Below are 53710 nucleotides of genomic sequence, written 5' to 3'. Positions count from 1 at the left end.
GCTCTCCACCGCCTCGGCGCCGGTGTTCATCGGGAGCACCTGTTCCTTGCCGGCCAGCCGCGCCAGAGCGGCGCAGAACGGGCCGAAGCGGTCGTGGTGGAAGGCCCGGCTGGTCAGCGTCACCCGGTCGAGCTGGCGGCGGGCGGCCTCGATGAGGGCCGGGTGCCGGTGCCCGAAGTTCAGCGCCGAGTAACCGGCGAGGAAGTCGAGGTACGTGCGCCCCTCTACGTCGGTGACCCGCGCGCCGATGCCCTCGCGGACGACCACCGGCAGCGGGTGGTAGTTGTGCGCACCGTACTCCTCGGCCAGGGCGATCTCCCGGTCGCCGGCGGCGGTCCTGTCGATCGTCGTCATGGTTCTCCCCTCGTCGTGCGCTACGCGCGGATCTCCTGGGTGCAGCACTTGGGGCCGCCGCCGGACTTGGCGAGCTCGCTCATGTCCACCCCGATCGGGTGGTATCCGCGCTCGGCGAGCGCTGCGGCCAGCCCGGTGGCCTGCTCCGGCAGGACCACGTTGCGGCCGTCGCTCACGGCGTTGAGCCCGAGCGCTGCCGCGTCCGCCTCGGCCACGCGGAGCGCGTCGGGGAACATGCGGTCCAGCACCCGCTGCGCCGCGGCGGAGAACGCCCCCGGGTAGTAGGCGATGTCCGCGCGCCCGGAGTGCACCCCGTCGTCCAGCACCGTCAGCGCGGTGTCGAGGTGGTAGAAGCGCGGGTCCACCAGCCGCAGGCTCACGACCGGCAGCCCGAACACCTCCTGGGCCTCCAGGTGCGCGGCCGGTTCGGTGCGGAACCCGGTGCCCGCGAGAACGCGGTCCCGGGTGACGGCGAAGTCGCCCTCGCCCTCGTTCACGTGCTCGGCGGCGACGAACCTGCCGCCGTGCGCCGTCAGCCACTCCCGGTGCGCCGCCTCTTCCGGCGAGCGCTCCGGATGCCGGAACCGGGCGCCGTAGGCGATTCCGCCGATCACCAGCGCCCCGTTGGCGGCGAACACCATGTCCGCCAGGCCGGGCACCGGCTCCAGCAGACTCACCCGGTGGCCGAGTTCGAGGTAGACGGCGCGCAGCTGCTCCCACTGCGCCACCGCCAGCTCCCGGTCGACCGGGACCGCGGGGTTCATCCAGGCGTTGATCGTGTAGCTCACCGCGAAATGGGCCGGCGGGCACATCAGATAGTGCCGGGTGGTCGACACGCGCGTGCGGCCGTCGACCTCGCTGAGGACAGGGCTCGGTCTCACAAGAGAAAAGGTACGGGCGGCGATCACGGCCGACCAAGACGGAAACGCTGCGCGCGACCGGCGGTTCGTTGCGTCCTTCCGGCCCGCGACGATCGAATCGTGCGCGGCCCGGCGGCCGGTCACCCCGCCGGGTTGGCCTCGGAACGGGCGCGTTCGAACAGCGGGGACAGCACGAGCGTCGTCTTGGTGTGGGTCACGTAGTCGAGCTCGGTCAGGCGCTGCAGCACCCGTTCGAAGTGCCGTACCCCCGCCGTGCGGATCCGCAGCAGCGCGTCGGCATTGCCGGTCACCGTGCACGCGGAGACGACCTCGGGCAGTCGCTCCAGGTCCTGGGCGAGCAGGGCGGGCCGCGGCTGACCCGAGCAGTACAGCTCGACGTAGGCCTCCGTGGTCCAGCCGAGTGCGGCGGCGTCGACCACGGCGGTGAACCCGGTGATGGTCCCCGCCGCGACCAGCCGGTCGACCCGCCGTTTCACCGCCGGCGCGGACAGCCCCACTTCGGCACCGACGGCGGCGAAGCTGCGGCGGCCGTCGCGGGTGAGAGCCTGGATGATCTTTTCGTCCAGCGGGTCGAGGCGCATGAGCCCAGTGTGCGCCAGACAATGGAGACGACGGCCGCACCCGGCGCTATCGCGGGTCGGGATCTCGCAGCAGCGCCGCAGCGACGGCGGCTCCCAGCAGGGCGAACACCGCCGACATCGCCAGGGAGACCGACTGGGCGTGGGCGAATGCGGCGCGCGCGGCGTCGGCGAGGGCGGCGTCGCCGGTGATGGCCGCGTGGTCCAGCGTCGCGGCGAGCGACGACGCCGCGGGGCGCGGGACCCCTTCCGGAAGGGCGGCGCGGTACGCCGTGCCGAGCACGGCGCCCAGCACGGCCACCCCGAGGGCGATCCCCAGCTGCTGGTGCGTGTCGTGCATCGCCGATCCCGTCGCCGCCCGCCCGGCGGGCACGGCGCCGAGGACCATGCTGGTCGTGGCGGGTGACGAGAAGCCGGTTCCCACACCGGCGAGGCCGAGCCCGGCCGCCACCGTGAGGTAGTGGCTTTCGGGTTCGAGCAGGGCCAGCACGCCCAGTCCCGCGGCCGCGACGGTGAACCCGGCGACGATGCAGGCCCGGCTCCCGATCACCGCGGGCGCGCGCCCGCCCGCGGCGGAACCCATGACCGTTCCGGCGGCCAGCGGCAGCACCGCGAGGCCCGCCCGGGCGGCGTCGAGCCCCTGCCCGAGCTGGAGGTACTGGGTCAGCACGAACAGCACGCTTCCGGTGCCGAAGGTGAGCAGCGCCGCCGCCGCGCTGCCGGCCGCGAACCGCCGGTTCCGGTACAGGACGAAGTCGGCCACCGCGGCCCTTCCGGCGCGATGGCGGCGCAGCAGGACCGTGACGGACGCCAGCGCGAGCACCGCGCCGGCCAGGGCGGCGGGGGTGAACGGGCCGCGTTCCCCGGCGGCGATGACGGCCGAGACCGTCCCCACCATGGCCGACGTCGTCAGCGCCGCGCCCACCGTGTCGAGTGGGCGGCGCCGCGGGTCGCGCGACTCGGGCACCACTCGCGCGACGGCCAGCCCGGCGCACAGCGCGACCGGAGCGTTCATGGCGAACACCGCCGGCCACGACCACGCCTGCACGAGCGCGCCGCCCAGCACCGGGCCGGCCGCGAGCGCGGCGGCCGCCACCGCACCCCAGACGGCGAACGCGCGGGGGCGCTCATGCTCGGGGAAGACACCGACGAGCACGGCGAGGGTCGACGGCATGACCATGGCGGCGCCGGCCCCCATGAGCGCGCGCATCGCCACGAGCCACCAGACCGACCAGGCGGCGGCCGCGGCCGTGGCCGCCACCGCGAGCAGGGCGAGCCCGCAGAGCAGGACGCGGCGACGTCCCCAGCGGTCCGCCGCGGTGCCCGCGGCGATCAGCAGCCCGGCGAAGACGATGACGTAGGCGTCCACCACCGCCTGCTGCTGAGCGATGGTCGCGCCCAGGTCCGTGGCGAGCGAAGGCAGCGCCACGGAGAGCACCGTGTTGTCGATCACCACGAGCGAGAGGGCGCCGCTGACGGCGCCCAGGACCCGCCATCTGCGCGGATGGCCCTGCCCGTGCGGGGCGGAGATCCGGGGACCCATACATCTCTCCTACAGCGTTGGACTTTATCCGACACTGTAGGGGATGTTCATGCGCTGTAGGAGAAGCCGGGTAAGCTCCCCCGTATGAACGCCAAGCGAGCCAGGGCCGATCAGGGCACCGCCGCCACCGCCGGGCGGGTCTGGCTGGAGGACGCCCCCGCCACCCCGCGCGCCCCGGCGCTCACCCGCGACCGGATCACCGCCGCCGTGGTGGACGTACTCGACGCCGAGGGACTCGGCGGGCTGAGCATGCGCACGGTCGCCCGGCGCCTCGACGTGCACGCCACGAGCCTGTACTGGCACGTCGCCGGCCGCGAAGACCTGCTCGACCTGGCCCTGGACGCGGCCTTCGGCGAGATCGAGCACACCGGCACGCCCGGCGCCGAACCGCTGGCGCGCATCGCGGGCTACATGGACGGGCTGCGCGCCGCGCTGCTCCGCCACCCTTGGGCGGCCGTGCTGGCCGGCACCCGTCCGCTTCTCGGTCCCAACGCCCTGGCGCACGCCGAAGCCGTGCACGCCGCCCTCGTGGCGGCCGGGTTCTCCGGACTCCGGCTGACGGCCGCCGCGGCACTGGTCACCGACCAGGTCTGCGCCGCCGTCGCGACCCAGACCGCCGCCGAACTCCACGGCGACGAGGCCACGCGCGACGCCCTCGCCGCCCGCGTGCAGGCCGACGCCGGCCGCTACCCCACGCTGGCCGCCCACCCGCCCCTGCTCCAGGCCGACTGGGACGCGCACTTCGCGCAGCGACGCGACCTCGTGCTCAAGGGGCTGGCGGCCGGTTAGCCGCCCCCGGCCGGATTCGCCGGGGGCGGCCACGCGATCCGCCTCGCCGCCCATCGCGCCCGAACCGCCCGGGCGGCGGGCCGAGCCGTCACCGGTCCGGGCGGAACGCGGCGACGTCCACCTCGCACGGCCGCCCCGTGGCGAGGTCGGCCGCGAGCGCGCCCTGATACGGCCCGTAGGTCAGGCCGCTCGCGCCCAGCCCCGTGGCGACCACCACACCGGGCAGGTTCGCCGGGACGCCCAGGATCGGCAGACCGTCCTCGCTCGCGGGCCGGAAGCCGACCCGGGTCTCCAGCACGGTGCCCTCGGCCAAGCCGGGGGCGACCTCCAGAGCGTCGGCCAGGACGCGGTGCAGCCCCCCGGCGGTCACCCGGTGGTCGAAACCGGCCTCGGGCTCGCGGGTGGCGCCGACCACGACGAGGTTCGCCGGGAAGGCCAGCAGATAGTGGTCGCGGCCGGCGAACCGCACCACCGGCCAGCGCCCGGTCGAGTGGCCCGGCAGCGCGAGGTGGACGATCTGGCCGCGCACCGGACGGAGCGGCAGTCGCACGCCGAACGGTGCCAGCAGCGCGGCCGACCACGCGCCGGCGGCCAGCACCACCGCGTCGGCCGGCAGCACCTCCCCGCCGACCCGCACACCGGTCACCCGCGTGCCGTCCCCGACGAGTTCGGCGGCGCCCGCCCGGAACCGGAGCGCGCGCTCCTCGGCGGCGCGCAGGAGCGTGCCCCGCAGCAGCCGTCCGTTGACCCGGGCCGTCCCACCGACCGCCACGCCCGAGTACTCCGGCCGCAGCGCCGGGAACCGCCGGGCCGGCTCGCCCACGGGGAGCGGTTCGGGCTCGCCGACCTCGCCGCAGCCCGGCCGCGCCGCCAGGGCGCGCAACGCCTCCAGGTCCCGCTGCACGGCCGTCTCGTCGGCCCCGACGGTCATGCCGCCGACGACGGTGTAGCCGATCGGGCCGCCGACGTCCTCCGCCAGCTCGGCCGCCAGTCGCGGATAGTGCCGGGCCGCCGCCATCATGAACGCGTGCGCGGCCGGATCGGTGCCGGGCAGCGGCCACGGGAACACGATCCCGGCCCCCGCGTCGGTGGCACGCCCCGGACGCTCGGCCTCCACCAGCGTCGTGGGCACGCCGCGCCGCGTCAGATGGTAGGCCGCACTGGCACCGACGATCCCCCCGCCGACCACGATCACCCGCATGGCGACCACCATGCCAGGGAACGCCGCGGCCCGCCATCGCCGGCCCCGACCCGTCACGCGCGACGCCGGGCGGCCGGAAAACCACGCGACCGGCACCGTACCGGCCGGTTAAGCTCCCGGCGACACCCGAGCTCGGAGGCCGGACGATGCACGACCCAGCCCAGCCCGCACGCACACCCGGCGGTCCCCTCGCCTTCCGGCCGCTCGGCCGCCGGGACTTCCCGCTCCTGCTCACCTGGCTGCTCGCCCCGCACGTGCGCGCCTGGTGGCGGGGCGAACCGACCACGCCGGAGGGCGTGGAACGGTCGTACGGGCCGCAGGTGGACGGCACCGACCCGACCAGATGTTTCGTGCTCACCCTCGCGGGCGCCCCGATCGGGCTCGTGCAGTGTTACCGGCACGCCGACGATCCCGACTGGGACCGCGCGGTCGGCGTCCCCGCCGCGGCCGGGCTGGACTACCTCATCGGCGACCCGCGGCATTGCGGTGCGGGCATCGGCACCGCGGCGATCACGGCCTTCACGGCCGCGATGTTCGACATGTACCCGGACGTCGACGTCATCGTCTCCGCGCCCCAGCGCGACAACCGGCCGTCCTGCCGTGCTCTGGAGAAGGCGGGCTTCGTGCTGCTGGACGAGCGGGTCCTCGACTCCGGCGACCCCTCCGACTCAGGCGTCAGCGCGGTCTACGGCCTGCGCCGGCGCGTCCCCGAGGCGTGACGGGAGGAAGCGAGCGGAGACCCGTGACGAGAACTCGTCCAGGTGACTTGGTCATCTGGTCAAGTCGCGTGGCCGAGTGTTACCTTGGGCGCGTGGACGGCCAGGGGAAGCCGCCGCGCGAGCAGGCACCCCCTCAACGGCGTCGCGCGGTCGTGGCCCGCCCACCGTGACAGCGCGGCCGCCCTGGCGAGTTCTGCGCGGTTCGCGGGACCCCGGTCTCCCGCTCACCCGAAAATGGAACCCGAGGACGGCCATGAGCGACATCACCTACCGCCCGTACCAAGAGCGCGATGCCGCTGACATCAAGTCGATGATCGACGAAGCGTTCGGCATTCACCGTTACCTGGAAAAGGAACGTCTGCTCGGCAGCGCTCTGGAGATCTACCTCCGCGAGCGCCTTTCGGCCAGCACCTACACGCAGGTCGCCGAAAAGGACGGGCGAGCGGTGGGAGTGATCATGGGGCGGGTTCCCGGCCACCCCCGGATTCCACACGCGGCCCGAAACCGGATGCTGAACGGGGCCCACATGGTCAAGATCCTGGTGACCGGCCTGTCCGACCTTTCATCGCTGGCGCAATACGCCAAATTCCACGATGTCTACCGGAAACTACGCCATGGCGCGTCCGCGCCACTGACCGACGAACTCACGCTCTTCGCGGTCGACGCGTCCACCCGGGGAACCGGCGTCGGAAAGAACCTGTACCAGAACTACCTGCGGCATCTGCGAGACCACGGCAGGAAAGACTTCTACCTGTACACGGACTCCCTCTGCTCATACGGATTCTACGAGAGAAGAGGCATGACCCGCGTCGCATCGGAGGATATGACCATCCGGCTGGACGGCAATACCGAGAAGCTCGGCGTCTTCTTGTATGCGGGAGAAGTCCGCTAGAAATCCGGGTGCGCACTCGGGCCCGGGGCGAGCGAAGGCAGGCCGCGGCATGCGCGCCCGCGCCGCGGCGCGGGCGCCTCCCGGCCCCTGGACAGGGCGGCTTTCTCAGTCCGGGCCCGGCCGCTCCCCGGCGACGATCAGCCGGTACCCGTAGTCCATCGCGTCGAGCTCGAACAGGCCGGCGTGCCGGCGCCGCCAGGCACCGGATCGCAGGTCGGCCCGCAGCCGGGCGATCGCCGGCTCCACGACGGAGGGCGGCAGCTGCGCGAAGGTCGAACTCGCCTGCCGGATGACGGGGTCGAGGAAACATTCCGGCCGCCGCCAGTAGGCGATCTGGAAGCCGTCGGTGAAGTCGTGCGGAATGGGGAAGGGCACCACCGTGTGGGCGTCCAGCGCCTCGGCGATCTCGGACAGCGGCGTGAAGCGGGCGTGCTCCAGTTCGCGGATCTCCGGCAGGTACTCGTCGAGGAGCCACAACTCCGGCCGATGAGCGGGGTCCCAGGTGAAGACGGCCTGCCGGCGGGAGACCCGGCGAAGCTCGCGCAGCCCGCGGTGCAGGTCCGGCCAGTGGTGCACGGTCATGACGGCCATGGCCGCGTCGACCGCGCCGTCACGGAGCGGCAGCGCCTCGGCCCGCGCCTTCACCTTCGCGGAACCCGGGTGCTGGCCGAGCATGATCAGGGAGGGGTCCACGGCGATGACGTCGGCGTCCGTGGGCTCGTAGGAGCCGGTGCCGGCGCCGACGTTGACCACCGTGCGCGCTCCCGCCAGCGCCCGGCCGATGAGCGCGTGCAGGCGAGGATCGGGACGGCGGATCCGGCGGTAGCCGTGCCCGATGCGGTCGTACACCGCCGGAACCTGGTCGTTGGCTGAAGGGTTCATGCGGTCGATCCCATCAGGAGACCGCCCGCAGGACCAGAGGGTCCGGCACAGGCGGCGTGGAGCGGCGGCGGGCGCCCCAGCATTATCCTAGTACTAGGATAAAACCATGCCCGCGGATCTGACGCCCGCCGAACTCACGCTGCTCGGCCTGCTCACCGAGCGGCCGCGACACGGCTACGAACTGGAGGAGGTCATCACCGACCGCGGCATGCGGGAATGGACCGAGATCGGCTTCAGCTCCATCTACTACCTGCTCGGCAGGCTCGACAAGCGGGGCCTGATCGCCCAGGTGGCGGCACCGCCGGGCACCCGCGGCCGAGCACGCAAGGTCTACGCCGCCACCGCTGAGGGGCGTCGGGTCTGCGCGGAGTCCGCCGAGGCGGCCATCGCCGAACCGCGACCGGTCTTCCCCGCCGTCCTCGTCGGGCTGGCCAACCAGCCGGCCGTCCCACCGGAGCGGCTGCGCGCAGCCCTCGACCGGCGGGCCGCCGCGCTCGAAGAGCGCGCCACCGCCCTCCGCCGAGCCGCCTACCGCGACCGCCATGCTCCCGCGTTCGTCCAGGCGATCTTCGACTACTCGCTGCGCCAGCTCGACGCCGAGCGGGCGTGGCTGGCCGCCTACCGCGCGTCCCTCCCCGACGCGCCCGATCCCGAAGAGAGCGAACCGGCGATGACCCCCTACGACGTCAAGCGAGCGCACCGCGACCTCTACGCGCCGAAGAACACGACCTGGGCGCTGGTCGACGTGCCCGAGCAGCGGTTCATCGCCGTGGACGGATCCGGAGACCCCAACACCTCGCACACCTACACCCGCGCGGTGGAAGCTCTCTATTCCACCGCCTACGCGATCAAGTTCGCCGGAAAACGCGCCGGCCGGGACCTCGTCGTGGCCCCGCTGGAGGGATTGTGGTGGGCGGACGACTGGGCCGCGTTCACCGTCCGGGCGAAGGAGACCTGGCGCTGGACGATGATGATCAGCCAGCCCGGCTGGGTCACCGAGGAGACCGTCGAGGAGGCCAAGCAGGCGGTATCGGCGAAGGGACGCCCCACTGACGTCTCCGGCGTCCACCTGAAGACGCTGCACGAGGGACGCTGCGCCCAGGTCCTGCACGTGGGGCCCTACGACGACGAGGCCGCGCTGCTGGCCGAACTCCACCACGAGTACCTCGACGCCAACGGCCTCACCTATTCCGGACTGCACCACGAGATCTACCTCAGCGACCCGCGCAGAACCGCGCCCGCCAAGCTCCGGACGATCCTGCGGCAGCCCGTCCGGCCGGCCGGGTGACCTGGCCCACCGGCCCCGGGCCGGGACGTCCGCATTGCGCGGACACCCCGGCCCGCGGCCGTCCGGTGCCGCCCGCACCGCCCGTGGTCTAGGCTGGACCGCGCATCGTGGCCGTCACCGCCACGTCTCCGCCGAGCGGAATCCGCCCGGAGCTCACGGCGCCCGCCGTCTCCCGGAATCACCAGCGCCCACGCGCGCTTCCCCCGTGCGGTCTCGGCCCGCGCAATCCCTTCCCGTCCGGTACGTCACGCCGGCGGCTTCGCCGTACCCGATGGAAGGGATCCTCATGGGGACCACTCCCCGCACCCGCGCGTCGCGTCGCGCTCTGTGGGCGTTCGCGCTCGCGGCGTTCTGCGTCCAGCTCGACGCGTTCGCCCTCACCTTCGCCCTGCCCACGATCGGCCGCGACCTCGGCGCCGGGCAGCAGAGCGCCGCCCTGGTCGTCAGTGGCTACCTGCTGACGTGCGGATCGCTGATGATCGCGGGCGGCCGGCTCGCCGACGCCTACGGCCGGCGTCCGGTGTTCGCCGCCGGTGTCGCGCTCTTCGGCGCCGCGTCGCTGCTGTGCGGGCTCAGCACGAGCCTGCCCGTCCTGCTCGCCGGACGCGTCGGGCAGGGGGTCGGGGCCGCGCTGCTCATGCCCGCCGGGCTGGCACTGGTGAGTGAGCGGCATCCGGCCGCGGACCGGGCCCGCGCCACCGGCCGGGCCCTGGGGATCGCGGGACTGGGCACCGTCCTGGGCCCGCTGGTCGGCGGGGCCGTCACCGACACGGCGGGCTGGCGGTGGGTGTTCCTGGGCGGGCTCGGCGTCGTCGCGGCCGCGCTGCTGCTCACCGCCGGGCTGGGGGACGCGGGCCGCCCGGCGGCGCGGCAGCGTTCCGGCGTGCGCGGCCCGGTCCTGGCGGCGGGTGCCGTCGGCGCCGTCGCGCTGTACGCCGACCGGGCGCCCGAGTGGGGGTGGACGGCACCGGCCCCGGTGCTCGTGCTGGCATGCGGGTTCGGCCTGGCCGGTGTGTTCGCCGCCGGAGAACGCCGCACCAAGCGGCCGGTCCTGGACCCCCGGCTCTGGCGGGAGCACCGCTACCTGCTCGCGGTCGCTCTCGGCGCGGTGGCCAACGCCGCGGCCGTCCGCTGGCTGGTCGCGGCGCCGGCCCTGCTGCAGCACACGTGGGGGCTGACCGCGGGGACGGCCGGGCTGGCGCTGGCCGTCCCGGTGCTCGCGTTCGCGGCGGGCGGCCCGCTCGCCGGGCGGCTGGCGACCGGCCGGCCCGCGGTGCCGCCGCTGGCGGTCGCCACCGTGGCGGGCGGCGCGGCGGCGCTGGCACTCGCGCTTCCCCTCGGGTGGGCGCCCCTGGCGGTCGTGCTGCCGGTGGGCGGGCTAGCGCTGGGCGCCGCCAACGCGCTCGCCCTCATCGCGGCGCAGCGTGCCGCCCCTGACGAACTCGCCGGTGAGGCGTCCGGTATCGCCAAGACCGCGATCACCGTGGCGGGCGGCCTGGGCGCGTGACTCCGCGGCCGGGGACGCGCCCGGTGGCCCCGGCCGCGCCACGGCGCCGACCAGGGCGCTGCGGGAGGGGCACTGACCCGTACCCCTCAGACTCCCGAGCGGCCCGGCCGCCCGTGAGCCGTTCCCGCACGTCTTCCGGACCTTTCGGCCGATCCCGGCCTGCCGTTCTCCATCGCCGAGGCACCGCCGCCGGGTAACGGCTCGGGCGGCCGGCCCCTCGCGGACCATGAGCGGGGTCGGTATCGGCCCGCCCGAGTACTGTCACGTCGTATGACCGATCCCCAGATCGAGATCACCGCGGACCTGGTCCGAGAGCTGCTGCAAGAGCAGCATCCGGACCTTGCGGGGCCGGCGATAACCGAGGTGGCGGGCGGGTGGGACAACCGGCAGTGGCGCCTCGGGGATGAGTGGGCCGTGCGCATGCCCCGTACGGAGCGTGCCCCGGACCTCCAGCGCAAGGAGCGCCGGTGGCTGCCCGTCCTGGCCCCGCGCCTGCCGCTCCCGGTCCCGATCCCGGTACGGACCGGTGCACCGTCCGCGCGCTTCCCGAAGCCCTGGACCGTCATGACGTGGGTTCCCGGCGACCCCCTGGACGACGCCTCGATCAGCCGCGGCGACCACGCGGCCGATACTCTGGCGGGCTTCCTCAGGGCGCTGCACGTGGCGGCGCCCGCTGAGGCACCGATCAGTGCGGACCGCGGCGCTCACCCCAGCACGTACACGGAGGCCTTCGACCACTTCATGTACGCCGTTGCCCCCGGAGACGTCGCAGACGATGTCCGGGCCGTCTGGGCCGACGCCGTCGCGGCGCCCGAGTGGGAGGGGCCGCCGGTCTGGGTGCACGGTGACCTTCATCCCGCGAATGTCGTCATCTCGGACGGGACGCTCTCCGGTGTGATCGACTTCGGCGACATGTTCGCCGGCGATCCGGCGTGGGACCTCGCGGCCGCATGGGTGATCCTTCCTGCGGGCGCCGCCTCCCGCTTCTTCGATGAGTACGCCCATGCCGACGAGGCAACGATCCGGCGCGCCCGCGGGCTGGCCGCCCTGAAGAGCTTGTTCCTCATGCTGATGGGCCGGAACGGAGACCGGGGCCTTCCCGGCGGCAAGCCGACATGGGGACCCGCGGGCCGGGCGGCGCTCGATCGCGTTCTGGGGCGCGCTCTGGTGTAGGCGGGTCCCAGGTCGGCCGGCCGGTGCCGCCTCCTCGGCTTTCATCGCCGCCCAGACGCCGCGCAGGTTGACGGCGTTGACCCGGTCGAAGGAGTCGGCCGTCTCGTCGGCCGCGTCGGTCGGCGGCACCTGGATACCGGCGGATTGTCAGGCACCTGGCCGGTCGCTCTGGCCGGGATCGCGCAGCCGCAGGCCGGGCGGGGTCGTGGAAGGGGGCACAGGTGGGCACCGGGATCTGCGCGAGTGAAGGTGTCGCGGCCCGGGACGTCGGTGCGCTCGTGAGGCGATCCGGCACGCCAGGCGGTGGCGGGCTCTCTGGACGTTGAACCGGACGCCGATCACGCGACGGTGGCCGTCGTCGGAAATGAACCGCAGCGGGTGGGTCTCGGCGTCCTCGCGTGCCTCCCCGGGGCCTCGGCCGATGGCGCTGGTCCCCGGCGCGCAGCCACGGCCGGTTGCGCGCTTCCCGGACTTTTCGCATACTCTCAGCATCTGAATGTTCTGAACATCTGAAATCCGGGAGCGTCATGACCCTCCACCCCTCTGACGGCGCCCACGCGCCGGTCAGCCTGGTCGACGAGGAACTCGTCCGCGACCCCTTCACCGCCTACGCGAGAGTCCGTGAGAGCGGCACGCTGGTGCGCGGTCTCATCCCCGGTGCCGATCCGGTGTGGCTGGTCACCCGCTACGACGACGTGCGGCTGGTGCTGACCGACCCTCGGTTCGTCAGCGACGTGACCGCCGTGCCGGGCCAGGCCGTGCCGGACGTGGTGGAGCAGATCCGGGCGGCCACCGGGATCGCGCCCGAATACCTCGACCATCTCCGCCGCGGCCTGGGCGACGTCGACGGGGCCGACCACACCCGGCTGCGCCGGCTGGTGTCGCGCGCGTTCACCGCGCGCCGGGTCGCCGAGCTGCGGCCCCGGGTCGAGGAGATCGCCGAGCGGCTCCTCGACCGGCTGCCGGAGGCGGCCGAGAACGGCGTGGTCGACCTGCTGCGGCACTTCGCCTACCCGCTTCCGATCGCCGTGATCTGCGAACTCGTCGGCATCCCCGAGCAGGACCGCGGCCGATGGCGCGAGTGGAGCGCCGCCCTGGCCGCGGGGCTGGGCCCCGGCATGGAGCCCGCGCTGCGCGGACTCGCGGACCACACCCGGGAGCTCATCGGCCGCCGGCGCGCGGAGCCCGCCGACGACCTCATCACCGAGCTGGTCCGGGTCCACGACGAGGACGGGGACCGGCTGGACGAGACCGAGCTGGTGACCATGGTGATCTCCCTCGTCCTCGCCGGGCACGAGACCACGGCGCACCTGATCGCCAACGGGACCGCCGCGCTGCTCACCCACCCCGGCCAGCTCGCCGCGCTCCGCCGGAACCCGGAGCTCACGCCGCGGGCGGTCCACGAACTCATGCGCTGGTGCGGCCCGGTCCTGGCCACCCGCATGCGCTACCCCACCGAGGACGTGCGGATCGCGGACACCCTGGTGCGCCGCGGGGAACCCGTCCTGCCCGTGCTCGCCGGAGGCAACCGCGATCCGCGGGCGTACCAGGACCCGGACCGGCTCGACATCACCCGCGACCCGGGCGGACGGCGGGAGACCCACCTCGGGTTCGGCCAGGGCCGGCACTACTGCCTGGGCGCCGCCCTCGCCCGCCAGGAGGCCGAGGTGGCGTTCACGGCACTGCTGCGCCGGTTCCCCGGCCTGCGGCTGGCCGTGACCGCGGACGACCTCCGGCACGGGCCCAACCCGGGCGCCTGGCACCTGGCATCGGTTCCGGTACGCCTCCAGGGGTGACGGCGAGCGGCATCCGGTCACCGGCGGCGCGAGCCGGGAGCTGGCCCACCGCCCGCCCTTGCCGCAGTCTGGAGCCATGACGACAACACTCATCACCGGCGCGAACAAGGGCCTCGGATTCGAGACCGCGCGCCGGCTCGTCGCCGCCGGCCACACCGTCTACCTGGGCAGCCGCGACCCCGAGCGCGGCCGCCGCGCCGCCGAGCGGCTGGGTGCGCGGCCGGTCCGCATCGACGTCACCGACGACACGTCCGTCGCCGCCGCGGTGCGGCACGTCGAGGCCGCCGGCGGCCTCGACGTGCTGGTCAACAACGCCGGTGTCGAAGGCCGGACGCCGGACGGCGGCGTGATCGGCGCCGCCGACGTCACCGCCGAGATGATGCGCCAGGTGTTCGAGACGAACGTCTTCGGCGTCGTGCGCGTCACCCACGCGTTCCTGCCGCTGCTGCAACGCTCCGCCCGCCCCGTCATCGTCAATGTCGGCAGCGGCCTGGCCTCACTGCACAACGTCGCCACCCCCGGTACGCCGATGTACGGGTACCCGGGCATCCCCTATCCGGCGTCGAAGGCCGCGGTCAACATGATCACCGTGCAGTACGCGAAGGCGTTCCCGCACATGCGCGTCAATTGCGTTGAGCCCGGCTACACCGCGACCGACCTCAACCACCACACGGGCCACCAGACGGTCGAGGAGGGCGCGGAGATCATCGTCCGCATGGCGCAGGTCGGCCCCGACGGCCCGACCGGCGGCTACTTCGACATCGAGGGCCCGCTGCCCTGGTAGTGGAGGCCGCCGCGGTGTGGGCGGGGTCGGCCCCGCCCACACCGCAGGGCCCGCCGAGCGGCCGGCGCGCCTCAGCCATCGGGACATTTCCCGCCAAGACCGGCATTCCCCTGAGAGACTGGGGGCGTGCAGATCACCGACTTCATCGCGACGCTGACGATCGAGGGCCGGCTGTTCGCCGACACCGCCCAGCAGGCCGACCCCGACGCCCCCGTCCCCGGCTGCCCCGCCTGGCGGGTACGCGACCTCGTCAAGCACCTGAGCAGCGTGCACCGATGGGCCACGGGATTCGTGGCCGAGGGCGGGACCGAGCGGGTGCCGCTTCCCGAGGCGCCCGGCCTGCGCGACGAGGAGCTCGTCCCCTGGATGCGCGCCGGGCACGAGCGGCTGGTCGCGGCCCTGGAGGCGGCCCCGGCCGACCTCGCCTGCTGGAGCTTCCTGCCCGCGCCTTCGCCGCTCGCCTTCTGGGCGCGCCGCCAGGCCCTGGAGACCACGGTGCACCGGGTGGACGCCGAGTCCGCGCTCGGCGCCGCCATCTCGCCGCTGCGGCCCGACCTCGCGGCCGAGGGCATCGCCGAACTGCTGACCGGGTTCCACGCGCGCGGCCGGTCACCGGTCCGCACCGAGACGCCCGCAACGCTGCGCGTCCGCGCCACCGACGTCCCGGAAGCGGCCTGGAACGTCCACCTCTCGGACGGCCCGCTCCGGGCCGAACGCGCCGTGCAGGAACCGCCCGCGCCGGACTGCACGTACGAGGGAACCGCGGCCGACCTCTACCTCGTGCTGTGGAACCGTCTCCCACTGGACCGGGTGCGCATCACCGGCGACGTCGGGCTGGCCCACCGGTGGCGGGAACTCACCAACGTCTGACCGCACTCCCGAGACGGAGTTGAATCTGAACACGGCCGAGAACACGCTCTTCGACTACAGCCCCATCACCGAACGCCCGCCGATCACCTGGCCCGGAGGCGCGCGGGTCGCCGCCTATGTCGGCCTCAACGTCGAGCACTTCCTGCTCGACCGCCCGTCCACCAGCATCTGGACCGGCACCGCGAACCTGGTCCCCGACGCCCTCAACCACGGGTGGCGCGACTACGGGCCCCGGGTCGGGATCTGGCGCACGATCGAGAGCCTGGACCGCCACGGGATCCGGGCGAGCGTCCTGCTCAACTCCGACGTCGCCCGGCACCACCCACAGATCATCCGGGCCGGCCGGGAGCGCGACTGGGCCTGGCTCGCGCACGGCCGGACCAACTCGATCCCGCACGCCGACATGACCCGCGACGAGGAGCGCCGCCTCCTCACCGACGTCGTCGACACCATCGAGGCCACCACCGGTCAGCGCCCACGCGGCTGGATGGGGCCGGGGCTGACCGAGACGTTCCACACCCCCGAACTGCTCGCCGAACTCGGGCTGCACTACCTGCTGGACTGGACGAACGACGACCAGCCCTACCCGCTGAAGGTACCCGGCATGATCAGCGTCCCCTACTCGGTCGAACTCAACGACCTCCTGCTGTTCGGCAAGGGCACCACCGGGCCGGAGTTCGTCCAGATCGTCAAGGACCAGTACGAGCAGCTGCACGCCGACTCCAAGAACAGCGGCCGGGTGATGGCACTCGCCCTGCACCCGTTCGTGATCGGCCAGCCGTTCCGCCACAAGTACCTGGACCAGGCGCTCGACCACCTCGCGACGCGCCCCGACATCTGGCTGACCACCAGCGACGAGATCGCCGACCACTACCGGCGCTCCGTCGCCCCGGACGCCTGACCGCTTCGTTCCCGGGTTCGGTGCGGCGCCGCACCGAACCCGGGAACGAAGTCCCGCCCCGCGCCTGGCCGGTGATCGGTTTCGCTACCATGAACACATGCGTTGACGCCTGCCCGGCATCCGGGCACCTCCACCACCTCCTTCGTGTCATCGCCACGGCCGAAAATCCACGAAGGAGAGACCCCGCATGACCACGTCGATCCGCATCGACGTCCCCGACGCGCTCGTCGCGTCGCACGGCCGGGAGAACGACCCGTCCGGCCGCGCCTGGCTCGCCGGGCTGCCCGCCCTGGTCAACGCCACCCTCCACCGCTGGGACCTGCGCCCCGACGGCCCGCCCGGCAACGGCATGGCCGGCCTCGTGCTGCCCGTCCGGCGCTCGGACGGCACCCCCGCCGCCCTGAAGCTACAGCCGGTCACCGAGGAGAGCGCGGACATCGCGCCCGGCCTGCGCACCTGGAACGGCGCGGGCGCCGTGCTCCTGCTCGACCACGACCCCGACACCGGCGCCATGCTGCTGGAACGCCTGGACGCGTCCCGCCCGCTGTCGGCGGTGGCCGACGACGGCGCCGCCATCCAGGTGCTGGCCGGACTGCTGGCCCGCCTGACGGCGGTGCCCGCGCCCGGCGGGACGCGGCACCTCGCCGACATCGCCGCGGCCATGCTGGATCAGGTGCCCGGCGCGGTACCGCGGCTGCGCGACCCCGCCGAGCGGCGGCTCGTCCGCACCTGTGCCGCCGCGGTCACCGAACTCGTCGGCGAGCCCGGCGACCGGCTGCTGCACTGGGACCTGCACTACGACAACGTCCTGGCCGGGGAACGCGAACCGTGGCTGGCCATCGACCCCGAGCCGCTGGCCGGCGACCCCGGGTTCGACCTGCTGCCGGCACTCGACAACCGGTGGGACGACGTGGTGGCCAGCGGTGACGTGACCCGCGCCGTACTCCGCCGCTTCGACCTGCTCACCGAGGCGGCCGGCCTGGACCGCCGCCGGGCGACCGGCTGGACACTGGGACGGGTGCTGCAGAACGCGTTGTGGGACATCGAGGACGGCAAGTCAGCGCTGGAACCCGTCCAGGTCGCCATCGCCACGACCCTGCTGGGCCACCGCGCCTGACCTCCCGGGGGCGGCGGCACGCCCGGTGCCGCCGGACGCCGCCGCCCCCGGTCCGCCGTCCCGATGCCGGGAACAGCGGCCCCACCACCTAGCCGGATTTGGCCGGATACGGAGGCAGCGGTAGCCTGCCGGGCAGACTAGCCAAATTTGGCTACTGGCCGAAAGGGGGCCCATGAAACCGGTACGACTGCTGGTACTGGGGGCGCTGCGCAGGCGCGGCCGCACGCACGGCTACCAGATCCGCGCGGACCTGGAGTCCTGGGGTGCTCACGAGTGGTCCACCGCCACGTCGGGCTCGGTTTACCACGCGCTCAAGAGCATGGCGGGTCAGGGCCTGCTGACGGCGTACGAGAGCAGCCTCTCGGACGCCGGGGGCCCGCCGAGGACCGAGTACGAACTGACGGACAAGGGCGAGCAGGAGTACCTCGACCTCCTGCACCGGGCCCTGGCCGACCGAGAGCCGACCCTGGAGGTACTGGGCGCCGCCGTCGGCCTGATCGAGGACCTGTCCCGGGAGCAGGCCCTGAAGATGCTGCGCGCACGGGCCGAAGCGATGCGCGAGTGGCGCGCGAGCATCGCCGCCCACCTGCCCGCTGACACCGACCTGGACACCTGGGGACCGGTCGGCGAGGTGATAGCCCTGTGGCTGGCCACCGCCGACACCGGCGCCGAGTGGACGCAGCGGATGATCCGCCGCCTGGAAGAGGGCGCGTTCACCATGGCCGGAGAGAGCCCGACAGCACGACAGACCCCGTAGCGCCCGCCGGCACCGGCACCCCAGCACCCCCGAAATGGAGAAACGCCATGGCCAACGAGATCACCGTGCCACTGCTTCCCTGCCGGTCCATCGAGGAGATCGTCGAGTTCTACACCATGCTGGGCTTCACCCGGACCTACTACCAAACCCGTCCGAACCCGTACGTGTCGCTGAAACGCGAAGACCTCCAGCTGCACTTCTTCGGCATACCGGGGTTCAAGGCCGAAGACTCATACGGCACCTGCCTGGTCATCGTGGACGACACCCAAGAGCTCTTCGAGGCGTTCGCCACGGGCATGCGCAGGGTCCACGGCAAGCTCCTGGTCTCCGGCATCCCGCGGATGACCCGGCCACGCAAGCGCAAGAACGCCGACGGCCACACCGGGTTCACCGTCATCGACCCCGGCGGCAACTGGATCAGGATCACGGCCTCCAGACCCGCGCCGGAGGAGAAGGAGACATCCTCCGGAAGGCTGACGACGACCCTCGACCGGGCGGTCGTCATGGGCGACTCCCACGGCAAGCACGTACGCGCGGCCCAGATCCTGGACACAGCCCTGGAACGCGACAAGGACACTGCGAGCACGGCCGAACTGGTCGAAGCACTCGCCTACCGCGCCGAACTCGCCGTCCGCGCCGACGACACCGCCGCCGCCACCGCCGCCCTCGCCCGGGCCCGCTCTCTTCCCCTCTCCGAAGCCGAGCGCGAAACGCTCGCCGGCACCTTGGCCGGCCTCGAAGACCTGGCGGCCGTTCTTCACCCCACGCCGCGGCCCTGACCCGCGCCCGGCGCCGGACAAGGCCGCCGCCCATGCCTCCTCCGAGCCGCCGTCCTCGGCGGGGTGGCAGGATCGGACGGTCCAGGCACACGGTGCCTGTCGTCATGCGATCCACCGACGGGCCGCACGGCCGGAGAAGCCTGACGGACGGCCGGCACGGCTCGCCACCCACGTCCCGGTAAGGAACCACGCGATGAGCACCCCGCACGCCTTCCCCCTGAAGCCCGTTCCCATCCACGTGTCCGACGAGGTCCTCGATGACCTGCGCGCCCGCCTCACATCGACCCGTCCGCCGCTGGACGAGGGCAACGCGGACTGGTCCTACGGCGTCCCGGACGGCTATCTCCGCGAGCTGGTCGCCTACTGGCGGGACGGCTACGACTGGCGCACGGCCGAAGCCGCCATCAACGTCCACGAGCACTACCAGGTGAGCGTCGCCGGCGTCCCGGTGCACTTCATGCGCAAGCCCGGCCGCGGCCCACGTCCGATCCCGCTGATCCTCACCCACGGCTGGCCATGGACGTTCTGGCACTGGTCGAAGGTCATCGACCCGCTCGCCGACCCGGCCGCGTTCGGCGGCGACCCCGCCGACGCCTTCGACGTCATCGTGCCGTCTCTGCCCGGCTTCGGATTCCCCGGCCCGCTCACCGGCTTTCCCGACGTCAACTTCTGGAAGGTCTCCGACCTCTGGCACACCCTGATGACCGAGATCCTCGGGTACCGGAAGTACGCCGCCGGGGGCTGCGACATCGGCGGGATCGTCTCCAGCCAGCTCGGCCACAAGTACGCCGACGAACTGTACGGCATCCACATCGGCTCCGGGCTGCCGCTCGACTTCTTCACCGGCCCGCGGGCCTGGGACTTCGCCCGGAATCGGCCCCTCACCGACGACCAGCCCGCCGATATCCGCGCCCGGATCATCGAGCTGGACCACCGCTCGGCGTCCCACCTCGCCGTGCACATGCTCGACGGCGCCACCCTGGCCCACGGGCTGAGCGACTCACCCGCCGGACTGCTCGCCTGGCTGCTGGAACGCTGGAACGCCTGGAGCGACAACGGCGGCGATGTGGAATCCGTCTTCAGCAAGGACGACATGCTCACCCACGCCACGATCTACTGGGTCAACAACTCCATCGCCACGTCGATGCGCTACTACGCCAACGCCAACCGCTACCCCTGGTCCCCCGCCCACGACCGCACCCCGGTCGTGCAGGCCCCGGTCGGTCTCACCTTCGTCACCTACGAGAACCCGCCCGGCATCCGCACCGCCGCCGAACGCGTCGAGGCGTTCAGGACCGGCCCGCAGGGCGCCTGGTTCAACCACGTCAACGTCAACGCCCACGACCACGGCGGGCACTTCATCCCGTGGGAGAACCCCGACGCCTGGGTGAACGACCTGCGCCGCACCTTTCACGGCCGCAGACCCTGAGCGGCCTCCGCGGGCTCCCGCCGCGGTCGGCGGCGCCGTCCGGTCCGGCTCCCGGGCGTGCCGATGCCGCCCGGCCCCGAAGATGGGGTCAGAGCGCCGGGGTGGCTGCGGCCTCCGCCGAACAGCCCTGGGTTCGTGCGGACGTGAAAGGGAGCGTGCGATGACGGGAGTGGCGGTCGTGGAGGTCCCGGAGTGGCAGGGCCCGCCGGCGCCGAACGCGCGGCGGCCGGCCGCCGCGGCGCGGGCCCTCGCCGACCTGCTGCCGGAATGGCGGCGCGTCCGTCCCCGGGTGGACGAACGGACCGGTGGCCCGGCCGCGACCGGCGGGGACCGTGGACTCGGCGTCCTGGCCGCGGTCCGCGCGGCGCTCCACGACGTCGCCGAACCCGTGGTCGTGACCGTCGGCGGGCACCGCGGGCTGGAGCTCGCCCCGATCGAGCGGGCGCACCGCAGGTACGGTGACCGGCTCGCCGTGGTGTGGTTCGACGCGCACCCCGCCCTGAACACGCCCGCCTGCGCCCCGCCGGGGGCGCTCCATGGCATGGTGCTGCGCACGCTCCTCGGCGAGGGGCCCGCCGCGCTTCGCCCAAACCGGCCGCTCGATCCCCGAAGGCTCGTCCTGGCCGGGGTCCGCCCCCTGGATCCCGCCGAACGCCGATTCGCCGCCGACCACGGGATCCACCACCTCGACGTGGCCGAACCGGCGGCGCCGACGGCGCTGATCGACGCGGTCGCCGCGACGGGAGCCGACACGGTGTACGTCCACGCCGACCTCGACGTGCTCGCCCCCGCCGCGTTCGGGCCGGCTGGTCTCCCCCGGTCCGGCGGCCTGCCGCCGCACCGGCTGGCCCGCAACGTGCGCGCCCTCGGCGAACGCTTCACGCTCGCCGGAGCCGGGATCACCGGACACCTGCCCGGCGCCGGTCCCGAGCCCGGCGGCACCGCGGTGCTGGAACCGCTCGCCCGGGCACTGTCCGACATCGCGGGCGAGATCGCGCCCGAGGACGTACAGCGGATCGAACGGCACGCGGTCGCCGCCTGGCCGGCGCCGGTCAGCAGAGAGCTGAGCGGCTGGCTGGCCCGGCACACCCCCGGCATGCGGCGGCTGCGCAGCGGCAACACCGCCCTGCCACCGGCAGCGGACGGCGACCCGCGGGCCGGCCTGCCGGCCGTCGAGGCGTTCTACCGCGCCCGCGGCCTGCCGGTGGCCGTCCAGGTGAGCCCCGCCGCACGGCACATCGACCTGGACGAGCACCTGGCGGCGCGCGGCTACCGGATGGACACGCCCGTCCACGTCCTCACCGCCGACGCCCGCGCCGTCGCGCACGAGGGGGAGCCCGGTCCCGGGTGGGCGGTGACGGTCGACGGCGCGCTCACCGCGGCGTGGCTCGCCGCGTTCGTCGAACTGGACGGGCAGCCGGACAGCCGTGAGATCGCAGAGCAGGTGATCGCGCGGATCACGCTCCCCGCGGCCTTCACCACGGTCGTCGCCGCCGACGGCCGTGCCGCCGGAATCGGCCTGGTGGTCGGCGGCGACGAGCACTGGGCGGGCGTGTACTGCATGGCCACCCACCCGGGCCACCGCCGGAGGGGAGTCGCCGCGGCGACCCTCCGGGCCGCCGCCCGCTGGGCCGCCGGCCACGGCGCCACCGGCCTGTACCTGCAGGTGGCGCGGGCGAACCCGGCCGCGCGCCGGTTGTACGCGCGCGCCGGGTTCGGCTACGCCTACGGCTACCACTACCGCCTGCGGGGATCCGGGGACGGGCGCTCCTCCGGCTGACGCAACGGCCGGGCCGCCACGAACGAGCCGCGCCCTGCGGGCCCGGTCAGCTTGCGACGTAGGCGGCGAGATGCTCGCCGGTGAGGGTGGACCGGGCGGCGACCAGGTCGGCGGGGGTGCCCTCGAAGACGATCCGGCCGCCGTCGTGGCCGGCACCGGGGCCGAGGTCGATGATCCAGTCGGCGTGCGCCATGACCGCCTGGTGATGCTCGATCACGATGACCGACTTGCCGGAGTCGACGAGCCGGTCGAGCAGCCCGAGCAGCTGCTCGACGTCGGCGAGGTGCAGGCCCGTGGTCGGCTCGTCCAGGACGTACACACCGCCCTTCTCGGCCATGTGCGTGGCCAGCTTGAGCCGCTGCCGCTCCCCGCCGGACAGCGTGGTGAGCGGCTGGCCGAGCCGCAGGTAACCGAGGCCGACGTCGGCGAGCCGGTGGAGGATGGCGTGCGCGGCCGGTGTGCGCGCCTCGCCCGCGCCGAAGAACTCCGCGGCCTCGGCCACCGACATCGCCAGCACCTCGCTGATGTCACGCCCCCCGAAGCGGTGCTCCAGCACCGACGCCTGGAACCGCTTCCCGTCGCACTCCTCGCAGGTGCTGGCCACGCCGGCCATGATCCCCAGATCGGTGTAGACGACCCCGGCGCCGTTGCAGTTGGGACAGGCGCCCTCGGAGTTGGCGCTGAACAGCGCCGGTTTCACACCGTTGGCCTTCGCGAACGCCTTGCGGATCGGGTCGAGCAGGCCGGTGTAGGTCGCCGGGTTGCTCCGCCGCGAGCCGCGGATCGGGCTCTGGTCCACCGACACCACGCCCTCACCGGCAGGGACCGACCCGTGCACCAGCGAGCTCTTGCCGGAACCCGCGACACCGGTGACGACGACGAGCACCCCGAGCGGGATGTCGACGTCGACGTCACGCAGGTTGTGCGCGTTCGCGCCGCGGATCCGCAACGCGCCGGCGGGCGTCCGCACCTTCTCTTTGAGTGCGGCACGGTCGTCGAGGTGACGGCCGGTGAGGGTGCCGCTGGCCCGCAGCTCCTTGACCGGGCCCTCGAAGCAGACGGTGCCGCCCGCGGTGCCGGCACCCGGGCCGAGGTCGACCACGTGGTCGGCGATCGCGATCGTCTCCGGCTTGTGCTCCACGACGAGCACCGTGTTGCCCTTGTCCCGCAGCCGCAGGAGCAGGTCGTTCATCCGCCGGATGTCATGGGGGTGCAGGCCGACGGTGGGCTCGTCGAAGACGTAGGTGACGTCGGTCAGCGAGGAGCCGAGGTGACGGATCATCTTGACGCGCTGTGCCTCGCCACCCGACAACGTGCCCGCCGGCCGGTCGAGCGAGAGATACCCCAGCCCGATCTCCACGAACGAGTCCAGCGTCTCCCCCAGCGCCACCAGCAGCGGCGCCACCGACGGCTCGTCGAGGCCGCGGACCCACTCGGCCAGGTCGCTGATCTGCATCGCGCAGGCGTCGGCGATGCTGATGCCACCGATCTTGGCGGAACGAGCCGCCTCGCTGAGCCGGGTGCCGCCGCAGTCGGGACAGGCGGTGAAGGTGACCGCCCGGTCCACGAACGCCCGGATGTGCGGCTGCATCCCCTCCTTGTCCTTGGCGAGGAACGACTTCTGAACCCGGGGGACCAGCCCCTCGTAGGTCATGTTGATGCCCTCGATCTTCATCCGCGTGGGCTCGCGGTGCAGGAAGTCGTGCAGCTCCTGCTCGGTGTACTCGCGGATCGGCTTGTCGGGGTCGACGAAGCCCGACGCGGTGTACAGCCGGTAGTTCCAGCCGCCCGCCTTGTAGCCGGGGATGGTGATCGCGCCCTCGTTGAGCGACTTGGAGTCGTCGAAGAGCTGGCCGAGATCGATGTCGGTGACCGTTCCCCGTCCCTCACAGCGCGGACACATGCCGCCGGTACGGGTGTAGGACTGCCGCACGGTGGTGGCGGACCCGCGCTCGACCGTGATCGCGCCGCTGGCCCGGACCGAGGGGACGTTGAAGGAGAACGCGTTGGGCGAGCCGACGTGCGGCCGCCCGAGACGGCTGAACAGGATGCGCAGCATCGCGTTGGCGTCGGTGGCGGTGCCGACCGTGGACCGGGGGTCGGCCCCCATCCGCTGCTGGTCGACGATGATCGCGGTGGTGAGCCCATCGAGCACGTCGACATCGGGCCGCGCCAGCGTCGGCATGAAGCCCTGCACGAAGGCGCTGTAGGTCTCGTTGATCAGCCGCTGCGACTCCGCGGCGATCGTGCCGAACACCAGGGAACTCTTACCCGAACCGGAGACCCCGGTGAACACCGTCAGCCGGCGCTTCGGGATCTCAACGCTGACGTCCTTGAGGTTGTTCTCGCGCGCGCCGTGCACGCGGATCATCTCGTGGGTGTCGGCGACGTGCAGCGCCGGTGACTGCGGGTCCGTGCTCATCGGATCTCCATCTGTTGGGGCCGCCCGCGCGGGCTCCGTCGGCGCCGCCCGTGCCGAAGCCGGCCGGATTCGGCACGGAGCGGGGATCATCGGGGCACGGCGCGGCAGGGGGACGCCTCGCGCAGGCGGCGGTGGGGATGGGGCCGCGCTCATCGGTCGTGAGGCGGCCCGGGAACATTACCGGGGGATAGCGACAATGACCAGCCGCCGGCCGCGAACGGCGGCCGGTCGCTCCGGCACGGCGGCGTCCACACCGGTCCGGGCCGGTGACGGCCGGAGAGGCCGGCGGCTCAGCGCTGCTGGATGCGGATCAGGTTGCCGGCGGGGTCGCGGAAGGCGCAGTCGCGGACACCGTAGGGCTGGTCGGTCGGCTCCTGGACGACCTCGGCGGCGTCCTGCACCCGCTCGAAGGTGGCGTCGACGTCCGGGGTGGCCAGGAGGAGTCCGGCGTAGGTGCCCTTGGCCATCATCTCCGTGATGGTGCGGCGCTCGTCGTCGGTGATGCCGGGATCGACGGCCGGCGGGTGCAGGACGATGGAGGTGTCGGGCTGGCCGACGGGGCCGACCGTGAGCCAGCGCATCCCGCCGTGTCCGACGTCGTTGCGGACCTCGAAGCCGAGGGTGTCGCGGTAGAAGGCCAGGGACGCCTCGGGGTCGGTGTGCGGAAGGAAACTCGCGTGAATGGTGACGTTCATGCCGGTCAGGTTAGTCGCGGGCCGCTGACCTGCGCTTCTCGATTCCTGATCGGTCTGGTGACCTGTTTCGCCACGCACGCCGGAATCCCCGCCGTGGGGTCCGCCGCGCGGCGCCGGTAGGTGCTGGGAGTCACACCGACCAACTCGGTGAAGCGGGTGCTGAAGGTGCCCAGCGACGAGCAGCCGACCGCGAAACAGACCTCGGTGACGCTGAGGTCTCCACGGCGCAGCAGCGCCATGGCGCGCTCGATGCGCCGCGTCATCAGATAGGCGTACGGCGACTCGCCGTAGGCGCGCCGGAACTCGCGGCTGAGGTGCCCGGCCGACATGTGCACGCCGCGGGCGAGCGCCGTCACGTCCAGTGGCCGCGCGTACTCCCTGTCGATGCGGTCGCGGACGCGACGCAGCCGGGCGAGGTCGCGCAGGCGCCGCTCTTCAGTGGAACTGCTGGTCACCTGCGTGAACGTACCACGCCGCACCGACATGCCCGGCGCCGCCGCCGGGGTGCCGGGACGGCGGGGCCGGGAGGCGGGCTCGGCGCCGTCCAAGGCGCGAGGGCGGCGGGGAAGTCCGGAAACGCGGTGGTCATCGCGGTGCCGTCGGCGGACACCGGCCGCACCTCGGCGCAATTTGCGTCAATTGCCGGATTTTCGGGCGTGGTCCGCGCGAAATAGAGGCGCCAGAATCGACGCTGCCGGGCGAACTCGGCCCGCCGCACCCCCGGTAGTCGCCGATCACCGGCCGGCCGGCTCCGCGCTTTTCAGCGCCGCGGCGGCGTTTCCGGCCCCGTGAGCGGGTCCGGGCGACATTGCGGTGCCACCGAACCGTTTCCATCGCACGGCATCGGCCCCTCCCGGCGTTCACCGGACCTCCGCGGCGGATTCCCTCCCGGAGGCGAGCGCCCGCAGCACCGCCGAGATCCACCCGAAGACCGCCGGGTCCAGCTCACCGTGCGGGGTCCCGTTGATCATGGCCACCAGAGAGAGGTACCTGCCGTACGGGGCGTCGAACCGGGATCCGGCATCCGCACCCTCCTGGGCCTCCTCCCGGAGGATCTCCGCTATCTGAAGGTAGCGCGCGGCCATACGCTCCAGGGACTCGGCGGTGTGCCGCCGGCCGGCGAGCTCGGCGGTCGCGCGCTCCAGGCGAAGGACCATCTCCTGGGCCCGGGGCGAGTCCACCGGCAGCCCGGAACGGTAGGCGCTGAGGATCTCCTCCATGATCTCGGCCCCGTCGGTGTGGATGAAGTCCTGCACCGGCGTGGTGGCCATGATCCGCCCGTGGGGGGTGGAGTACGTGTCCTGAAGCTCGGCGCGGACCGCTTCGCGGAACTCCGGGTCGTGCGCCAGGTCGGCCAGCTCGATCCAGGCTTCGAGTTGTTCGGTGGTGGGGTCCCCGGGTAGCTGCGGCCGGAACTCCCGCAGCCGGCCCACGAACTCGCGATTGATGTCGAGGCCGGCGCTGATCTCGTTCCAGAAGTCGTCGATGAGCCGCTCCCGCTCCTCGTCGGACATCGAGACGAGCTTGTGCATCAGGGCCGCCTGCTCGACCGTGCCCCCCTGTTTCATCAGGGTCCGCAGCACGGCCCGCCTGGCCCGGAGGCCGCGCTCCTGGCGCTCGATGATCTCCAGGTGCGCCGCGACGAGATCGTGCAGTGTCGTCTCCCCGCCGAGCAGACGCCGGATGTCCTCCAGTCCGGTGTCGAGTTCACGCAGAGTACGAACGAGTTCCAGCTGGGCGATGGCGCGGATGTCGTACAGCCGGTAGCCCGCCCCGGTCAGCTCTGCGGGGGCGATGACCCCGGTGTCGGAGTAGAACCGGATGGCGCTGACGCTCAACCCGGTCCGGCGCGCCACGTCCCCGATCGGGTACAGCTCGTTGTCGTGCATACCGCCACTATGGGCTCTCAACCGGCTTGAGACTCAACCCGGACGGGCTCCCTGGCGTGGACGCTCTGGCCGGTCACCGGGCGGCCGGGACCGGCGGCCCCGCGTCGCGGCGAACGCGGGGCCGCGCCGCGCTTAGGTCAGTCGAGCACGGCGTACGCCTCGACCTCGACGAGCACGTCGGGCTCGAACAGGTAGTCGATGCCGATGAGCGACACGGGCGGCCACGGCCGCGGAAACCCGATCTCCTCGGCGACGGCCTCGATGCCCGCCAAGAAGTCGTCCATCTTCTCCGGACTCCAGTCGGTGACGAAGAACCTCAGGCGGACGACGTCGGAGAAACCCGCCCCGGCACCGGCGAGACCGCGCGCGGTGTTGCGCAGCGCCTGCACGACCTGGCCGGTCAGGTCGCCGGTCGCCACGGGCTTCCCGTCGGCGTCGCGCGCGATCTGGCCGGCCACGTGCACGTGACGGGAGCCCGTGCCGATCGAGACATGGTGGTAGGGAACGGGCTGGAACATGCCCTCGGGAGTCAGCAACTGCACGGTCATGGGAGGTCCCTTCGTTACACGGAAGTTGGTATCGAATGTCTACTTGGTAGTCGAAGGGAACTTCAACGAAACTAGATTTCATGCAGGAAACCACCTCACCCGAATCCGGCCGCACCCAGCTCACCGCGGCGCACCGCGAATTGCTCGACCAGGTGCTCGACAAGTGGTCGCTGCAGGTGCTCGACGAACTGTGCGAGCAGCCGCAGCGGTTCAACGAACTGCGCCGCGCGATCCCCGTCGTGACGCAGAAGTCGCTCACGGCGACGCTGCGGCGCCTTGAACGGAACGGCATGGTGGAGCGCGTCATCACGAACACGCGCCCCCTCGCCGTGGAGTACCGCATCACTCCGCTCGGCACGACGCTTCAGGAGCTGATCGACGCGCTGCTGCACTGGACCACCGTCAACATGCCCGCCGTCCAGAGCGCCCGGGAGCTCTTCGACGCGGAGGAGTGAGGCGAGGCCCGCCGTACCGTGCGGGCCCGACTCGCCGCCGGCCAGGGGCGGCGCCCGGCACCGTCCGGCCCGGTCCAGGGCCGGAGCCCCCAGTGACCTGCGAAAACGAGCGCTCCGGCGCGGCGGCGCCTCCGGCCGGCCGTCGCGCTGTGGCCCCCGCCCCCTCGTGGGGGTTTCGTTTGCCGGGCCCGGTCCGGCCGGTTCCGCCTTCCGGAGCGCCTCCTGGGCTGACCGCCGATAAGGTTCACTTATCGGAGCCGAAAAATCCCAGCCCTGCGGGATTTGTTTCGTCTCCTCGTAACGTATTGCGTCACAGAAATAACGTAACCAACGCTACGTTACAGAATCGAGGTACGCGGGGAGCGAGGAGCCGAGCCGACCGCGCTCCCCCGTCCGCCACGGGACGCGGTGCCGGACCGGCGTCACCGGCGTCACCGGCGCCACCGAAGGCAGTGCCGAATTCTGCCGGGTCGCACGCATACTCCGCGTGCGACGCTCCGGGCGCCGGCCCGTCTCCGGCTCGGCGCCGCCACGACCCAAGGTCAGCGCAGGTACGACGGCCGGAGCGTCTCCGCCGCCCACAGCACATCGGCCGGTGTGCGCCGTCCGAAGAATCAGGAGACGCCGCCCGCCGCGGCGATCGTCACCACCGGCAACGCGGGGACGAGCCGACATCACCGGCGAACGCGCCGGTCAGTGCTCCGAACCGGCGCCGGGGTCCCGGTGTCCGCCATGAACGGCTCCTACCCCGGTGTTCTCGCTTGCCGCCGGGCCGCCGACCGGTTCACCTGGCCGGGGGGCGACGGCCGCGGCGGGAGGCGTGGCGGGGGCGGTGATGTAGTGGTGCAGATGGCTGTCGCCTTCGAGCATGGCCGCGGCGCGGTGGTCGAGCTCCGCCGCGCGGCGGGTGAGGGCGGCGCGCAGGGCGTCGCCGCTTCCGGACCGGCGCAGCTCGGTCATGATCGGGTGGATCTGCGGGAGCGGGTAACGGCTCTGCCGCAGGATCTGTACCAGGCGGGCATCCCGGACGTCGGCGGGTCCGTAGCGGCGGTAGGTGGTACCGGGCTCGCGGCGCGGGGCGAGCAGTCCGGCCGACTCCCACACCCGCAGGGTGGAGGTCCGCACGCCGAGGACGGCGGCGACCTCGCCGATGCGCAGTCCAGAGCGCGGGGTCGCCGCGGTGCCCGGCTCTTGACCGGCCAGCGCCGCCAGCGCCTCCCCGGCGGCCTGCAGCGACCGCCGCTGTTCGTGGAGCGCGGCGTGGTCGGCGTCCACCATCGCCAGCGCCCGGGGCACGTCGCCGTCGTGCACCGCGAGCATGATCGCCTGCGCGGTGACCGGCCCGCGCCCCCGGGCGAGGGCGCGGAAGGTGAGCACCGCCGCGAGGTGGCGCGGCCCGAACACCCGGTATCCGGACTCGGTGCGCGGCGCCGGCGGCAGGATGCCGGCCTCCTCGTAGTTGCGGATCTGCTGGGTGGAGACACCGGCGGCCCGCGCCAGGTCCACGGGACGCAGGGTCGTGCGGTTCGCGCGGGTCACCGGCCGGCCTCCTGGTGCAGGGGTCATCGCAGGATTTGAAGGTTACCCGCGCGGGACCACTGTTCATCGCGACCGTGCCGCGAAATGCCAAGCGTTACTTCAATGATGGGCTTGAAGGATCTGTACCGCCCACGGGCGGCGGGGAGGCGGTGGCGCGGGGCACGCCGAAGGACGTCGCGGGCGTGGCCGATTCATACATGGGGGCGTGCTGACATGCCGGGCTGCGGCCTTCCCAAGGGGATCGCGGCATCCGATGGCGCGGCCGGATCGTCGGTGCGGGTCGTCCGCGCTGTTCAGTGGCAGTGGAGATCGGTGACCGCGTGACCCAGGCGCCGATCAGCCGGCCGGGAACGCCCGCGCCGCTGGTGCGCGCTCGGCATACGAGCGCGTGGCCGAGACCGAGGGCGGCCACCCAGACCGCTCGGCGTCGGTGAGAGCGGCCGCTCGGGGCGGCGGACTCCCACCGGCGGTCTAGCGGACGAAGGTCCGCCGGAGCAGCACGGCCAGGTGCTCGGCCAGGCGGTCGCCGGACCAGCCGCGTTCGGTGTGCAGCGCCTCGATCATGTCGGAGGAGATGAGCGCCCAGAGCATGTCGGTGGCGCTGTCGGGGGTCCACTCCGCCGCCAGCCGGTCCTCGCTCGCCAGCCACTCGGCGAGCCGGCGGCAGTTCGCGCGCTGGGACTCGGTGGCCCGCCGGTAGTGGCGTGCGGCGTCGGCGTCCTGGTGGCGCACCCGCCGGATGGCCTGGTCGACCGCGAGAACGCGGGGGTGGTACCGGGCGAGGTGCCGGGCCCACTCCTCAAGCGCGGCCACGGAGTCGGGCCGGTCCCACACCCGGCGCACGGACGCGTGCAGGCCCTCCTCCTCCGCGACGTAGTCGAACAGGGCGGTGACCAGGTCGGTGCGGGTGGCGAAGTGCAGATAGACGGCGCGCCGGGTGACGCCGGCGCGGGCGGCGGCCTCGGACATCGTCAGCGCCGCCGGGCCACGCTCCTCCAGGATGGCCCGGGCGGCGGCGAGGACACGGGATCGGGTGCGGCGGCTCCGGGCGTTCCGCGGAGTCGTGATGGGTTCGGTCACACCTCCGACTGTTGCACACGAATGCACGGTGTGTGTAGTTTTCGAACTACACACACCGTGCACTTCACGCGCTGAGGGACCCGTGGACCGCCACAACGTCCCCACCGCCACGGAAGGGGACCGAAACGATGCACCAGGAGATCGCCGCCGGACCGGCCGGACGCCTCGCCACGATCGCGGCGCGCCCTGAACCGGTCGCCGTGGACCTCGCCGAGACGGCGGTCGTCGTCGTGGACATGCAGAACGACTTCGCGGCGAAGGGCGGCGGTAACGACCTGGCCGGCAACGACATCTCCGTGGTGCGCGCCGCCATCGCGCCCACCGCCCGCGTCCTGGCCGCCGCCCGCCGGGCCGGGCTGGCGGTGGTCTACCTGCGGCACGAGTACCTGCCGGACCTCTCCGACATGGGGTCACGCGACTCCAAGAACCGGCTGATCCACACGGCGGCCGGCGTCGGGCGGCGCGTGCCGGCCCCGGACGGCACCATCGGGCGCGTCCTGGTGCGCGGCACCTGGAACACCGAGATCGTCGCGGAACTCGCCCCCGAAGACGGCGACATCGTGCTGAGCAAGAACCGGTTCAGCGGCTTCTACGGCACCGGCCTGGACGCCACCCTGCGCGGGCTCGGCGTCCGGAACCTCCTCCTCACGGGCTGCACCACCAGCGTCTGCCTGGAATCCACGGTGCGGGACGCGATGTTCCGCGACTACCGGCCGGTCGTCCTGGCCGACTGCACCGGAGAACTCCAGGGCTCCGGGCACCACGAGTCGACCCTCGTGCTGGTCGAACGGCTCTTCGGCTGGGTGGCGGAGTCCACCGACGTCCTCCGCGCCCTGGGCGAGTGACGCCCCGGCGCCGGCGTGCCGCACGTGACGGTGATGATCGACGACTGGCGGATCTGCCGCGCCGACCGGATCGAGGACCCCAGGCTCACCGGCGCGCGGTTCGCGCGCGGGGAACCGCCCGAGCGGCCTTCCGCACCGGCAAGCTGTCCAGCATGGCGCCGACTGACGGGGTGGTGGCCACGCTGGGGCTGCCGGCCGAGGAGGCGGCACGGCTGCTCGGCACCGGGCCGGGCGAGGTGCGGCCGATCGACGCGCACAGCTGCCGACCGCGCGGCCACGCCGCCACCGTGGAGTGGTCGGCCGCGCGGCTGCTCATGCTGGGCGGCGACTTCCAGGTCCCCGAACCGCCGGAGCTGGTGGCCCACCTGCACGCCCCTGGCGGCGCGCGCCGCCAGGGCGGCCGGGGTCACGCCGTGACGGCGACCGCCTCCACCTCGACGAGCTGGCCGGGGTAGCCCAGGACGGTCACGCCGAGCAGCGTGCTCGGGGCGTCGTGGTCGCCGAAGTGCGCGCGCACCACGTCCCACGCCGCGACCAGGTCGGCCTGCTCGGAGGAGGCCACGTACACGGTCGTCTTCACGACGTCGGTCAGCGCGGCGCCGGCGCCGCGCAGTGCCGCGATGAGGTTGCGCATCACCTGTTCGGCCTGGCCCGCATAGTCGCCGATCGCGACGGTGACGCCGTCGGCGTCGAGCGGGCAGGCGCCCGCGGTGAAGATCGTCCGCGCCGGGGCGCGCACGGTGGCGGCGTAGGCGTAGTCGACTTGGTCGGTGAGGCCGGGGAAGCGGTCGGCGTGCAGGAGTTCGATGTCGTGGCTCATCGGGACGAGCGTAGGGCATCGGCCGCCGCGGGCCGGTTCCGACGCCGGGCGATCCATCCCGTCCGGCGAGGACCCGGGCCGGGACGGTCGATGGTGCATGGGCGCGCCGATGGGGTGGCGGCCGGGCCACCGCTTCCCGGGGGCCGGTTCACCGGAAGCGGGCCGCGACCTCGCTGATCGGCCGCCCGCCGACAGGACCGGCGACGTCGCGACGGCGCCGGAAGGTCAGGCCAGCGCCCACGTGCGACGCTCGCGGCCCTTTCCGTCCGTCGACCCGGTCCGCCAACGGTCCATGCCGCGGCGCTCGCGGGGGGGAGAGACGGAGTAAGGCGGATAGGGGCAACGGGCGGGGGCGGGGCGAGTGGAGCCCCGCGCGCCTTCCCGCGACGGCATCGCGAAGGGGCACCCGCGCATCGCGGACACCCCCGGATTTCCCGTGACGGAGGGAACCCTGCGGTTCCTCGTGCAGCCTCCGGCCGGGCGTGCTCAGGGGGTGTCCTCTTGCAGCGGTCGGCTTGACCGCCCCTGAGGAGAAGTCGATCCTGCTTTCTGGAGCGGAGCCGACGAAGGGACCGTGATGGACGCCGAGACACGTGATGGCGATCGACAGCTGCCGGCCGATCAGATCACCTACTACCGGGCCGTTGCCGAGGAGTATCGCGACGACCAGCTCGACGAACCCGGCGGCGATGAACTCGCCGCCGCGGTCGACGAGCTCGCTCCCACCGGCGACGTCCTAGAACTGGCGTCGGGTCCGGGCACATGGACGCCGCGGCTGCTGCGCCGTGCCACCACCGTCACCGCGGTCGATGCGTCCCCCGAAATGCTGGCGCTGGCCGAACAGCGTGTCGCCGCCGACGGCGGGCGAGTGCGATTCGTCCCGGCCGACCTGTTCACCTGGGAACCCGACCGGCGCTACGACGGTGTCTTCATGGGCTTCTGGCTCTCCCACGTGCCCTGGAACCGCTTCGCGGAGTTCTGGGCCCTTGTCGATCGCAGCCTGCGCCCCGGGGGCCACGTGCTGTTCGTCGATGACGCTCACCGGACCGAGCAGGAGCTCGTCAACGGAGAGGCGTCAACGACCATCCAGCGCCGCCTACACGATGGCACCCCGCACCGCGCCGTGAAGGTACCGCACACGCCTCAAGGACTCACGCGAGAATTGACCCGCCTGGGGTGGAACATCCGAGTACATCAGACCAGCGGACCGTTCTACTGGGGCTTCGGTGGACGCGCCGAGCCGGAGGGCGGGCATCGGTACGAGATCCCGCGCTAGGGCTTGTCCGGCTTGGGGGCGCGGCACCACTCCCGGCGCACCGGCCGGTGGGTGGTGCCGATCGATGGCCGTAACGCTCGCCGGTCCCTTCGGGCGACGCCCGTAGGTGACCAATGGCGGGAACGCGATGAGATCGAGCGACGACACCGTCATCGAGGGGCGGATAGCAGCTCGGTCACCAGCGCGGCGACCCGGCCGCGGATCTCGTCACGGATGGGGCGCACGGCGTCCACGCCCTTCCCCGCCGGATCGGGCAGCTCCCAGTCCAGGTAGCGCTTGCCGGGGAAGTAGGGGCAGGCGTCCCCGCACCCCATCGTGATCACCACGTCCGACGCCTGGACCGCGTCGGTGGTCAGGATCTTCGGTGTCGCGGTCGAGAGGTCGATGCCGACCTCGGCCATCGCCTCGACCACGGCGGGGTTGACCGTCTCGGCCGGGGCGGACCCGGCCGAGCGCACCTCGACCCGGTCCCCCGCGAGGCGGGTGAGGAAGGCGGCGGCCATCTGCGAGCGGCCGGCGTTGTGCACGCACACGAACAGTACCGACGGCGCGGGCTCAGGCATCGGTGGTCCCTTTCTCGGGGAAGAAGCGGCGGGCGGCCAGTGCGACATGCACCAGGCCGATGAGCACGGGGACTTCGATCAGCGGGCCGACCACCCCGGCCAGCGCCTGTCCGGAGGCGGCGCCGAAGGTGGCGATGGCGACCGCGATCGCGAGTTCGAAGTTGTTGCCCGCGGCGGTGAAGGCCAGCGTCACCGATCGGGGGTAGCGCAGCCCGAGCGCCCGGCCCAGGGCCAGCGAACCCGCCCACATGATGAGGAAGTAGGCCAGCAGGGGCACGGCGATGCGGGCGACGTCCAAGGGGCGCGAGGTGATCGTGTCCCCTTGGAGGGCGAAGAGCACCACGATGGTGAACAGCAACCCGTACAGTGCGAGCGGACCGAGCCGGGCGAGGAACCGGGTCTCGTACCAGGCGCGCCCCCGCGTCTTCTCGCCGAAGTGACGGGTGAGGTATCCGGCCAGCAGTGGCACGCCGAGGAACACCAGCACCGAACCGGCGATCTCGGCCACCGACACGTCCAACGCGGCCTGTTCCAGCCCGAGCCAGCCCGGCAGCACCGCCAGGTAGAACCAGCCGAGCAGCCCGAACGCCGCCACCTGGAACAGCGAGTTCAGCGCGACCAGCACTGCCGCGGCCTCCCGGTCGCCGCGCGCGAGGTCGTTCCAGATGATCACCATGGCGATGCAGCGGGCGAGTCCGACGATGATCAGCCCGGTGCGGTACTCCGGCAGGTCGGGCAGCATCAGCCACGCGAGCGCGAACATCACCGCCGGTCCGGCGACCCAGTTGACGACCAGGGAGGCCACCAGCAGCCGCCGGTCACCGGTGACCGCCCCCATGCGGTCGTAGCGGACCTTGGCCAGCGCCGGGTACATCATCACCAGCAGGCCCAGGGCGATCGGCAGCGAGACCCCGGCGACGCCGACCCCCGCCAGCAGTTCCCCTAGTCCGGGGACCAGACGGCCCAGCGCCAGCCCGGCGGCCATCGCCGCCAGGATCCATACCGTCAGGAACCGGTCCAGCGTCCCCAGCCGGCCCGCGACCGCCGGGGCGGCCGGTGTCGTCGGCGCGGTCACGCCTCAGCTCCGGCGGGTGAGCCGACCGGCCGTCCGGCGGGGCGGGTCAGGATCCCGGCGAGCCGGTCGGTCATCTCCGGGAGCAGCCGGTAGTACACCCATGTCCCGCGGCGCTGGGAGGCGATCAGACCGGCCTCGCGCAGCAGCTTGAGGTGGTGGGAGATGGTCGGCTGCGACAGGTCGAAGGCGGGCGTCAGATCGCACACGCACACCTCACCCCCAGCGCGGGACGCGATCATCGACAGCAGCCGCAGCCGCACCGGGTCGCCCAGCGCCTTGAACACCCGCGCCAGCTCCACGGCCTGGTCCTCATCCAGCGGAGCCGTCAGCAGCCCCGGGGAGCAACCGTCGGCCGGGCCGGGCATCCCGATCTCTTGTTTCGACATGCGTCTATGTTGACGAACTTCGATCCAGTGCGCAACGTTGGATCGACGAACATCAATGCAACGGATCGAGGAGTCCCCGATGTCTCGTGTCCGACTCGCCTTGAACGTCGCCGACCTGGAAGGATCCGTCGTCTTCTACTCCAAGCTGTTCGGCGTCGAGCCCGCCGAGCGCCGCCCCGCATACGCCGACTTCGCCATCACCGAGCCTCCGATGTAGCCGGTGCTGATCGAGGGCGAGCCCGGCCAGGACACCCGCCTGGACCACCTCGGCGTCGAGGTGGACAGCACCGGCCAGGTCGACGCCGCGACCGCCCGGCTCAAGGAGGCGGGGGTCGGCCACGTTCGAGGAGAACGACACCTCGTGCTGCTATGCGGTGCAGGACAAGGTGTGGGTCCACGGCCCCGGCAGGGAGCCGTGGGGAAGGCGAGCCGGTCCACGACCGCCGCGCACGATCCGGGGCCGGGGAAGGTCGTGGTCCCCCACCGAAGGACGCGGTGGAGGCGATCACCACGCTGTTCCACTGCCCCTCTCAGCCTTGGAGGGGGCCGGGCGGACGGACCCGAAGGTCCGGCTCACGGCCGCTCCCGCGTCGGGACGGTGAGGATCTCGGCTCCGTCATCGGTGATCGCGATCGTGTGCTCACTGTGCGCCGTCCGGCAGCCTGTCGCGCTCCGGAGCGTCCACCCGTCGGCGTCGGTGACGAGTTCGGCGGTGTCCGCCATGACCCACGGCTCCAGGGCCAGCAGCAGCCCGGGGCGCAGCCGGTATCCACGGCCGGGCCGTCCGGTGTTCGAGATGTGCGGGTCCTGGTGCATCGTGGATCCGATGCCGTGACCTCCGAACTCGGTGTTGATCGGGTACCCCGCCTCGCTGAGGACCGTGCCGATGGCATGGGAGATGTCGCCGATGCGCGCCCCGGGCCCGGCGGCGGCGATCCCCGCGGCCAGCGCGCGTTCGGTCGCGCTGATCATCGCGACGCTCTCCGGGGGCTCGGCGTCGCCCACGATGAAACTGATGGCGGCGTCGGCGGCGACTCCGCCTTTGGAGACGGCGAGGTCCAGTGTCAGCAGGTCGCCGTCGGCGAGCGCGTAGTCGTACGGCCGCCCGTGGAGCACGGCGTCGTTGACGGCCGTGCAGATGTAGTGGCCGAACGGGCCGCGCCCGAAGGACGGCTCGTAGTCGACGTAACAGGACAGCGCCCCCGCCTCGGCGATCATGGTCTTGGCCCACCGGTCGATGTCCAGCAGGTTCGTGCCGACGGTGCTGCGCCTCTTCAGCGCCTGCAGGATGTCGGCGACCACGGCGCCCGTGTCTCTTGCCCGAGCCAGTTTGGTGCGGTCAAGGATCTCGATCATGCGGCGCCTTCCTCGGATGGCCAATAACTATACCGGCCATACTATCCCGGTACTAGAATCGGCCGCATGGTCAGGTTGCCGCTCACTCCCGCAGAGGTCGAACGCGGACAGCGCCTCGGCGCCCTCCTACGCCGGGCCAGGGGGGAGCGCTCGATGCTCGACATCGCACTGGACGCACGCGTCTCACCGGAGACCCTTCGCAAGATCGAGTCGGGCCGGGTGGCCACCCCCGCCTTTTCCACCATCGCGGCGATCGCCGATGTCCTCGGCCTCTCCCTCGATGCGGTGTGGGCCGAGATCAACCGGCCCGAACGTGCCGGCGGACCGGTCGACTCCCGCCACAGCGCGCGGGAGCGGTTGACCTCATGAGGCGCCGTCCCGCTGCCGCGTTGGAGGCGCCGGCACGCGGGAGAGTGTGAACCCGTTCTCCAGACAGGACTGATGGTGTGGGGCCGGGCGCCCGGCCCCACACCATCAGCGCCGCCGGAACACGCCCTTCTTGGCCGGTTCCGGCGTGCTCTCGGGCCTCGCGGCCTGCTCGCCGCCGGCGGCGGCGACCGCGGCCGCCAGATCCGCCTTGCTCGCCGACGCCGGAAGCCCCAGGCTCTCCGCCGCCCGCTCCCGCAGCGGACGGCGGCCCTCGTCCACGATCTGCTCTGCCATCGCTTCCGCTGATTCCTCGCGCGGCATCGCTCCCCCTTCCCGGGCGGGCCACGGGCGCCGGAACGTCCGGCTGGGTGACCGTGCCCCTTCCGCGCGATCCTAGACCGCAGCGGGGCGAGGCACGGAGCGGGGCCGCCCGGCTCTCACGCCACCGACTCCCGCTCGCCGCCCGGCTGGAACTGGGTGCGGTACAGCTGCTCGTACCGGCCACCGGCCGCCAGCAGTTCCGTGTGGGTGCCGCGCTCGACGATCCGCCCGTCCTCGACCACCAGGATCAGGTCGGCGGCGCGCACCGTGGCCAGCCGGTGTGCGATCACCACCGACGTCCGCCCGGCCAGCGCCTCGGACAGCGCCTCCTGGACGGCCGCCTCCGAGGTGGAGTCCAGGTGCGCGGTGGCCTCGTCCAGGATCACCACGCGGGGCCGGGCCAGCAGCAGCCGGGCGATGGTCAGCCGCTGGCGCTCGCCGCCGGAGAGCCGGTAGCCGCGCTCCCCGACCACGGTGTCCAGCCCGTCGGGCAGGGCGGCTACGAGGTCGGCCAGCCGCGCGCGGCCCAGCGCCTCCCACAGTTCGTCCTCGGTCGCGGACGGCCGGGCCAGCAGCAGGTTGGCGCGGATCGACTCGTGGAACAGGTGGCCGTCCTGGGTCACCATCCCCAGGGTCCGGCGCAGGGACTCGGCGGTGAGGTCGCGCACGTCGACACCGGCAAGCCGGACCGCGCCGGAGTCGACGTCGTAGAGCCGGGGGAGCAGCTGGGCGATCGTGGACTTGCCGGCGCCGGACGATCCGACCAGCGCCACCATCTGGCCGGGCTCGGCGCGGAAGGACACCTCGTGCAGGACCTCTTCCCCGCCGCGGGTGTCCAGGCGCGCCACCTCCTCCAGCGAGGCGAGCGAGACCTTCTCCGCCGACGGGTAGCCGAACCGCACCCGGTCGAACTCCACCGACACCGGGCCGTCGGGGACCGGCCGGGCGTCCGGCTTCTCGGCGACGAGCGGCTTGAGGTCGAGGACCTCGAACACCCGCTGGAAGCTCACCAGCGCGCTCATCACCTCGACCCGCGCGTTGGCGAGCGCGGTCAGCGGCGCGTACAGCCGGGTGAGCAGCAGGGCCAGCGACACCACGGCGCCGGCGTCCAGCCGCCCCCCGAGCGCGAAGGATCCGCCCAGTCCGTACACGAGCGCCAGCGCCAGGGACGACACCAGGGTCAGCACGGTGACGAACACCTGCTGCACCATGGCCACCCGCACCCCGATGTCGCGAACCCGCCGGGCGCGCGCCGCGAACTCGGCGGACTCGGCGGCCGGCTGGGCGAACAGCTTCACCAGCGTGGCGCCGGGTGCGGAGAACCGCTCGGTCATCTGGGTGCTCATCACCGAGTTGTGGTTGGCCGACTCCCGCTCCAGGCGCGCCAGCCGGGTCCCCATCCACCGCGCGGGCAGCACGAACGCGGGGACCAGCAGCAGGGAGAGCAGGGTGACCTGCCAGGAGATCCCGGCCATCACGGCCAGCGTGAGCACGAGGGTGACGAAGTTGCCGACCACGCCGGACAGGGTGTCGCTGAACGCGCGCTGCGCCCCGATCACGTCGTTGTTGAGGCGGCTGACCAGCGCCCCGGTGCGGGTCCGGGTGAAGAAGGCGATGGGCATGCGCTGGACGTGGTCGAACACGGCGGTGCGCAGGTCCAGGATCAGCCCCTCGCCGATGCCGGCCGACAGCCACCTCGTGACCAGGCCGGCCGCGGCCTCGGCCACCGCGATGATCGCGATCAGGACGGCCAGCCCGATGACGATGTCGGGCGCCGACCCGCCGACGATCGCGTCCACCACGCGCCCGGCCAGGAGCGGGGTGGCGACCGCGAGGGCCGCCGAGCCGACGCTGAGCACCAGGAACCACGTGAGCGCCCGCCGGTGCGGCCGGGCGAAGGCGGCCATCCGCCGCAGCGTCGCCGCGGAGAACGGCCGTCGGTCCTCCTGTGCGTGCATCGCGTTGTACAGCGCGTTCCACGACGGCATTGAGTTCCCACACTCACTGCGCCGGCGGCGGAGCGCTGCCTCGCTCCCCCGCCGACTTGATCCGACCCCTGAGCCACCAGGAGATCGAACCAATGCAGATCGTAAGCCTCTCCCCCATCGACTGGCTGTGGCTGGTCGCCTTCGGCGCGATTCCCGCCCTGGTCGGCATCGTCGGCGCCCTCATCGCCCGCGCGACCCGCCGCCCCTCGACCACCCTCCAGCAGCGGCTGCACGCCGAGCGGGACGGGGGCCAGCGGTGAGCGACAGGACCTCGTATTTCTACTTCATCGCCTTCAGGTTCTGGAACGACGATGGCGAGGGGACCGCGAGCTTCCACAGCCTCGTGGACGTAGCCCCCGGCGCGACGGCCGAGCGGGTCTTCTCGTGGGCCCGCGACCAGGTCGTCGCCCAGCACCCGGACTGGACCAGCCACATCGTCACGGGCTGGACCCTGCAGCCCAACGAGCTCTAACCCGTCTAGCCCCTCCGGGCGCCCGACGCTGTGCGGGCGCCTCAGGGACCCAGACGGTTCAACCCCCTCAACCCACAGGAGCCTCAATGGGAAAACACCAGTACGGCCGCGCGATCCGCTTCCAGCGGGTCGGCCTACACAAAAGCGTCCCGGACCTGCACATCTCCATGTGCTCCAAGGGGGCTCTTGAGGAGGAGATCAGCGCGTACGTCAAGCCGTACCTCAGGGAGACGGCGCCCCTGATCGTGGAGGCCCACCCCGACGTCCGCGAGGGCCGCGCCTACATCCACAAGGGAGGCGAGGAGCTGGTCCTCGTCGAGTTCACCGTCCACCTGCCGGAGGAGCTGCCCACGGTGGAGCGGTTCCTGGACGACTACCGGATCGACGGCAGCCGCACGCCGGTCGACCGCGCGAGCGCGGTCGAGGTGCTGACCACCCAGTACGGGCTCGACACCGACACGGCGAGCGAGCGCCTGGACCAGGCCGACGCGCGCCGGAAGGCCGCACGATGAAGCACTGCTGCGGAAGTTCGGTCGGCGTGATCATCCGCGACGGTGATGGCCGGTTTCTGATGATCGAGCGCGGCTGGTGGCCCGTGGGGATCGACCTCCTGCACCGCGCCGGCCACCTGGAGGTGGCCGAGGAGGACCTGCTCGCCGCCCGCGAGCTGTACACCACACCGCCGCCGTACTGCATGAACTGTCAGATGTCGCTGAGAACGCCCGAGGAGGTCCGGGTCTGCCGCGACATCCGCCACCACACCGTCATGTAGCAACCCCGGCCTCTCCCCCTGGGGCGCCCGCACCGTCCGCGGGTGCCCTGTGAGGGACCAGACCGGTCCACTCACACCAGAACTTACGGAGAACCGCATGTCGGAGAAGAAGCACACCAAGAACGAGGCGCGGGACGCCAAGGGCAACACCGTCCAGGCCGGCGAGATCAAGTCCGACAACACCAAGGTCGGGATCAACTTCGGCAACGTCATCGACCGCATTGACGGCGCGGTCCATCTCGGATCCGGCAACCAGATCAACTACGGCAACTAGCAGAAGCGGGCCCGCCCCGGACATGTCGGAACGCGGGCGGGCACCTCTCCCCACAGCGAACAACACCGTGAAAGGAGGTTCCCAGCATGACACTCATGGCGACGTCTCGCTACCAGGGAGCCTCCATGCGCACGTTCGTCCTGTTCACCTACATCCTCGTCGCCGGCTGGGTCGCCTGGGATCAGCGGGAGACCGCCTGGTTCGTGCTCCACGCCACCGGCGCACTCGCAGGGCTGTGCGCCGTCAGCCTCGCCGTCACCTACGTGGGACGGCTCGCCGAACTCGACGGCCCCGACGACGAAAGCGACCAAGCACTCGACTACATGGAGAGGGAGGAGTGGGATGACTGAGTCCACCCCGGACGCGACCCCGGAGCCCGAGCCCGTGCCCGCTCCGGCTCCCGCCGCAGAAGCGCCGGCGGAGCCCGCAGAGCAGCCTGCGGAGAAGGGCCAGAAGGGAAAGTCGCCCGGGCTGCCTGTCGGCCAGCTCGCCGTGGGCGGCCTGGGCGCAACCGTGCTGGGTTCCTACGCCCTGGCTGCGACGGTCGGCCCGTGGGGATGGGCCGCCGCCCCTGCCGCAGCAACGGCCGGTGGCGTCGCCTACGTCGCGCACAGGCGCCGCCGGCGGCGGGGGGCGACGGTGAGTTCGGGGACGGGAGGCACTGCCGCCAAGAGCGGTCGCCGTATCTCGGAGACCCGTTCGCTGGGGGGCGGTGGCCGTAGCCCGGTCTCGGGTTCGGGCCGCCCGGCGAGACGGTCCGGGCAGACGCGCTCAGGCGGGGTCGACGCCGCGGGCATCGGACGCAAGGGCGGGAAGAGTGGCGGCGCCTCGCCTCAGAAGGGGGACGCGCCGCGCGCGGCCTCCCCGCGTCCTGGCTCGTCACGGCCGGCGTCACGCCCTGGCTCCCCGAGCGGGACCAGCCCTCGCGGAACCACCCCTCGTGGCAGTTCTCCCCGCGGCGGCACCTCACCCCGTGGGGGCGACTCTCCCCGGCGCGGCGCCGGTGACGCCACCACTTCCAAACGCAAGACGCCACCCGCCTCCTCCGACAGGAAGGCGCGCACGACAAGAGCAGGAGATGACTCTGTGACCAAGTCCAGGTGGGGTGGCGCGCGCCCTCCCGCCACCAAGGGCGGACTCCGTGGGCGCATCGGACGCGGAGCCGCACGAGCCCGCGACTGGGCCGACGACAAGACCGGGCGCCGAGCCTCGACCGGCTGGGCCGCCGCCCGCAACCCCAAGAACGCGACGTTCCGGGACCGCCGGCGCGCAGCCACCGCCGCGCTCCGCGGCAAGGGCGCCGGCCGGGTCGCCGCGACCGGTGTCGGTCTGATCGCCGCGGCGTTCGCGAGCCTGGCCTCGCTCTTCAGCTCCCTGTTCAAGCGGCGAGCCGACGGCGACGAGGCCGAGGACGCGGCCGCCACCACGGCTGCAGACGGCTACACCCTCGGCGAGCCGGTGCCGGGCAATCCCGGGGCCAACTACGCCGACCCCGGCGACACTCGGCCCGGGTTTGTTGACCGGGCGGGCCTGCCCCCGGACCACCCCGGCTACACAACCGGCCACTACGACGCCAACGTCGACCCGCGCACGTGGGAGCAGCGGGTAGCCGCCGACCATGTCCGAACGAGCAACAGCGCAACCACAGGAGGAACCATGACCGGACTGCCCGCCGCTATCGACGCCCACCAGATGGCCACGAACATGGCCCGCTACGCCCCCGCCGACGCGTGGGCCGTCGTCGCCGAATCCCGCCAGTGGAACGACGTGGCCACCCAGGTCGCCACCGCGGTCAAGTGCTACGCCGACCGGCTGGAGGCGGAAAGGTTCCCGCTGAACCAGGCGATCAACGAGAAGCTCTACGAGCTCGCGCAGGCCATCCTCGCGACCCGGTCGATCGCCGACGAGATCCCGGCGCTGCTGCACCGTGCTCACCAGGACGACATCGCGCGCCGCGAATCCACCCGCGGTGATGAGACCAAGTGGAACGTCTGACCCACAGGTCTAACTGAGAGAGGAGTCCCCGATGGCCACCTGGTCCCTGACAACCGACCACGTCGGCGCCAACGCCGCCACCGCGGCAATCGGCCTGGCCGCAACCACCGCCGCCGCGGACGCTCTCGGCCTGCACCCGCTCGTCGGTGTCGGCGCGGGGGCCGTCGGGGCGCTCTCCTCGATCGTCGTCGACGGCATGGCCCCGCCGGAGCGGGTCGCCGCGAACCTGGCGCGGTGGGGCGCCGCCGGCGGGTGGATGACGTGGGCGCTCGCCGCCGACCCGTGGACGGCGCTCGGCATCGGTTCCCTGGCGACGGGGTCCGTGCTGGGTGCGTCCCTGGGCCCGTGGCTGCGCCGCCGCGCCAAGGCCCCCGCCGGTGCGCGCACCAACAGCGGCGGAAGCATGATCCTCGGCTCGGTGGCGCGGGAGAACGAGGAGTGGCGGCAGCGGATCGTCGCGCGTGGCGGCCATCCGTTCCACGGCCTCGTCGTCGAGGCCGTCACCCGGTGGGAGAACGGCAGCGGGCTCGACGTGCGCGTGTGCCTGCCCACGGCGGGCGCCACCGTCGACCAGCTCCGCTACCTCGCCCCCGGGCTCGCCGCCGACGCCAACCTGCCGCACGGCTGCTCCATCGAGGTCATCGAGCCCGAGGGCGAGGGGCAGCGCATCGCGATCATGCGCGTCCCAACCCGCGTGCTCACCCACCTCGACGAGGGCCACCCGCTGTGGGAGGAGCAGCGATCGATCCTCGACGGCGTCCCCATCGGCGCCCACCCCAACGGCGACACCGCCGAAGGTCCCATGAGGGAAGAGTCGTGGCTGGTCGTCGGGAAAAAAGGCGCCGGCAAAACCACGCTGCTGTGGGGAATCACCGCCACCGTCGGCATGTGCCGCGACGCGCTGGTCTGGCACATCGACCTCAACGGCGGCGGCATGACCCAGCCGTGGGTGGACGTGTGGCTCGACGGCCGAGTGGAGCGGTGCCCGGTCGACTGGGCCGCCCCGAGCATCGAGGAGGCCATCCGCATGACGAAAGCGGCCGTGCGTATCGCGAAGCACCGCAAGATCGCCTACCGGAAGCGGAAGAAGCAGAACAACACGAACCTGCTGCCGGTCGGCCCTGACCTGCCGGAGATCGTCATCATCCTCGACGAGGGAGCCGAAGCGATGGCCGCTGCCGGTAAGGGGCAGGTGACCGAGCTCGCGGCGACGCTGGAGGAGATCCAGCGGATCGCCCGTAACGAGGCCGTGAACTTGGTCCTGTCCGTGCTGCGAGGGACCGGCGACCTCGTGCCGGCGGCCATGTCGACCCAGACCGGGGTGGGCATCTGCATGAAGGTCCGCCAAACGAAAGAGATCGCCGCAGTGTTCGAGAGCGCCTGGGAATTGAAGCTCAGGCCGGAGCACCTGACCGCGAAGGGCGGGGGATGGATCGGTGTGGACGGCGCCCTGCCGACCCGCTACCAGGGCTGGAACATCCTTCCGGACGACATGGAGCAGATGGCGCTGCGCATCGCCCGGGTCCGCCCGGACTTGGACGAGGCGTCCGCCCGGGTCGCCGGCGAGGACTATGCCACGAGGTACGAGCGGATGCGGGAAATGTTCGTCGAGGACGCCGAGATCGTCGAAGACGAGCCCACGCCGGCCGCGCCCACAGCGACGAGTGGCACGTGGACGTCGAACTGGGACCTGTTCGGCAGCGCCTCTCCCTCGCCGTCTCCTTCGCCGACGCCGTCCAGGACCGCGCTCCCCGCGGGCGACGACGGCATCCCCGACGCCGAAATCGTGGAGGAGCCGGTCGACGACATCCTCATCGGCGCGCTGCGGGTGATGGCGGACCTCGGTGTCGATCGTGCCAGCCGGGGGCAGCTCGCAGCGCGGTTGACGGGCGGCGATGAGGAACTGCTGCGCAAGCGGATGGCCGACGCCGGTGCCGGGGCGCCGCACTCCCTGCGCATCGATGGGGAGCCGGCGCGGGGCTGGTACCGCCGCGAGGTCGAGGCCGCGTTGTCCGTGACGCCGGCGTGACGCCGGTTGTGACACTTGCCGTCACAAACGTGACGGCGTCACGCGGTGAAACGCTCTGACCTGCTGTGACGCCGTGACACTGTCGTTGCGGGGGTGGGGGTTCCAGCTCTGGAGAGCCCTGTGGGAGGGGGTGGTGGGGCGTGACGTCACGGGCGTCACGACCTCTATCTGATGTGCACATTGCGTACATGATGTACACTGCCTGGTATGGAAGAACCACCGCACCTAGGAATCCGGGACTTCAGAAAAGAAGTCACTGAACGAGTCGAGGCAGCTCACTTCCGAAACGAAGCAACCGTGGTCACCAAGAACGGCGAACCCAGGGCCGCACTCGTCCCCTACTCCTGGCTCAAGGACATGACCTCTCAGAAGGGTCAGATGGAAGAGCCCCCCCAGACATAGAAAAAGGGCGGCCCGCCCCCACGTCAGCCAGACCAAGGCGAGCCACCCACCCAGAAAGGGCAACACCATGTTCGCAGACACCACCCCCGCTCCGTCCACCTCAGAGGCCCTAGATGCCCTGTCCATCCCGTGGTGGGTGTGGGCGGGCGGCACCGTCGTCGTGCTCGCCGCCATCGCCTGGGCGGTGTGGCGCTTCCGCCGTCCGATCGCAGCCAAGGCGCGCGGTCTCGCGGCCGTTGCCGCTGGTCAGGCGTGGCGCCTCCTTGTGAAGCGCACCAGCGCCTCCCATGCGCCTCCCCCTATGGATGCCCCCGAGGCGCCCGTGCCGCAGCCCGCCTCCCCTGAGGCGCCTCCCCCCGCCTCCCTTGGGGAGGCGCCCCCGCCCCCCAAGAGCGGACAGGCCGCCCCCGCAGGCGCCCCCGTAGAGGAGGCGCCCGCGTGGCTGTCGAAGGCGCTCATCGGCATCGCGTCCGTGCCCACCGTGCTCGCGCTGCCGTGGGCGGCGTGGGCGGTGTCCCAGCACCTGCCCGTGCCGGCCGCGGTCGCGCTGCCGCTGGGCGTGCTGTTCGACGTCGCCATGGTCGGCGCCGTCCTGGTCGCCCTGCTGGTGCCGGCGGTGTCGCGGCAGGCGTCCGCGCTCGGGTGGGTCGCCGCCTTCACCGCTGCGGCTGCGATCGCTGCGTACACCGGGGTGTCCGGCGCGCTGATTTTCGCCGCTACCCCGTTGATCTCGAAGGCGCTGTGGGGGCTGCTGGTCACCATCCGCCGCCAGCAGGCCTCCATCCGCGCCTCCCATGTGGAGGCGCTCCGCCGCCAGAGGGAGGCGGAAGAGGAGGCGGCCCGCCGCAAGGAGGAGGCGGACAGGGAGGCGCAGGTTCAGCGGGAGGCCGAGGAGGCGCGCAGGGCCGCGGAGCTGTCCACTGACCTCGACCACCGGCAGGCCGCGGAGATCGCGCGCCTGGAGCGCGAGGCCGTGTACGCGGAGAAGTTGGCCGCTGCTCAGTTGAAGCTGGAACTCGCGAAGTCCGCTGCTGAGCATCAGAGGGCGTTGGCGGAGATCCGGCGTCTGGGCGAGCAGCAGCGCGAGGAAGACCGGGAGGCCGCCGGCGTGTACGAGCAGCGGATCCGCCTGGAGCGGCAGTTGAAGGCGCTACGCGGCGAGGCCCCGGCGTTCCTGGTCGCAGCCGGCGGTGATGCTGCTGGGGCGGAGCTGGTCCCGGAGATCACCGCGAAGGCGTCCGGCTCGGCTCCGATGGGGTTCGGGTTCAGCCGACCGCTGGACGTGAAGGCTCTCACCCCGGAAGGGGCCACGGTCCGATTCGAGGAGCTGCCGGAGACCCACCAGGCGCTGGTGCGGTACGTGCACGCGGAGCGGAACCCCACGATCCGGGGGGCCTCCCGCAAGCTCGACCGTGATGCCCGCACGATCCGCCGGTGGAAGGACAAGCTGTCCGAGCAGGGGTACGACCTGCCGATCGGCGAGTGATTGAACGGGGGGTCTCCGCAGGTCAACGCGGGGGCCTCCCATGCGCCTCCCCCCCGCCTCCCATGCGCCTCCCTTGGGGGGGCGCCCTGCGACAAACCGGTAGGCGCCTCTGCTCCACCGCCCATCCGGCGGTGGCGTGGGGGGACCGACTGGTCCAGGCGTACCGGGAACCGCCTCACCGACCAAAGCGCGGCGGCTCCCGGCTCCGACCCCCGCGAACCACGAAGGAAGGAACCCTCATCATGACGCAAGTCGCGATCACCACGGCCGGATACCTGCACGGCGAACTGCCGGCCGCGCACATCTCCCTCGACCTCCGACGCCACTTCCGGGACCCCCACATCAACCCCGCGCTCCGCTACCTGACCGGCCGCGACCAGGAGGTGTACGACACGGTCCTGTCGACGCCTGGGATCGACGCTCTGATCGACGCGACCGTCGCTCAGGTCGAGGCGTACCTCGCGGGTCCGTCCGCTGAGGGCCGACCGGTGGAGGTCGTGGTCGCGTGCGCGGGCGGCCGTCACAGGGCTGCGGTCGTAGGTGCCGAGCTGGACCGTAGGCTCCGCGCACGCGGCGTCGAGGTGGAGCTGGTCCACCGCGATCTGGACAAGGACGTGGTGGCCCGATGAGCTGTCCGTTCTGCGCGATCGTCGCGGGCGTCGCTCCTGCCACGGTCATCCGCGAGTGGGGGGACGCGATCGCGATCGTCCCGCTGAACCCGGTGACGCCGGGGCACTGGCTGGTCATCCCCCGTGCCCACGTCCGGACCGCGGCTGAGTCCCCTGCCGTGTACGGGGCGGTGTCGGCTCGCGCGGCCGAGCTGGTCTCGCACACCGACGCCAACCTGATCACCTCGATTGGGTCGGCCGCGACGCAGACCGTGGACCACCTCCACGTCCACATCGTCCCCCGGACGGCCGGAGACGGCCTCGCGCTTCCGTGGACCGGCCAGGGTGGAGTAGCCCGATGATGGCGCCGTCGCACGCCGCGTCCGGCGCCCTTGCCGGTGCTGCGGCTGCTGCGCTGCTCGCCCCCGCCGTCAGCGGCTGCGCCCTGTTCGACCTCGCGGCCGGCGTGCTCGTGGGCGCCGGCGCGGCGCTGCTCCCGGACCTGGATCACCCCACAAGTACGGCGTCCCGCTCGCAGGGGCCGGTGACGGGGGTCGTGCACCGCGCGGTCGCGGGAGCGTCCCGGCTCGCCTGGGCTGCGACCCGGACCGGTCGGGACGACGGCGGCAGGGACGGTGACGGCGTCCACCGGCACCTGTCCCACACCCCGCTCGTGGCGGTCGCCGTGGGAGCCGGCGTGTGGCTCGCGGGTGGCTGGTGGCCGGTGCTGCTCGTCGCCGTCTGGTTCGCGGTCGACCTCGGCCTGCGCGGGCTCGCCGGTTGCGTGCCGGGTGGGTGGCGGTGGACTCGCTCCTGGCCCGCGGTCTCCCTGGTTTCCGCCGCGCTGGCCGGCCTGCTGGTGTGGGGTGGCGTCTCGGCGTCGTTCGTCGGCGCCCTGGTGGCCGTGGGGATGATCGTGCATTCGCTCGGGGACGCGTTCACCCGGGCCGGGGTGCCGCTGCTGTGGCCGGTGGTCCACCGCGGACGGCGCTGGTGGATGGTCCGGGCACCGCTGACCTTCGCCACCGGCGACGGATGGCAGGAGACGGCCGTGCGCTGGGCGTGCCTGGCGGGCACGGTCCCGGTGGCGCTGATGACGCTGTGACCCTGTCCGCTGACACCACCCCGTGGGATCCTGGAATCCCTGCGACACGAGAGATGCCGATGACCCCCGAGATCCTGCCCATGCACCTGCTCGCGCTGCTGGCCGCCCCAGCGGACGCGGTGATCGCGGTGCGCGGCGACGGCTGGGTGGAGGTCGTCCCCGCCAGCCGGGCGGCCGGGGTCGTCGTGTACTCGCGGGAGCGGCTCCTGGAGGACGACGTGCCGCTCACGCCCGACGCGCTCGCCGAACTTGCGGACCGGCTCACCGACTGTGCCGAGATCACCCTCGCGGCGTAACCGTCCCCCGGACGCACAGGAGCCCCCGCCGTGCGCAGTGGCGGGGGCTCACCTAGTGACGAGGGCGACCCTAGCACCCGGGAGTCCCGCTTCTACACTGCCCGCATGGCGAAAACCCTGTACCTCGTGGTGTCCGGCGCTCCCGCTCCGGAGGGCGTCCCTGAGCTCGTCCGGATGCTGCAGGCCGCGGAGTGGACGGTGGTGGTCCTTTCGACGCCGAACGGCGTCCGGTTCCACGATCCCGAGCGGCTGGAGGCGCTGACCGGGCGGCCGGTGCGCGTCGACTACCGGATGCCCGGGACGGGGCGTCCCCTCCCGCCCGCGGACCGGGTGCTCGCCTGCCCTCTCACGTTCAACAGCACCAACAAGTTCGCGCAGGGCATCGCGGACTGTTTCGCGATCGGCCTGCTGTGCGAGATGGCCGGATACGGCGTGCCGACCTACGTGGTGCCGGCGTGCAAGCCGCAGCTCGCCAGCCATCCGGCGTTCCAGCGGTCGCTGGAAACCCTGCAGTCCATGCCCTCGGTGACGCTGCTGCACGATCCGGACGCGCCCTACGAGCGGCGGCTGCCGAGCTGGCGCGAGGTGGTCGACGCCGTCACACTGTGACCAGACCTAGTGACAGGAGGCCCTGTGGACGCAGCCACAACGGGCAGGATGATCGCTCGCGCACGCCGTCGCCGCGGCCTCTCCCAGGCCGTGCTCGCCGGACTCGTCGGCCGCTCCGAATCCTGGCTCAGCCAGGTCGAGCGCGGCAAGAAGGCGGTCACGTCCTACCCCGTGCTCACCCGCCTGGCTGAGGTGCTCCGAGTCCCTGTCGCCGACCTGACCGGCGAAGACGAGGAGGAGCCGATGCGGTATGCGGCGGCCCATCGAATCGAGGCGGCGATGACGAGGTACACCGCCCTGGAGGCGGTCATCGAGGACCGCGGCACCGATCAGCCGGTGAACCTCCGCCACCTACGGCTGGAGGCCGAGAGTGTCTATGCCGCCTACCAGGCCACCCACTACGACGAGGCCGGACAGCGGCTCCCGCGGCTCATTCGTGAGGTCGAGGCAGCGTCCCGGGGGCGGACCGCGGACCGTCCGGCGGTGTGCGCGATCCGGTCCCACGTCTACAACACCACCGCGGCCGTGCTGCGGCGTGTGGGCGAGCGGGAGCTGGCGTGGCAGGCGGCCGACCGGGCGCTGGCTGCTGCGGAGTGGGCGGATGAGCCGCTGCTCGCAGCCGTCGGGGCGTACCGCATGTCCTACGTGCTGATGTCCCGCAAACGCACCGCCGCAGCGATGGAGCTGGCGATGGGTGCGGCCGAGGCCGTCGAACGGCGGATGCACGGCGCCGGCACGCCGGAGGAGCTGTCCGTGCACGGAGGGCTGCACCTGGCGGCGGCGACCGCTGCGGCAGCCGAGTACGACCGGGGCGCCGTACCGAGGTTCCTGCGCGAGGCCCGCCGCTCGGCCGACCTGCTCGGGCGCGACGCCAACCACCACGGCACCGCGTTCGGGCCATCGAACGTGACGATCCACCAGATCAGCACCTCGGTCCAGGTCGGCGACGCCCAGGCGGCGGTGGAGACGGGCGAGGAGCTCGATCTCGACTCGCTGCCGGCCGGACTGGTCGGCCGCCGCGCGCAGGTGCAACTGGATCTCGCGCGCGGGTACACGCAGCGGCGGATGGACGCCGCCGCAGTGAACACGCTGCTCGCGGCCGAACGGATCGCGGCGGAGCTGGTGCGGTACGACCCGGGCACCGCCGAGGTGCTCACCGAGCTGCTCCGTCGGGAGCACCGGCCCTCGACCCCTGAGCTCCGGCCGCTCGCTCAACGCGCTGGGGTGGCCTGAATCACTCACAGGACCCGCACGAACGTGCGGGTCTTTTACCTTTCCGGTGGTACCGGGAACGGGCCGTCGTGCGGCCTACGGTCCTCTCATGCCTAGTGACATGGTGAGCGCCGCCCACGAGGCGACGCTGCGACGACTTCAAGAGACATACCCGGGCTGGCGGATATGGAGGTCGCGGGACCACTACGGCCGTCCGGCCGCGTGGCTCGCGAGCAACTGCGGGGTACCCGGCGCGGCGCCGACGCTGCACGGTGACACCGCCGAGAAACTGGAGGCTCAGCTCCAGTCGCCGCCGCGGGCGGTGTGATGGCCGACGAGGAGCCGACGCCGGAGCAGGCGATCGAGGCGATGGTGTCCGTCTTGGAGGAGACGGGCTACGTCGCAGTCGCCGACCTGGAGCGGCGCGCGGTGGACGTGCGGGTGATGGACGGTGACCGGCTGCTGGGGGCGCTGCTTCTGGTGATCGGCCGGTGGTCGCCGGAGCGGCGCGGCTGGTTCATGGTGGTGCCGGCGAGGCTCGGAATCGAGGTCTCAGACGGGTCACAATTCCGAGCGATCGGGCCGATCGCTCACGACCCGCGAGGAGCGATTCCCCTTATCCGGTCGGAGCTTTCACTGCTGCCGACCATCCCGCACACGTCCCTGATCTGCCGTGATCCGTGGATCATGGCATCCGACATGGACTGACGCGCGTCACACTGGTATCGGGCGCAGCGAGCGCGGGATCATCTCTCGGGGAGGCGGGGGATGCTCGGTCGCCACCCGCAGCAGCTGCAGTGTCCGCCCCTGCTCCCCGGCGGGCCAGCCCACGCCACCCACGCGCGTTCGATCCTCGCCGGCCCGGGGCATCCCCGGGCCGGTCTTCCCCATTCGGGATACGGCTGAATTCTGTCTCTACCTGGCGATACCGTCTCGGTAGAGACCCACGAGGAGGCACTGCGTGACCCTCTATCTACCGGCCGCCTACCTGTCCCAGGTCCTCGCCCCCGAACTCCTCCGCGCCATCGCCGAGGACATCACCAACCCCGACCGCGCGAGCGCCATCGCCGAGCACCTCCACCGCGCTGCGACGGAGGCCGACGACCTCGGCGAGGTCCGCCGCCGGGTGCGCGCGGACTGCGACGGACTCGGCTACGGCGACCTCGAAGCGGCGCGCGTAGGCTCCCGCTACCACGCCAAGCGCGGTGGCCTGCACGGCGAGGTCGCTGAGATCGAGCGATCCCGGATCCAGCGGCTGACCCGCTACACCGGCCGTGCCTACGACGCGTCGGCGGACCCGTGGCCGCTCGCACCGGGAGAGCGCCGACCTCCGTCCGCCGAGGAGCGCCGGGACTACCTGCGCGCCTCCGTGGTCGACGCCGACGCGGCCATGCATGGCCGCGAGCAGCAGCGGCGACGGTTCGGCAACGCCGACGCCGCCGCCCACTGGCTGCGCCGCCACGAAGAGGAGCTGTTCGCAACCTTGGAGGCCGCTTTCGCGGACCGCAGGTTCGCCGAGGCGGCCGAACTCGCGGAGGCGCTCGCCACGCACGTCGCACACGGTGACGACCGCGCCATCGAGCTCCGCGTCGCGCAGGTCCATCTCGACTCGGCGCGGCGTCTCGACGACCCGGCCGTGCTGCGGGACGCGCTGCATCAGCGCGCGTCCGCGCACCGGCACGCCGGCGACTACGACCAGGCGCTCGTCTACGCTCAGATGGCCGCGCAGCTGGTCGACGAGGACGACGACGTCGATGTCCGCGCGGCGGCGGTGTACCAGGTGGCGATGTGCACCGCGATGACCGGGGGGCACGAGGAGGCGATCCCGGCCTACGAGCGGGCGCTCGCGCTGTACGAGCAGGCGGCCGACGACGCCGGGCGCGGAGCGGCGCTGAACGGGCTCGCGTGGTCGATGGCCGGGTCGGGCCGGGGCCATGAGGCCGTGCGGCTCGCACTCCGGGCGATCGATGCGTCCGAGCGCGTCGGGGACGACAACGGGGCTGCCGCCGCGCACGCCACGCTCGGCGACGCGCACAAGGCGGCCGAGGACCGCGCCGACGCCGAGGCTGCCTACCGGAAGGCCCGGGAGCTGTACGTCAAGCTCGACTACAAGCCCCGAGTGCAGGAGATGGATGAGGCGCTCGCCGGGTTGTAGAGAAGCACCTGGGGCGGTACGGACCGTACAGTCCGTACCGCCTTGCTACTGTGGGGGCATGTCTGAGGTCACCCTCCAGGACGCCCGAGCCCACCTCGGCCAGCTGCTCGCCCGTGCGGCGCACGCCGGTGAACCCATCACCATCACCCGGTACGGCCGCCCCGAAGGCGTGCTCATCTCGGCCGACGCCTACGCCGAGCTGCAGGAGCTGCGGCGGGAGAAGGACCGGCGCGACCTGTCCCGGCTGGCTGACGCCGACCAGCGCGGCGACGTGGCCTGGATCCGGTACGACGCCGGAGACCGTGAGGGGCTGCTCGCCGGGCTCGATGAGGCGCTCGGGCTGTGACGATCCGGAGCGTCCTGTGGACGCCCGACGCGCAGCAGGCAGCCCGGAAACTCCCGCGCCGGCTGCGTGAGCAGGTGCGTGACCATCTCGCGGCGCTGGCGACCGGGCCGATCCCGCCGCCGGGTGCGCTCCCGGATCTGGACGTCCCGGACGCCTACCACGTGGTCACGGCGGAGCTGACGATGATCGTGGGCGTGTACCCGGACGAGGTCCGGGTGTGGATCGTGCGCGCGAACACCTGACCCCCCGTCGCCGCTGGTGGCGGGGCGTTCGCGCGGGTATACCGGGATCGTGGATGACGA

General features: G+C 72.6%; 61 protein-coding genes and 1 pseudogene (2 of these 62 running past the window's edge). 42 read left to right on the top strand and 20 right to left on the bottom strand.

The window, feature by feature from the left end:
* The 4 genes from rocD to ACFQRF_RS24435 form a co-directional block, all read right to left on the bottom strand.
* Positions 1-354: the start of an ornithine--oxo-acid transaminase gene (rocD, locus tag ACFQRF_RS24450; RefSeq protein ID WP_379873531.1), read on the bottom strand. It extends 885 nt beyond the left edge of the window; 354 of the gene's 1239 nt are visible here — the first part of the coding sequence; the start codon lies at positions 352-354; the stop codon falls past the left edge of the window.
* Positions 355-374: 20 nt separating this feature from the next.
* Positions 375-1235: a dimethylargininase gene (gene ddaH, locus ACFQRF_RS24445; RefSeq protein WP_379873530.1), complete on the bottom strand. Its 861-nt coding sequence runs from the start codon at positions 1233-1235 to the stop codon at positions 375-377.
* Positions 1236-1354: 119 nt separating this feature from the next.
* The gene (locus tag ACFQRF_RS24440; RefSeq protein ID WP_379873529.1) at positions 1355-1816 is read right to left on the bottom strand and encodes an Lrp/AsnC family transcriptional regulator; all 462 of its coding nucleotides are present in this window, start codon (positions 1814-1816) and stop codon (positions 1355-1357) included.
* 46 nt (positions 1817-1862) lie between these two features.
* The gene (locus tag ACFQRF_RS24435) at positions 1863-3356 is read right to left on the bottom strand and encodes an MFS transporter (protein ID WP_379873528.1); all 1494 of its coding nucleotides are present in this window, start codon (positions 3354-3356) and stop codon (positions 1863-1865) included.
* 84 nt (positions 3357-3440) lie between these two features.
* On the opposite strand from ACFQRF_RS24435, the gene ACFQRF_RS24430 reads away from it, so the two are divergent.
* Positions 3441-4145 carry a TetR/AcrR family transcriptional regulator gene (locus tag ACFQRF_RS24430; RefSeq protein ID WP_379873527.1) on the top strand — a complete coding sequence of 235 codons (705 nt, stop codon included), beginning with the start codon at positions 3441-3443 and terminating at the stop codon, positions 4143-4145.
* 88 nt (positions 4146-4233) lie between these two features.
* Here the strand turns inward: ACFQRF_RS24430 and ACFQRF_RS24425 are convergent, their stop codons facing one another.
* Positions 4234-5346, bottom strand: a complete 1113-nt coding sequence (locus tag ACFQRF_RS24425; protein ID WP_379873526.1) for an NAD(P)/FAD-dependent oxidoreductase — start codon at positions 5344-5346, stop codon at positions 4234-4236.
* A gap of 146 nt (positions 5347-5492) precedes the next feature.
* On the opposite strand from ACFQRF_RS24425, the gene ACFQRF_RS24420 reads away from it, so the two are divergent.
* Both ACFQRF_RS24420 and ACFQRF_RS24415 read left to right on the top strand, forming a co-directional pair.
* Positions 5493-6065: a GNAT family N-acetyltransferase gene (locus tag ACFQRF_RS24420; protein WP_379873525.1), complete on the top strand. Its 573-nt coding sequence runs from the start codon at positions 5493-5495 to the stop codon at positions 6063-6065.
* A 253-nt stretch (positions 6066-6318) separates the two neighbouring features.
* Positions 6319-6957 carry a GNAT family N-acetyltransferase gene (locus ACFQRF_RS24415; protein ID WP_379873524.1) on the top strand — a complete coding sequence of 213 codons (639 nt, stop codon included), beginning with the start codon at positions 6319-6321 and terminating at the stop codon, positions 6955-6957.
* Positions 6958-7062: 105 nt separating this feature from the next.
* On the opposite strand, the gene ACFQRF_RS24410 is transcribed toward ACFQRF_RS24415, so the two are convergent.
* A complete protein-coding gene (locus tag ACFQRF_RS24410; RefSeq protein ID WP_379873523.1) occupies positions 7063-7839 on the bottom strand; it encodes a class I SAM-dependent methyltransferase in 777 nt (258 codons plus the stop codon).
* A gap of 106 nt (positions 7840-7945) precedes the next feature.
* Between ACFQRF_RS24410 and ACFQRF_RS24405 the strand changes: the two genes are divergently transcribed.
* The 12 genes from ACFQRF_RS24405 (at position 7946) to ACFQRF_RS24350 (ending at position 22020) form a co-directional block, all read left to right on the top strand.
* On the top strand, positions 7946-9127 hold the full coding sequence (locus tag ACFQRF_RS24405) for a GyrI-like domain-containing protein (protein WP_379873522.1): 1182 nt from the start codon (positions 7946-7948) through the stop codon (positions 9125-9127).
* A gap of 286 nt (positions 9128-9413) precedes the next feature.
* Positions 9414-10634, top strand: a complete 1221-nt coding sequence (locus ACFQRF_RS24400) for an MFS transporter (protein WP_379873521.1) — start codon at positions 9414-9416, stop codon at positions 10632-10634.
* A gap of 270 nt (positions 10635-10904) precedes the next feature.
* Entirely contained in the window at positions 10905-11807 is a 903-nt protein-coding gene (locus ACFQRF_RS24395) for an aminoglycoside phosphotransferase family protein (RefSeq protein WP_379873520.1), read from the top strand.
* Between the two features lie 527 nt (positions 11808-12334).
* Positions 12335-13603: a cytochrome P450 family protein gene (locus ACFQRF_RS24390; protein WP_379873519.1), complete on the top strand. Its 1269-nt coding sequence runs from the start codon at positions 12335-12337 to the stop codon at positions 13601-13603.
* Between the two features lie 76 nt (positions 13604-13679).
* Positions 13680-14387 (top strand): SDR family oxidoreductase, encoded by a 708-nt coding sequence (locus ACFQRF_RS24385; RefSeq protein WP_379873518.1) that lies wholly within the window; start codon positions 13680-13682, stop codon positions 14385-14387.
* Positions 14388-14513: 126 nt separating this feature from the next.
* Entirely contained in the window at positions 14514-15257 is a 744-nt protein-coding gene (locus ACFQRF_RS24380) for a maleylpyruvate isomerase family mycothiol-dependent enzyme (RefSeq protein ID WP_379873517.1), read from the top strand.
* Between the two features lie 19 nt (positions 15258-15276).
* Complete coding sequence (locus ACFQRF_RS24375; RefSeq protein WP_379873516.1) at positions 15277-16158, top strand: polysaccharide deacetylase family protein; 882 nt, start codon at positions 15277-15279, stop codon at positions 16156-16158.
* A 187-nt stretch (positions 16159-16345) separates the two neighbouring features.
* The gene (locus ACFQRF_RS24370) at positions 16346-17275 is read left to right on the top strand and encodes an aminoglycoside phosphotransferase family protein (protein WP_379873515.1); all 930 of its coding nucleotides are present in this window, start codon (positions 16346-16348) and stop codon (positions 17273-17275) included.
* 172 nt (positions 17276-17447) lie between these two features.
* Positions 17448-18032 (top strand): PadR family transcriptional regulator, encoded by a 585-nt coding sequence (locus tag ACFQRF_RS24365; protein WP_379873514.1) that lies wholly within the window; start codon positions 17448-17450, stop codon positions 18030-18032.
* A 47-nt stretch (positions 18033-18079) separates the two neighbouring features.
* Positions 18080-18811, top strand: a complete 732-nt coding sequence (locus tag ACFQRF_RS24360) for a VOC family protein (RefSeq protein WP_379873513.1) — start codon at positions 18080-18082, stop codon at positions 18809-18811.
* A gap of 193 nt (positions 18812-19004) precedes the next feature.
* The gene (locus tag ACFQRF_RS24355) at positions 19005-20240 is read left to right on the top strand and encodes an epoxide hydrolase family protein (protein ID WP_379873512.1); all 1236 of its coding nucleotides are present in this window, start codon (positions 19005-19007) and stop codon (positions 20238-20240) included.
* A 160-nt stretch (positions 20241-20400) separates the two neighbouring features.
* Positions 20401-22020: a GNAT family N-acetyltransferase gene (locus ACFQRF_RS24350; protein ID WP_379873511.1), complete on the top strand. Its 1620-nt coding sequence runs from the start codon at positions 20401-20403 to the stop codon at positions 22018-22020.
* Between the two features lie 46 nt (positions 22021-22066).
* On the opposite strand, the gene ACFQRF_RS24345 is transcribed toward ACFQRF_RS24350, so the two are convergent.
* The 5 genes from ACFQRF_RS24345 to ACFQRF_RS24325 all read right to left on the bottom strand — a co-directional run bounded on the left by ACFQRF_RS24345 (position 22067) and on the right by ACFQRF_RS24325 (position 27574).
* Positions 22067-24442 (bottom strand): ATP-binding cassette domain-containing protein, encoded by a 2376-nt coding sequence (locus ACFQRF_RS24345; RefSeq protein ID WP_379873510.1) that lies wholly within the window; start codon positions 24440-24442, stop codon positions 22067-22069.
* Positions 24443-24732: 290 nt separating this feature from the next.
* Complete coding sequence (locus tag ACFQRF_RS24340) at positions 24733-25137, bottom strand: VOC family protein (RefSeq protein WP_379873509.1); 405 nt, start codon at positions 25135-25137, stop codon at positions 24733-24735.
* Between the two features lie 5 nt (positions 25138-25142).
* Complete coding sequence (locus ACFQRF_RS24335) at positions 25143-25622, bottom strand: helix-turn-helix transcriptional regulator (protein WP_379873508.1); 480 nt, start codon at positions 25620-25622, stop codon at positions 25143-25145.
* A gap of 375 nt (positions 25623-25997) precedes the next feature.
* Entirely contained in the window at positions 25998-27026 is a 1029-nt protein-coding gene (locus ACFQRF_RS24330) for a MerR family transcriptional regulator (RefSeq protein ID WP_379873507.1), read from the bottom strand.
* Positions 27027-27163: 137 nt separating this feature from the next.
* Complete coding sequence (locus tag ACFQRF_RS24325) at positions 27164-27574, bottom strand: RidA family protein (protein ID WP_379873506.1); 411 nt, start codon at positions 27572-27574, stop codon at positions 27164-27166.
* Positions 27575-27654: 80 nt separating this feature from the next.
* Between ACFQRF_RS24325 and ACFQRF_RS24320 the strand changes: the two genes are divergently transcribed.
* A complete protein-coding gene (locus tag ACFQRF_RS24320) occupies positions 27655-28029 on the top strand; it encodes a winged helix-turn-helix transcriptional regulator (RefSeq protein WP_379873505.1) in 375 nt (124 codons plus the stop codon).
* A gap of 693 nt (positions 28030-28722) precedes the next feature.
* On the opposite strand, the gene ACFQRF_RS24315 is transcribed toward ACFQRF_RS24320, so the two are convergent.
* Complete coding sequence (locus ACFQRF_RS24315; RefSeq protein ID WP_379873504.1) at positions 28723-29568, bottom strand: MerR family transcriptional regulator; 846 nt, start codon at positions 29566-29568, stop codon at positions 28723-28725.
* A 471-nt stretch (positions 29569-30039) separates the two neighbouring features.
* Entirely contained in the window at positions 30040-30648 is a 609-nt protein-coding gene (locus tag ACFQRF_RS24310; protein WP_379873503.1) for a TetR/AcrR family transcriptional regulator, read from the bottom strand.
* A 128-nt stretch (positions 30649-30776) separates the two neighbouring features.
* Here ACFQRF_RS24310 and ACFQRF_RS24305 point away from each other — a divergent pair, with 128 nt between their 5' ends.
* Positions 30777-31493 carry a cysteine hydrolase family protein gene (locus ACFQRF_RS24305; protein WP_379873502.1) on the top strand — a complete coding sequence of 239 codons (717 nt, stop codon included), beginning with the start codon at positions 30777-30779 and terminating at the stop codon, positions 31491-31493.
* Between the two features lie 152 nt (positions 31494-31645).
* Positions 31646-31948 carry a WCX domain-containing protein gene (locus ACFQRF_RS24300; protein WP_379873501.1) on the top strand — a complete coding sequence of 101 codons (303 nt, stop codon included), beginning with the start codon at positions 31646-31648 and terminating at the stop codon, positions 31946-31948.
* Here ACFQRF_RS24300 and ACFQRF_RS24295 read toward each other — a convergent pair.
* Positions 31900-32313, bottom strand: coding sequence for a RidA family protein (locus tag ACFQRF_RS24295; RefSeq protein ID WP_379873500.1), 414 nt, complete (start codon positions 32311-32313; stop codon positions 31900-31902). The two genes, ACFQRF_RS24300 and ACFQRF_RS24295, sit on opposite strands and share 49 nt — an antisense overlap.
* 577 nt (positions 32314-32890) lie before the next feature.
* On the opposite strand from ACFQRF_RS24295, the gene ACFQRF_RS24290 reads away from it, so the two are divergent.
* Positions 32891-33589 carry a class I SAM-dependent methyltransferase gene (locus tag ACFQRF_RS24290; protein WP_379873499.1) on the top strand — a complete coding sequence of 233 codons (699 nt, stop codon included), beginning with the start codon at positions 32891-32893 and terminating at the stop codon, positions 33587-33589.
* A 149-nt stretch (positions 33590-33738) separates the two neighbouring features.
* Here ACFQRF_RS24290 and ACFQRF_RS24285 read toward each other — a convergent pair whose 3' ends face one another.
* Genes ACFQRF_RS24285 through ACFQRF_RS24275 form a run of 3 tightly spaced genes read right to left on the bottom strand, consistent with a single transcriptional unit; the run spans position 33739 to position 35613 of the window.
* Entirely contained in the window at positions 33739-34152 is a 414-nt protein-coding gene (locus ACFQRF_RS24285) for an arsenate reductase ArsC (protein WP_379873498.1), read from the bottom strand.
* Entirely contained in the window at positions 34145-35227 is a 1083-nt protein-coding gene (gene arsB, locus ACFQRF_RS24280) for an ACR3 family arsenite efflux transporter (RefSeq protein WP_379873497.1), read from the bottom strand. The genes ACFQRF_RS24285 and arsB overlap by 8 nt, the downstream gene beginning before the upstream one ends.
* Positions 35224-35613, bottom strand: a complete 390-nt coding sequence (locus ACFQRF_RS24275; protein ID WP_379873496.1) for an ArsR/SmtB family transcription factor — start codon at positions 35611-35613, stop codon at positions 35224-35226. Before ACFQRF_RS24275 ends, arsB begins: the two co-directional genes overlap by 4 nt.
* Positions 35614-35692: 79 nt before the next feature.
* Here ACFQRF_RS24275 and ACFQRF_RS24270 point away from each other — a divergent pair.
* Positions 35693-36032 (top strand): annotated as a pseudogene (locus ACFQRF_RS24270) (ArsI/CadI family heavy metal resistance metalloenzyme); the annotation flags it as partial.
* Between the two features lie 154 nt (positions 36033-36186).
* Here ACFQRF_RS24270 and map read toward each other — a convergent pair.
* Positions 36187-36969, bottom strand: coding sequence for a type I methionyl aminopeptidase (gene map / locus ACFQRF_RS24265; RefSeq protein WP_379873495.1), 783 nt, complete (start codon positions 36967-36969; stop codon positions 36187-36189).
* A gap of 66 nt (positions 36970-37035) precedes the next feature.
* On the opposite strand from map, the gene ACFQRF_RS24260 reads away from it, so the two are divergent.
* Positions 37036-37338 (top strand): helix-turn-helix domain-containing protein, encoded by a 303-nt coding sequence (locus ACFQRF_RS24260; protein ID WP_379873494.1) that lies wholly within the window; start codon positions 37036-37038, stop codon positions 37336-37338.
* A 105-nt stretch (positions 37339-37443) separates the two neighbouring features.
* Here ACFQRF_RS24260 and ACFQRF_RS24255 read toward each other — a convergent pair whose 3' ends face one another.
* Both ACFQRF_RS24255 and ACFQRF_RS24250 read right to left on the bottom strand, forming a co-directional pair.
* Positions 37444-37632: a hypothetical protein gene (locus tag ACFQRF_RS24255; RefSeq protein ID WP_379873493.1), complete on the bottom strand. Its 189-nt coding sequence runs from the start codon at positions 37630-37632 to the stop codon at positions 37444-37446.
* A 143-nt stretch (positions 37633-37775) separates the two neighbouring features.
* A complete protein-coding gene (locus ACFQRF_RS24250) occupies positions 37776-39647 on the bottom strand; it encodes an ABC transporter ATP-binding protein (protein ID WP_379873492.1) in 1872 nt (623 codons plus the stop codon).
* 92 nt (positions 39648-39739) lie between these two features.
* Between ACFQRF_RS24250 and ACFQRF_RS24245 the strand changes: the two genes are divergently transcribed.
* The 21 genes from ACFQRF_RS24245 to ACFQRF_RS24145 form a co-directional block, all read left to right on the top strand.
* Positions 39740-39907 (top strand): hypothetical protein, encoded by a 168-nt coding sequence (locus ACFQRF_RS24245; RefSeq protein ID WP_379873491.1) that lies wholly within the window; start codon positions 39740-39742, stop codon positions 39905-39907.
* Complete coding sequence (locus ACFQRF_RS24240) at positions 39904-40119, top strand: hypothetical protein (RefSeq protein ID WP_379873490.1); 216 nt, start codon at positions 39904-39906, stop codon at positions 40117-40119. Before ACFQRF_RS24245 ends, ACFQRF_RS24240 begins: the two co-directional genes overlap by 4 nt.
* An 86-nt stretch (positions 40120-40205) precedes the next feature.
* Positions 40206-40631 carry a hypothetical protein gene (locus ACFQRF_RS24235; protein WP_379873489.1) on the top strand — a complete coding sequence of 142 codons (426 nt, stop codon included), beginning with the start codon at positions 40206-40208 and terminating at the stop codon, positions 40629-40631.
* Between the two features lie 26 nt (positions 40632-40657).
* Positions 40658-40891 carry a hypothetical protein gene (locus tag ACFQRF_RS24230; protein ID WP_379873488.1) on the top strand — a complete coding sequence of 78 codons (234 nt, stop codon included), beginning with the start codon at positions 40658-40660 and terminating at the stop codon, positions 40889-40891.
* Between the two features lie 97 nt (positions 40892-40988).
* Positions 40989-41165 (top strand): hypothetical protein, encoded by a 177-nt coding sequence (locus tag ACFQRF_RS24225; protein ID WP_379873487.1) that lies wholly within the window; start codon positions 40989-40991, stop codon positions 41163-41165.
* 86 nt (positions 41166-41251) lie between these two features.
* Positions 41252-41515 carry a hypothetical protein gene (locus ACFQRF_RS24220; RefSeq protein ID WP_379873486.1) on the top strand — a complete coding sequence of 88 codons (264 nt, stop codon included), beginning with the start codon at positions 41252-41254 and terminating at the stop codon, positions 41513-41515.
* A gap of 736 nt (positions 41516-42251) precedes the next feature.
* Positions 42252-43160, top strand: a complete 909-nt coding sequence (locus tag ACFQRF_RS24215; protein ID WP_379873485.1) for a hypothetical protein — start codon at positions 42252-42254, stop codon at positions 43158-43160.
* Positions 43161-43191: 31 nt separating this feature from the next.
* Complete coding sequence (locus ACFQRF_RS24210; protein ID WP_379873484.1) at positions 43192-45189, top strand: hypothetical protein; 1998 nt, start codon at positions 43192-43194, stop codon at positions 45187-45189.
* Between the two features lie 469 nt (positions 45190-45658).
* A complete protein-coding gene (locus tag ACFQRF_RS24205) occupies positions 45659-47077 on the top strand; it encodes a hypothetical protein (RefSeq protein WP_379873483.1) in 1419 nt (472 codons plus the stop codon).
* A gap of 242 nt (positions 47078-47319) precedes the next feature.
* Positions 47320-47706, top strand: coding sequence for a RapZ C-terminal domain-containing protein (locus ACFQRF_RS24200; protein WP_379873482.1), 387 nt, complete (start codon positions 47320-47322; stop codon positions 47704-47706).
* Entirely contained in the window at positions 47703-48047 is a 345-nt protein-coding gene (locus ACFQRF_RS24195; protein WP_379873481.1) for an HIT family protein, read from the top strand. Before ACFQRF_RS24200 ends, ACFQRF_RS24195 begins: the two co-directional genes overlap by 4 nt.
* Entirely contained in the window at positions 48044-48790 is a 747-nt protein-coding gene (locus ACFQRF_RS24190) for a metal-dependent hydrolase (RefSeq protein WP_379873480.1), read from the top strand. Before ACFQRF_RS24195 ends, ACFQRF_RS24190 begins: the two co-directional genes overlap by 4 nt.
* A gap of 59 nt (positions 48791-48849) precedes the next feature.
* Positions 48850-49086: a hypothetical protein gene (locus ACFQRF_RS24185; protein WP_379873479.1), complete on the top strand. Its 237-nt coding sequence runs from the start codon at positions 48850-48852 to the stop codon at positions 49084-49086.
* A gap of 105 nt (positions 49087-49191) precedes the next feature.
* Positions 49192-49695, top strand: a complete 504-nt coding sequence (locus ACFQRF_RS24180) for a flavoprotein (protein WP_379873478.1) — start codon at positions 49192-49194, stop codon at positions 49693-49695.
* Positions 49696-49743: 48 nt separating this feature from the next.
* Positions 49744-50928 (top strand): helix-turn-helix domain-containing protein, encoded by a 1185-nt coding sequence (locus tag ACFQRF_RS24175; protein WP_379873477.1) that lies wholly within the window; start codon positions 49744-49746, stop codon positions 50926-50928.
* Between the two features lie 88 nt (positions 50929-51016).
* Positions 51017-51235, top strand: coding sequence for a hypothetical protein (locus tag ACFQRF_RS24170; protein WP_379873476.1), 219 nt, complete (start codon positions 51017-51019; stop codon positions 51233-51235).
* Complete coding sequence (locus tag ACFQRF_RS24165; RefSeq protein ID WP_379873475.1) at positions 51235-51615, top strand: hypothetical protein; 381 nt, start codon at positions 51235-51237, stop codon at positions 51613-51615. The genes ACFQRF_RS24170 and ACFQRF_RS24165 overlap by 1 nt, the downstream gene beginning before the upstream one ends.
* Positions 51616-51868: 253 nt before the next feature.
* Positions 51869-53062, top strand: a complete 1194-nt coding sequence (locus ACFQRF_RS24160; RefSeq protein WP_379873474.1) for a tetratricopeptide repeat protein — start codon at positions 51869-51871, stop codon at positions 53060-53062.
* Between the two features lie 58 nt (positions 53063-53120).
* Positions 53121-53408, top strand: a complete 288-nt coding sequence (locus ACFQRF_RS24155) for a type II toxin-antitoxin system Phd/YefM family antitoxin (protein WP_379873473.1) — start codon at positions 53121-53123, stop codon at positions 53406-53408.
* Complete coding sequence (locus tag ACFQRF_RS24150) at positions 53405-53650, top strand: type II toxin-antitoxin system RelE family toxin (protein WP_379873472.1); 246 nt, start codon at positions 53405-53407, stop codon at positions 53648-53650. Before ACFQRF_RS24155 ends, ACFQRF_RS24150 begins: the two co-directional genes overlap by 4 nt.
* Positions 53651-53699: 49 nt before the next feature.
* On the top strand, positions 53700-53710 hold the 5' portion of the coding sequence (locus ACFQRF_RS24145; protein WP_379873471.1) for a hypothetical protein. Its footprint extends 139 nt past the window's final position; 11 of the gene's 150 nt are visible here — the first part of the coding sequence; its start codon is at positions 53700-53702; its stop codon lies off the right edge, out of view.

It is taken from the genome of Marinactinospora rubrisoli (assembly GCF_042664915.1).
GTDB classification, from domain to species: domain Bacteria; phylum Actinomycetota; class Actinomycetes; order Streptosporangiales; family Streptosporangiaceae; genus Marinitenerispora; species Marinitenerispora rubrisoli.
This window is presented reverse-complemented; position numbering and strand designations above follow the sequence as displayed.

Excerpts from the sequence above, each read along its gene's own strand:
- ACFQRF_RS24350 (WP_379873511.1), top strand. The coding sequence starts at position 20,401 with ATGACGGGAGTGGCGGTCGTGGAGGTCCCGGAGTGGCAGGGCCCGCCG.
- ACFQRF_RS24165 (WP_379873475.1), top strand. The coding sequence starts at position 51,235 with ATGGCCGACGAGGAGCCGACGCCGGAGCAGGCGATCGAGGCGATGGTG.
- ACFQRF_RS24255 (WP_379873493.1), bottom strand. The coding sequence starts at position 37,632 with ATGGCAGAGCAGATCGTGGACGAGGGCCGCCGTCCGCTGCGGGAGCGG.
- ACFQRF_RS24435 (WP_379873528.1), bottom strand. The coding sequence starts at position 3,356 with ATGGGTCCCCGGATCTCCGCCCCGCACGGGCAGGGCCATCCGCGCAGA.
- ACFQRF_RS24235 (WP_379873489.1), top strand. The coding sequence starts at position 40,206 with ATGGGAAAACACCAGTACGGCCGCGCGATCCGCTTCCAGCGGGTCGGC.
- ACFQRF_RS24175 (WP_379873477.1), top strand. The coding sequence starts at position 49,744 with ATGATCGCTCGCGCACGCCGTCGCCGCGGCCTCTCCCAGGCCGTGCTC.
- ACFQRF_RS24275 (WP_379873496.1), bottom strand. The coding sequence starts at position 35,613 with ATGTCGAAACAAGAGATCGGGATGCCCGGCCCGGCCGACGGTTGCTCC.
- ACFQRF_RS24300 (WP_379873501.1), top strand. The coding sequence starts at position 31,646 with ATGGCGCCGACTGACGGGGTGGTGGCCACGCTGGGGCTGCCGGCCGAG.
- ACFQRF_RS24420 (WP_379873525.1), top strand. The coding sequence starts at position 5,493 with ATGCACGACCCAGCCCAGCCCGCACGCACACCCGGCGGTCCCCTCGCC.
- ACFQRF_RS24305 (WP_379873502.1), top strand. The coding sequence starts at position 30,777 with ATGCACCAGGAGATCGCCGCCGGACCGGCCGGACGCCTCGCCACGATC.
- ACFQRF_RS24200 (WP_379873482.1), top strand. The coding sequence starts at position 47,320 with ATGACGCAAGTCGCGATCACCACGGCCGGATACCTGCACGGCGAACTG.
- ACFQRF_RS24170 (WP_379873476.1), top strand. The coding sequence starts at position 51,017 with ATGCCTAGTGACATGGTGAGCGCCGCCCACGAGGCGACGCTGCGACGA.
- ACFQRF_RS24405 (WP_379873522.1), top strand. The coding sequence starts at position 7,946 with ATGCCCGCGGATCTGACGCCCGCCGAACTCACGCTGCTCGGCCTGCTC.
- map (WP_379873495.1), bottom strand. The coding sequence starts at position 36,969 with ATGATCGAGATCCTTGACCGCACCAAACTGGCTCGGGCAAGAGACACG.
- ACFQRF_RS24370 (WP_379873515.1), top strand. The coding sequence starts at position 16,346 with ATGACCACGTCGATCCGCATCGACGTCCCCGACGCGCTCGTCGCGTCG.
- ACFQRF_RS24250 (WP_379873492.1), bottom strand. The coding sequence starts at position 39,647 with ATGCCGTCGTGGAACGCGCTGTACAACGCGATGCACGCACAGGAGGAC.
- ACFQRF_RS24290 (WP_379873499.1), top strand. The coding sequence starts at position 32,891 with ATGGACGCCGAGACACGTGATGGCGATCGACAGCTGCCGGCCGATCAG.
- ACFQRF_RS24285 (WP_379873498.1), bottom strand. The coding sequence starts at position 34,152 with ATGCCTGAGCCCGCGCCGTCGGTACTGTTCGTGTGCGTGCACAACGCC.
- ACFQRF_RS24425 (WP_379873526.1), bottom strand. The coding sequence starts at position 5,346 with ATGCGGGTGATCGTGGTCGGCGGGGGGATCGTCGGTGCCAGTGCGGCC.
- ACFQRF_RS24325 (WP_379873506.1), bottom strand. The coding sequence starts at position 27,574 with ATGACCGTGCAGTTGCTGACTCCCGAGGGCATGTTCCAGCCCGTTCCC.
- ACFQRF_RS24205 (WP_379873483.1), top strand. The coding sequence starts at position 45,659 with ATGTTCGCAGACACCACCCCCGCTCCGTCCACCTCAGAGGCCCTAGAT.
- ACFQRF_RS24225 (WP_379873487.1), top strand. The coding sequence starts at position 40,989 with ATGTCGGAGAAGAAGCACACCAAGAACGAGGCGCGGGACGCCAAGGGC.
- ACFQRF_RS24190 (WP_379873480.1), top strand. The coding sequence starts at position 48,044 with ATGATGGCGCCGTCGCACGCCGCGTCCGGCGCCCTTGCCGGTGCTGCG.
- ACFQRF_RS24390 (WP_379873519.1), top strand. The coding sequence starts at position 12,335 with ATGACCCTCCACCCCTCTGACGGCGCCCACGCGCCGGTCAGCCTGGTC.
- ACFQRF_RS24410 (WP_379873523.1), bottom strand. The coding sequence starts at position 7,839 with ATGAACCCTTCAGCCAACGACCAGGTTCCGGCGGTGTACGACCGCATC.
- ACFQRF_RS24395 (WP_379873520.1), top strand. The coding sequence starts at position 10,905 with ATGACCGATCCCCAGATCGAGATCACCGCGGACCTGGTCCGAGAGCTG.
- ACFQRF_RS24340 (WP_379873509.1), bottom strand. The coding sequence starts at position 25,137 with ATGAACGTCACCATTCACGCGAGTTTCCTTCCGCACACCGACCCCGAG.
- ACFQRF_RS24195 (WP_379873481.1), top strand. The coding sequence starts at position 47,703 with ATGAGCTGTCCGTTCTGCGCGATCGTCGCGGGCGTCGCTCCTGCCACG.
- ACFQRF_RS24440 (WP_379873529.1), bottom strand. The coding sequence starts at position 1,816 with ATGCGCCTCGACCCGCTGGACGAAAAGATCATCCAGGCTCTCACCCGC.
- ACFQRF_RS24355 (WP_379873512.1), top strand. The coding sequence starts at position 19,005 with ATGAGCACCCCGCACGCCTTCCCCCTGAAGCCCGTTCCCATCCACGTG.
- ACFQRF_RS24245 (WP_379873491.1), top strand. The coding sequence starts at position 39,740 with ATGCAGATCGTAAGCCTCTCCCCCATCGACTGGCTGTGGCTGGTCGCC.
- ACFQRF_RS24185 (WP_379873479.1), top strand. The coding sequence starts at position 48,850 with ATGACCCCCGAGATCCTGCCCATGCACCTGCTCGCGCTGCTGGCCGCC.
- ACFQRF_RS24400 (WP_379873521.1), top strand. The coding sequence starts at position 9,414 with ATGGGGACCACTCCCCGCACCCGCGCGTCGCGTCGCGCTCTGTGGGCG.
- ACFQRF_RS24360 (WP_379873513.1), top strand. The coding sequence starts at position 18,080 with ATGGCCAACGAGATCACCGTGCCACTGCTTCCCTGCCGGTCCATCGAG.
- ACFQRF_RS24210 (WP_379873484.1), top strand. The coding sequence starts at position 43,192 with ATGGCCACCTGGTCCCTGACAACCGACCACGTCGGCGCCAACGCCGCC.
- ACFQRF_RS24295 (WP_379873500.1), bottom strand. The coding sequence starts at position 32,313 with ATGAGCCACGACATCGAACTCCTGCACGCCGACCGCTTCCCCGGCCTC.
- ACFQRF_RS24345 (WP_379873510.1), bottom strand. The coding sequence starts at position 24,442 with ATGAGCACGGACCCGCAGTCACCGGCGCTGCACGTCGCCGACACCCAC.
- ACFQRF_RS24320 (WP_379873505.1), top strand. The coding sequence starts at position 27,655 with ATGCAGGAAACCACCTCACCCGAATCCGGCCGCACCCAGCTCACCGCG.
- ACFQRF_RS24180 (WP_379873478.1), top strand. The coding sequence starts at position 49,192 with ATGGCGAAAACCCTGTACCTCGTGGTGTCCGGCGCTCCCGCTCCGGAG.
- ACFQRF_RS24330 (WP_379873507.1), bottom strand. The coding sequence starts at position 27,026 with ATGCACGACAACGAGCTGTACCCGATCGGGGACGTGGCGCGCCGGACC.
- ACFQRF_RS24415 (WP_379873524.1), top strand. The coding sequence starts at position 6,319 with ATGAGCGACATCACCTACCGCCCGTACCAAGAGCGCGATGCCGCTGAC.
- ACFQRF_RS24220 (WP_379873486.1), top strand. The coding sequence starts at position 41,252 with ATGACACTCATGGCGACGTCTCGCTACCAGGGAGCCTCCATGCGCACG.
- ACFQRF_RS24365 (WP_379873514.1), top strand. The coding sequence starts at position 17,448 with ATGAAACCGGTACGACTGCTGGTACTGGGGGCGCTGCGCAGGCGCGGC.
- ACFQRF_RS24260 (WP_379873494.1), top strand. The coding sequence starts at position 37,036 with ATGGTCAGGTTGCCGCTCACTCCCGCAGAGGTCGAACGCGGACAGCGC.
- ACFQRF_RS24430 (WP_379873527.1), top strand. The coding sequence starts at position 3,441 with ATGAACGCCAAGCGAGCCAGGGCCGATCAGGGCACCGCCGCCACCGCC.
- ACFQRF_RS24385 (WP_379873518.1), top strand. The coding sequence starts at position 13,680 with ATGACGACAACACTCATCACCGGCGCGAACAAGGGCCTCGGATTCGAG.
- ACFQRF_RS24155 (WP_379873473.1), top strand. The coding sequence starts at position 53,121 with ATGTCTGAGGTCACCCTCCAGGACGCCCGAGCCCACCTCGGCCAGCTG.
- ACFQRF_RS24335 (WP_379873508.1), bottom strand. The coding sequence starts at position 25,622 with ATGTCGGTGCGGCGTGGTACGTTCACGCAGGTGACCAGCAGTTCCACT.